Raw genomic sequence first — 57,671 nt, 5'->3', positions numbered from 1 at the left:
GTGAATGGAAGCGACACCACGAAGGGCCATATCAATAACACCCATCCGCAGCAAGCGCAGGGCGAATCTGATGATCGAAACGCTGACGGTAAGCTTGATATCAGCGGCGAGAAGCCTGAGTCTCCTCCTTCGTCTATCGATGAAAGAAGCGACGAGACGTCAGCAACCGGCAATCCCGATAAGGACTCTGAGGAGGGTGCGGGCAGCGGGGATCCTGCGCCAGGAAAGGCTCGCCCAACTGATTCCGATGAGACCGGGCAGCAAAGCGAGCCCGGCTCGCCAGGCGACACCAACTCGCAGGATCTGCCTCCGTCTGGCGGAGAGAAATCCCCCTCGTCTACCCAGCCGAGTGATGCACCATCTTCGGATCCCTCCGGCAGCGGCGACGCAGGCGACAGCCCTTCCGGCGAAGGTAAATCCAGACCGCAGCAAGGAGAGCCGCCCCGAGCGGGCCATGAAACCGGCAGTCCCGCTGCAGCCATCTCGGCTATTGGCGACTCTGTCATGCTTGGCGTCACGCCTTATCTCGAGCAATCGCTCCCCGGCATCAACATCGATGCCGAGATCGGCCGTCAGCTTCGGCAGGCAGAGAGCCTGCTTCCCCAGCTCGCACAATGGGGGCGCATCGACGGTGGTGTCGTGATTATCGCCCTTGGGACGAATGGAGCCTTTTCACCCCAGGAGCTGGATTCCCTGCTCGCTTCCCTGTCTACTGCGAAGCAGATTATCCTGGTGAACATTCGCGTTCCGCGCGACTGGGAACAGCAGGTGAACCGCATGCTGGCCCAAGCCGCTGCGGATTACCCTAACGTGTCTCTCGCCGATTGGCACTCCGCCAGCAAGGGGCATCCGGAATATTTTTATGAGGACGGTGTTCACCTTCGGCCTGAAGGCGCGAAAGCCTATACAGCTCTGCTAATCCAAACGATCAAGCCATAATGAGGCACAGCAGCAATTCCCGTGCTTGATGCATGTTTATTGGCTTTTCCTAACCCCTTAGCCTCATTATCCCTTTGGTTCAGGGAACTATCAGGAAATTCCCTGATTCAACGGGATGATCGCGCCAAGCCTCCGGTCCCGTTACCACGTCCCCCGTTTCAGCCATAATCGGTAGTCGACTTGGCGGTCTGCACGGATGCAGACCGGATTTGTGATGCGAGGGCACTGAGGCATAACCGAGTATGATATAATTCGAATACTATCATTACATCTAAATTTCCATAAGGATCGTGATCTCCGATGAAACATATCGTATCGATGAAATGGCTGCTGGCCCGCCTGTACGAACCTGACATTGTCATTGTAGACTGCCGCTTTATTCTGGGACAGCCGGATGCAGGCCGGACCGCATATGATGAGGAACATATTCCGCGCGCGGTGTATCTGGATTTGGAGCGGGACCTCTCCGCACCGGTTGCCGCTCACGGTGGGCGTCATCCGCTGCCTGATATGGACCAGCTTGCAGCTTCGCTGGGTAAGGCCGGCATCCATCATGGTATGCGGGTCATTGCATATGACGACCAAGGCGGTGCCATGGCCAGCCGCTTGTGGTGGCTGCTGAAATACACCGGCCACGACCAGGCTTATGTGATGGACGGAAGCTTTACGCATTGGAAAGCAGCTGCCTACCCGGTAACGAAGGAGCAGCCGGTTGTTATTCCTGTTACATATGAGCCGAAGCTTCAACCGGGAATGCTGGCTGATGTCGAGGAGGTGCGGACAGCTTCCCGCGAAGGAAGCAGCATGCTGATCGACGCTCGCGAACCTCGCCGCTATGCCGGTATTGAGGAGCCGATCGATACCAAGGCCGGACATATTCCCGGCGCGGTCAATTATTTCTGGAAGGAGCTGCTGGATGAACAAGGACGATGGCTTGATGCAGCGGCCATTCAGCGGCGATTCGCAGATATCCCTGAAACTTCAGACATTATCGTCTATTGCGGCTCTGGCGTAACCGCATGCCCGAATGTGCTGGCATTGCACGAAGCCGGATACCGGAACGTCAAGCTGTATGCAGGAAGCTGGAGCGACTGGATCTCGTATCCGGACAACCCGGTGGCGACCGGAGAAGACATCTAGCGCTTTTCCTAACAGAAGCAGCCCGCGTCATCGACGCGGGCTGCTTGTCATATATCGGCTGTTACTGCTTTCGTTGACAGCTGCTCGGCTAACATATGGACTCACATAACCCATCCTCATGATAAAACGTATAATTATACAACCATATCCGAAATTAATCCACAATTATTTTCAAAATCAAAAATAATCATCCCTCATTCATTTGCACTTTTCGAATCCATCATCCCGATCATCCTCACGATGGTTCTGGCACGAAAATCCCTCGAAAAACCTGCCATAACAAGTAAACTCCCTCCATCCCTATAACAAGAAACCTTGTTTTTTCAACACAAAAAACTTACATAAAACGATAGGTGCATAGAAATTATTAATGAGGTCAAAAAAATGATTTTATTGGAAAACGATGTGGATATTCTATAAAATCCTCTTCAACCTCACTTGAATTTGTGCAAAAATTTATTGCATTTATACAAACGGCTGAAAATGCTTCCATGGTGAGATTGTCCTGACGTCCTTAGCCATGATGTTGACAGGGCGTTCCACGCCTTACTACTTTAACCATTTGAAGGAGTGCATCGTAAAAGTGACTACCCATGTTTCTGTTTCTTCGCCGCTTGCTGCCGCGAAAGATTATGTTGAGTCTATCTATGCCCAGGTCGTGTCCCGCGATCCGCATGAAGCTGAATTCCATCAGGCTGTCCGTGAATTTCTCGACTCGATTGTCCCGGTCCTGGCCGAACAGCCGAAATATCGGGAATACGGAATCCTGGAGCGCCTTGTAGAACCGGAGCGCATGATTACCTTCCGTGTGCCGTGGACAGACGATCAAGGCCGGGTTCAAGTGAACCGCGGTTTCCGCGTTCAATTCAACAGCACCCTCGGGCCGTATAAAGGCGGCATTCGTTTCCATCCTTCGGTCTATGCCGGTATCATTAAGTTTCTAGGCTTTGAACAGATCTTCAAAAACTCGCTGACCGGACTGCCGATTGGAGGCGGAAAAGGCGGTTCTGATTTCGATCCCAAAGGCAAATCCGAACAAGAAGTGATGCGTTTTACGCAAAGCTTTATGACAGAACTGTATCGTCATATCGGGCCTGACACCGATGTGCCTGCCGGAGATATCGGCGTTGGCGCGCGGGAAATCGGCTTTATGTTCGGTCAATATAACCGCATTCGCGGCGGACATGAAGCTGGCGTATTGACAGGGAAAGGCGTACTGTATGGAGGCAGCCTCGGACGCACAGAGGCAACCGGATACGGCTGTGTCTATTTTGTACAGGAGATGCTCGCCGCCAAGGGACTCAGCTTCAAGGACAGCCGTGTGGTCGTGTCCGGCTCCGGCAATGTGTCCATCTATGCCATTGAGAAGGCACAGCAACTAGGCGCTCACGTCGTCGCTTGCAGCGATTCGAACGGATACATCTATGATCCTGAGGGCATCCAGCTTGAAACACTCAAGCAGCTCAAAGAGCGCGATCGTCTGCGCATCAGCGAATATGTGCGCATTCATCCACATGCGCAATATTATCCGGGCAGCACCGGCATTTGGAACATCGCTTGCGACATCGCCCTGCCATGCGCTACCCAAAACGAGCTGGACGCCGAAGCAGCTCAAACGCTGATCCACAACGGTGTCAAAGCTGTGGGGGAAGGCGCGAACATGCCATCTACCCTTGAGGCTATCGAGCTGTTCCTGCAGGCTGGTGTTCTATTCGGACCGGCCAAGGCTGCCAACGCCGGCGGTGTAGCCGTATCTGCACTGGAAATGAGCCAGAACAGCATGCGTCTCTCCTGGAGCGCCGAAGAGGTGGATGACAAACTGCAGCAGATTATGAAAAACATTTACCGCAGTGCTGTCGAGGCCGCAGAGCAGTATGGTACCCCCGGCAACCTCGTCGCTGGCGCCAACATCGCAGGCTTCCTGAAAGTGGCCGATGCGATGATCGCCCAAGGCGTCGTTTAAGCTACGCTCCCCATGTTAGCCGAAGTTTCTTTCCAGGTGCCGCAGGCCCGCGGCCTGAATAAAGCACTTGGAAGGAGGATTGGCTAGCGCAATGCTCGCATAAGCATACAAAGCAAAGCAAACACAAAAATCCCCGCCGTCTTTCATGACGACAGGGATTCACTTGTGTATCAGGGGATTAAACGAAACGGGCCTTACAGCAGCTCGCGGCGGAGCTCCTCAGCCGATTTCGGGGAGAGGTAGCCAAGCGGAATGTCAAACACCGTTTTGGCACCTTGCTGTCCCTCTTGCTTCAAGCGATAGGCAGCTCTCGCATATGCGACAAGCACACTTGCGGTAAACTCGGGATTGCTGTCCAGCTTGAGGCCAAATTCAATGATTTGCTTGTTGCCGTTGCCGGTAACGCCGCTTCGGATGACAAACCCGCCATGCGGCATGCCTGAATGCTCAGCATCGAGCTCCTCTTGAGTAATGAAGTTCACGGTGGTGTCGTAGTCGGCAAAATAGTTCGGCATCGACACGATCGTTTGCTTGATCTGCTCAAGATCTGCGCCTTCCTCCGGAACGACATAGCACACTCTTACATGCTTCTCGCGTGTGGTCAAATCCGGTGTCTCTCCGGAACGGATCGACTCAATGACATCTTGCACCGGGATCGTGTACTGTACGCCAGCCTTAACGCCTGGTACGCGTCGAATCGCATCCGAGTGGCCCTGGCTCACGCCTTTGCCCCAGAACGTGTACTCGCGGCCTTCCGGCAGAATTGATTCAGCCAGCAGACGGTTCATCGAGAACAGCCCCGGGTCCCAGCCGGTAGAAATGACACTGACATTACCTCCGCTTTGAGCGGCCTTGTTCACCTGTTCGAAAAACTCCGGAATTTTCGCATGGGTATCGAAGCTGTCCACCGTGTTAAACAGACGGGCAATCTGTGGCGTCTGCTCCGGCAGATCCGTAGCGGATCCTCCGCACAGAATCATCACATCGATTTTGCCAATATACTGCTCGGCTGCTGTCATATGTTCAAAACGTGCACCGGATGCATCTGTCATCTGCTGTGGATCTCTGCGCGTGAATATGGCGACCAGTTCCAGATCAGGGTTTTGTCCGATCGCTTTCTGAACACCTTTTCCTAAATTTCCATAACCGACGATTCCTACTTTAATGGTTGTACTCAATTTGGTAATCCTCCCTTTGCCGCATCTCATTCATCAGCCTGATGCTATAATTTCTTCAAGATATAAGTATAACATACATATTACACAATATGTAAAGTATATCTCGAAAATAAATCAACACATCTTGCTTATAATCGACGGCACGTCATTGTATAATGGGGAGGAATCAGACACAGGAGGACGGTTGACGGTGATCGAAGTGATTACATACGCACAATGTAGGCTGAGAGTACCTGCGGAAGAGAACTACAGACAATATATTGAAGATGAGCTGAACCGGTTGGACGGGGAAATTGTGACGGAACAGATCGTGTCGATCGACAAGCCAGCCCGGAACCAGACGACCTGGTCGCTCGAATCCCGTGTGCTGGCGCGGTTTATACTTCATATGCCGGAGCAGAACCCGGCCAAGAAGGTGGATGAGTATATCGAGCATGTGGTGCCTTTTCTCAAGCGCCATGTCCCGAAATGCAATCATATCGACAGCACCAGGATCATTCAGCTGAAACGGGCATTAAACCTGGAATAGACGTATTCATACGAAAGACCTGAATCCCGGCCCTGCGAAGTAGATGGGCGCATCCAGGTCTTTTTCATTTTAGTTGAACAGATGGCGGTACCGATTCGGAGTGATATGCTCGATTCGTTTAAAGGTAGCCACGAAGTGGCTGACGTCTTGAAAGCCCACACGCTGCGCCACTTCCTTCAGCGTCATGTCCGGACTGGCAACCAGCAGCTTCTTGGCTTCCCGAATCCTAAGCTGGATAAGAAAGGCATATGGACTCATATGAAAGGTCTGGCGGAACAGGTGACTCAGGTGCTGGGAGCTCATGCCCGCCTCGCGCGCCATCTCTTGCAGTCCGATATTGTCGGCATACATGCGCTCAAGCCACTCTACAACCGGTCGAATCCGTTCATAGTAATGGGACAGGGAGTGCTGGCTTTGCGTCTTGCCGTATTTTTTCAGCATAATTAAAAAGCGGTACAGCTCCTCGGATGCGTCCAGCCGGGAAAACTCCGCTCCCTTCCCCATCAGGTACATCATGCGCCAGATCAGCTCCGAGAACGGAAATTCCTCTGTTTCGGTATAGACCGCGGAGGAGATGCCCAGCGCATGCAAAATGCTGTCCGCCGAGGCGCCGCCAAACGTCATGTACAGCGTCGACCAATCGCCGTCCCCTGTACAGTAATAGGAATGTGCCGTAAACGGCATGAGCAGTATTCCCTTTCCCTTGCTCAGCGTAACTTCCTCACCGGAAAACCTGAACTCTCCTTCTCCCTCGACCGTTTGCAGCCAATGAAAATACGGGTATCCTTCCGGCCTGGCAAAGTCCTCTTCCCTCGGATTATAGCCAACGCTCTCTACAAATAAAGGCAAAGGCCGCTCCTGCCCTGACAAGGTGTATCTGATTTTCTCCATAGCAATCACCCTTCAAGCCTGACACGACAGTCGTGTTCCGTTTAATCTGTGCGGTATCCCCCAACTTCCATCTCATGTGTTCTACCGCCACAGGCAGCATAACTGAAAAGCCTGTTCATCCAATAAACAGGCTTTTCAAGATCGCTTATGCTCTATTGTAACGGATTGCCTGGCGTCTTAACACTGCAAATCCATACTTGGGCAAGATCAGTTCGCCCGCTGCCGGCTGCTGGCCAAGCACATCTTCATAGCCATGCTCCGGCAGATCCACTCGCTGCGAAACTTCCGAGAAATTCATAATGAACACATATTCGGACTCGCCGTCAGAGCGCATCTGGACGCATACTCCGTCCGGCAAAGCGGCATCCAGCACCGCTCTAATTCCAAGCTGTTGTGCGAGCCGGTCGTAGAAATCCTGATGGAAACGGTCCTCGTTGCGGGAGGCGATATAATAAGCTTGTCCCCGTCCGAAAGTGTTGACCGTGAGCGCAGGCATGCCCTCGTAATAATCGGATGCATAAGCTGCCAATACTTCGGCAGTCTCGGCATGAATCACCTCACAGTATTCTCTGGCTTCATAAGTTCCGTCCAGGCCAAGAGCTTCGGACGTCAGTCGAATGCTGTTCCGATCGGAATCATACAGCGTATCGATTTCCTCTGCCCATATGCCGAGCAGTGAGCGCAGCGGTCCAGGGAAGCCGCCCAGGAAGGTGAGATCAGACTCGTCCACGATGCCGCTCCAGTACGTAGCCACCAGCGTTCCCCCCTTCTGGACGAACTGCTCCAGCCGCTCCGCAACGCCGGGACGAATCATGTACAGCATCGGTGCGATCACCAGCTTGTAAGACGAAAAATCGTTGTCCATGTCAATAATATCCACCGGGATGCCCCGCTTCCAGAAAGCTTTGTAGTGTGCCTGGCAAGTCTCGATATAACGCTTCTCTCTCGGCTTGAGCGCCTGAGCGTCATCCATCGCCCACTGATTCTCCCAGTCATAAATGACCGCTACTTCAGGCTTCACACTCGTACCTTGAATATCACCAAGGCGGCGCAAAATATCCCCCAGCTCGGCGACCTCACGGAATACGCGAGTATGTTCATGTCCGCTGTGACCTACCACAGCGCCGTGGAATTTCTCCGAAGCGCCCCGTCCTTTGCGCCACTGAAAATACAGGATGGCATCCGCCCCGTGGGCCAGCGATTGTACGGCAGATAAGGCATGCATGCCGGGACGTTTCGTTTTGTTCACCTGTTGCCAGTTCACCAGGGACGGCGTGTTCTCCATCACAAGAAACGGCTGCCCCTCTTTCATCGAACGATAAATATCATGAACAAAAGCGACATCGGCGGCCAGATCAGCCGTTGATTGAGCATCATGATGCCAGGTCGGATAGCTGTCCCAGGAGACGACGTCCACTTCCTTGCCGAACTTCGCATAGTTCAGTCCGATGTACGGCCCCATATGCGGATAATCGCCCATAAAGTTGGTCGTTACCGGGACATTCGGTGTGATCTCCCGCAAGGGCGCGATTTCATTCCGGTAAAAATCGATCGTCTGGTCGGTTACAAACCGCTTCCAATCGAGATTATGCCCGTGCACCTGATCCTCCCCATGCGGAGCAGGGGATTCAATCTGCGTCCAATCCGTAAACGTATGGCTCCAGAAGCCGGTCCACCAGGCATGGTTCAGCTTTTCCAGCGTGCCGTACTTCCGCTTCAACCACTGACGGAATGCCTCCTGACACAAATCGCAGTGGCAGTCCCCGCTGAACTCGTTGGAGATATGCCACAGAATAAGCGCCGGGTGATCCTTGTACCGTTCGGCCAGTCTTCGGTTGATCTCCCTCGTCTTCTCCCGGTATACCGGGGAAGTCAGGCAGTGATTGTGCCTGTGGCCGTGCAGATTGCGCCGCCGATTGCTCTGTACACGCAGCACTTCGGGATATTTAGCCGACATCCATGCCGGTCGGGCTCCGCTCGGCGTCGCCAGAATGACCTGGATGCCCCTCTCCGCCAAGTTATCCATCATCTGATCGAGCCAGCCGAACTCATAGCGTCCCTCCTCCGGCTCAATCGCGCTCCAGCCAAACACATTCAGTGTGAATGCATTGCAATTGGCCAGCTTCATCAGCCGGTAGTCTTCCTGAATAATATCCGGATAAGCCAGCCATTGGTCGGGATTATAGTCTCCTCCATGCAGCAGGCCTGTGACGGCTGGATGAAACGACGAAAATCTGAATTGAGTTGACATGCTTCTTCACTCCTCGCTTCCACTATCATTAGGTTCCCGGCCAAGGCCAAGCCTGGTTCGGTTCCCCTGTCATCTGTGTATCCATCTGCATAACTTGACCGCACACCGGTCTCCTGTTCATTGTAAAACGGCCTTGGACGAAACCACATGTAACAAAATGATGATTCGATATAAAAATCTGAAAGTGAAGAGAGCAGGGTCATCATGCTGGTGAAAAAGCGCCGCCGTCATGAAAAAAAAGCTGCCCTCAAGTCATAACCATGACTTACGAGAGCAGCCTTCAGCTACCTGTTATTGCATCGTTCTAGCCAGCCGTTCGAGCAGATTCACCGCCGGCTCCAGCACCGCTTCATCGATATCGAATCCGGGATGATGATGCGGGGCGGACAACTGAGTGCCAATGATCATATAGGTGGCCAGCCCTCCTTGCTCCTGGACACGACGAATCATGTAGCTGGCATCCTCACTGCCGAGAGCGGCGCTGTCCTGAACCACTTCGGCACAGGTGAATTCCGGTATATGTCCGGCCTCCCGGACCGCAAGCGCTGCAAGCTCCAGATCACAGCGGATCGGAATGGCGCCGCCGATCACTTCAACCTCCGCCTGGAGCTCATGCATCCGGGCGCTATGCTCGATAATCATGCGCACTCGCCGCTCCAGCTCCCGGTTCGTCGCCTCATCGGCCGAGCGGGTCTCGATGATCATGCGCGCATGCTCGGCAATAATATTCGCGCCGGTTCCTCCCTCGAGAACCCCTACATTAATCCGGGTATCCGCAGAGCTGAATCGCGGCAGCGCATGAATATTCAGCAGCGCTGTCGATGCCCCTAGCAGGGCGTTGCGGCCTTCCTCCGGCGAAGCCCCGGCATGAGCCGATATGCCGGTAAATCTCGCCTCTAGCTTCGTCGTTGCGAGAAATCCCGCTGCCGCTCCCCGGATATGGCCGGATGGAACCCCTACACCGAGATGGAGGCAGAACAGTCTGTCGACCTGATCCAGCATCCCTTTTTCAACCATCGCGTAAGCTCCCCGCACTCCCTCTTCGGCAGGCTGGAACAGAAGGCGCACTTTGCCCGCAAACTGCCTGTCCTTCAGCCGATCCGCCAAGGCCAGTCCCATCGCAGTATGGCCGTCATGAGCACAGGCATGCATAATGCCTTCATGCTCGGAGCGAAAGCCTGTCGCCTGCGGCGTATGCTTGTCTAGTGCGCTTTCCGTGATCGGCAACGCATCCATATCAAAACGGAAAGCAGTCGTCGGCCCAGCCTCCATCCCTTCCAGCTCTGCGACTACCGCGGTATAGCCGCCTCTCATCTTCTGCACGATCTCCGGATCGGCACCTTCGCGCAAGGCGCGCTGATAAGCCTCTTCCAGCACCTCCGGACGAGGAAGCCCCCGTCTGGCCGATCCTTCGATCGCATCCTTGCCGTAAATAACGCGGTAGCCCATCCCGGTCAGCATCTTCACAACCATCGCGGCTGTGCGAAATTCGGTGAAGCCAAGCTCAGGGTAACGATGCAATTCCCTGCGCAGCTGGATCAAATCGATCATGATGTTCTGTTTCTCCCCTCCGTGTATCTTGTAAAACCTGTTTACTGTACTTCAAATCGCATGAAATATTTTTAGAATATAGGTATAACATCTTACGATAAAAGTTGGTTTATATTGTAGAGCCTCATCCGACACGAAAGGATGAATGATAATTCCGCTTGGCTCAATACAATTAAGAGAGTTGGTAATATGCGTTTACATATCATGATTTCTGCTGTACTGATATCCTTTTTGTACACCTTTTCTTCTCTGTTCTCACCGCTGGTACAGGCTGAAGTTATAACCGACACCGAGGTTACAATCGAAAGCCTTAGAGCCGGGGAAAGCAAGCCTGCATTAGACATGCAAAGTGTAGTTGTAAGTCAAGAACGAGAAGATGAATTGCGCAAAATCTATGGTCTTGAGCCGTCCAACACTGATGACGCCTCCATTGATGTGAAACCATCTGACGTCGGAGCTTCTTATGAAAATGCACGGTATATCTACTGGATTTACATGTTATTCCACTTTATGAGAATACCTTAAGAATCTCTTATTTCACAGGGATCATAATGACAAATTCAGGCTGGTCATCATACGGGTCCTGGTCCATCGGATATTGCTCCAGATGGGTCAATCCATCCGGGGCTTTCTCTTGATAGCCCTGTTCACGAATCCAGTTGTACACATTGGTATAGGATTGCTGAATATTTTGCTGTTTCGCGTGATGACAGGTGGCATAAGTCAGCTCAGGAACAGCTATAGCCACCATCCCTTCCGGGATGTCGACCACCTTCTCTACCTCCACTGTAGCATAGTGTGTGAACCCCTCCGCTCCGGGATGAGCGTGATAGGATAGCCCGAGCATCGTGTCCTTATGTATCGCGCAAGGAATTTCCGCAAGCCGCTCCTGCAGCTGTTTATGAATGGCCCGAATGCCGCCCGCTCCCGCTTCGGCATAGGTCCCTTCCCACTTGATCCCCACAGCCTGAAAAGCAGGTTTTGTTATAATTGAAGCTTCATTACGTTGTTCAACTGTCATCTCCTATTCACTCCTTTAACCATACTATGTGTTCATTATATACTGAAACTATGACAAAAACGGTCACCGTTTCTATAAAACGGCAAGGAGGCGCGTCATGCCCAAAACAGAGCGAATACTGAAAGTCATGCAGCGGGTATACGAGAAAACAGACCTTTACCGTCAGCCAGATGGCAGAGGAATTTGGCGTGTCCTGTCGCACGATGCTCCGCTATCTGCACGAGCTGTCCGAGCTCGGGGTGCCGCTGTACGCGAATGAGGGCAGGCACGGGGGATACTCGATATTGAATGCCAGGCAGCGCTCCCTTCCTGAGCCGGCAGAGACGGGATTGCAGCGGCTTGTGAAGCCTGGGTTCCATCTTGTCGGCATGGAGATCAAAGTGCCGTTCACCGCCTACTATATGACGCAAGCGCTTAAGCCCAAATTGTGGACGGAGCTAAGCAGCCGAATCCAAGAAATCCGATATCCACGTTCAACCCGCGGTCAGGACTGGATCGCTGCCGTTCTAAGCCGCGGGCCTGTCTATCATTATATCGCCGGCATCGAAGTCACCGCGATTGGCACCATTCCTCCCGGCATGACCAGCCTTACACTGCCGACCCGGGAATATATCGTATATGTACACGAAGGCGGCACGGGCCGGGAGGATACCGATCAATCCTTCATCTATGTCATGCAGCAGATGAAACAGCGCGGGCTCCACTATAACCCGGAGATGTACGGTTTGGAGCGGAGAAGCCGCCTTGGCGACGACCGGGTCCAGATATACATTCCCGTTGCCCATTCCGTAAATCCAGGCGCCCTACATGAATAAGGACCCGATTCTGAAATCGGGTCCTCGTTATGGCTCACCTATTAGATTGCATGCGGATTATCTACGGCCGGATCAACGTCTGCATCATAATCCACACCGTCGGTCTCAAATCCGAACAGCTGGAAAAACTCGCGGCGGTAGCCTTCCAGGTCTGTCAGCTGCTCGATATTGTCGCTCGTTACCCGGCTCCACAGATCGGCAACCTCCTGCTGCACATCCTCACGCAGTTCCCAGTCGTCAATGCGGATGCGTCCCTTCTCGTCCACCGGAACCTCGCCGCCGCTATACAGCTTATCTGCGAACAGACGGTGGATCTGTTCGATCGTTCCTTCATGGATGCCTTTCTCCTTCATCACCTTGTAAAGCGCCGACACATACAGCGGCACCACAGGAATTGCCGAGCTGGACTGGGTCACCAGCGCTTTGCTGACGGCCACATAAGCGCGTCCGCCAATCGGCGACAACTTGTCGCTCAGCTTCAGCGCCGTATCCTCCAGATGATCCTTCGCCTGGCCAATGGAACCGTCACGATAGATCGCCCGTGTAATTTCCGAGCCGATATAAGAGAACGCGATGGTTACCGCCTGATCTGCCAGTGCGCCTGCCTCGGACAAGGCCTCCATCCACAAATCCCAGTCTTCACCGCCCATAACGTCCACCGTATGCTTCACTTCTTCTTCTGTTGCCGGCTCAATCGTCACCTCGGTCACTTCACCTGTATGGAAGTTGACCGTTTTGTTCGTGTAAGGCTCGCCGATCGGCTTCAGTACGGAGTTGACCGTCTCTCCGGTTTCAGGAAGCGTCCGCCGCGCGGATGCAACGCTGTATACAACGAGATCCACCTGACCCAGCTCCTGGCGGATCAGCTCTATCGTTTTTGCTTTTGTCTCGGCTGAGAATGCATCTCCTGTCACACTGAACGATTTCAGTCCAGCTTCTGCCGCAGCCTTTTCAAACGCCGCCGAGTTGTACCAGCCTGCCGATGCCGTACGTTTCTCACTGCCCTGGCTAGGACGGTACACCCCTACCGTATTCGCCCGAGCGCCGAAGGCTGCTGCAATTCGGGCAGACAATCCATAACCTGTCGAAGCCCCGATGACAAGCACATTGCGCGGGCCCTGTATTGCCGGCTTGCTAAGCACATAATCGATCTGTTGTTGAACCTGGGCAGCACAGCCCACAGGATGAGAAGTTGTACAAATAAATCCGCGTGTTCTAGGTTTAATAATCATCGTTCATTTCCTCTCTTTACGGTTCATATCGTTTCCCATTTATCGTTAGGTCCTGATTGACTCCTTTCTATTGTAACTTTTTTTTTCCGGGTGAAAACCTTTTAACCGCAAAATCTACAAAGACAATAAAAAAATCCCGCTTGGATAAGCAGGATTTTCACTCTTCACAGCACCGCTTTAGCTAATGCATTTCACAAAGCCTTTGTGTCTGTACAGCTGCCGGATTATTGACGTTCCGGATTACGGCCTCTAAGACCGATAAGGCCTGCAAGACCGAGCAATCCCAGCCAGCCCCAGTCAGTTCTGTTGTTATTGCCAGCCGTTGCATTAGCGTTGTATCTGTTGGCATTCATGTTGTTCGTGTTCACCGTGTTGGTGTTCATGTTGTTGGTGTTCATATCATTCTGATTCGTGGTGTGATTTTGCGCAAAGGCAGGAACAACAAGAATCAACGCAAGGCTTAACACAGCCAGGAATGAAGCTACCATTTTCTTCATTTGAGTTGGACTCCTTTCGATTTGATGTGGATTGAAAAGCCTAGGGGACAGGTTCCAAAATTATGTTGCCCGTAACAAATATTAATATTCTTTCCCCGTCTCCAGGTAAATGTTTCCACTCAATAAATAAAGCCCCCGATTCCCATCATGCTGGGCGGGGGCAAAAAAGACATACGGCGAAGATTCACACTTGCAGTTGCACCGTCGGCCAGCTGTTCCAGTTCATAGAACATGTTCGTTGTGCTACAAGCGTACCGTTAAGGTCACCGGGCAATGATCGCTGCCCATGATATGACAGTCGATGTCGGCGTCGACCAGCTGATCCGCCAGCTTAGCCGAGGCCAGGAAATAGTCGATGCGCCAGCCGATGTTCCGCTCCCTGACCTTGGGCATAAACGACCACCAACTGTACACATCCGTGCGATCCGGATAGAAATGGCGGAACGTGTCGAGAAAGCCGCTGGCCAGCAGATCGGTCATCTTTCCGCGCTCCTCAAGCGTGAACCCTGAATTGCCAAGATTGGATTTTGCATTCTTCAGATCGATCTCTTGGTGGGCGACATTCAAATCTCACACACGATGACCGGCTTGATCGCATCCAAGGCAAGCAGATAGCTGCGGAACCGATCCTCCCACTCCAGACGATACGGTAGCCTGCTTAAATCCCGCTTGGCATTCGGTGTGTATACGTTAACCAGATAGAAGCTTTCAAATTCAAGCGTAATGACCCGCCCCTCCGGCTCGCTGTCCTCCTCGATTCCGTAACGGACGGACAGCGGCTCAATCCGGGTGAACACCGCCGTGCCCGAGTAGCCTTTCTTCTCTGCATAATTCCAGTATTGACGGTACTCTGGCCCAAGCTCCAGCTCGATTTGCCCCTCTTGCAGCTTCGTTTCCTGAACACAAAATATATCCGCATCGGCCTGCTGAAAATAATCGGTGAACCCTTTCTTGACACAGGCTCGCAGACCGTTAACATTCCATGATACCAGCTTCATTGTCAACCTCTCCCCTTGTTGCAATCTATCCTGAGCACAGGCTCTGATAGGCATAATATATAGCCTCTAAATCACATAATGATACCATGCCAGCTTTTCGGCGAACAAGGCCCTCTTCTCGAGCAGCGAAGAGATCGTCAGCCCGATGTATATTTCCCGGTCAAAAAAGGAACAACATAACCGTTAACGTGAAGGAACCCGTGTTCCTGATCCTGTAATGATACATTCAGTATGGAGGTGGCATGGTTGACAGGAAGAAACAATAAGCCAAAAAATGACGGCCCATCCAGCAGTCCAGAACGACTGGATCAATATGGCGACAAGCTCGCCTCTGACAATGAGGAGGAGTTCACATCTGCGGCTGAAGAGCATTGCCGCGATGACGAATATTGATAGACAGCACCAGTAGCAAAAGAGTACCGCAAAATAACAAAACACGAGCGACGGGAAGGTAAATCCCCCTCCCGAGCTCGTGTTTTTTGTACATCCGAGCAGACCTCCGTGCATAGGACCCCAATTCCAAATCCTCTCCTAAACACCGCGCTCGAACGTTACAGCAGCCTTGTTTACTTCACCAGACTTTCCAGAACATCATCGATGATCTGGCTGTTGGCAACCGCGCCGGTGTACATCCAGGCACTGCCGACTTCATACTCATACACATGGCCGTTTATCACCGCAGGAATGTTCGCCCACAGCGGATCCTGCAGCATCTGAGAGCCGCTCGATTTGTCGCTGTTGATCAGGAACAGGTGATCCGCGTCAAGCTCCGCCAGCTTCTCCAGCGAAATCGACAGCCAGTTGTTATCACCGCTTTGCGAAACTTCCTTCACCACGTTCGGCACGGTAATCCCGAGATCACCGTATAATACCGCTCCGCTGGACAAATTCTCATTGACGACAAAAAAGCTGTTGTTTACGAGCCAAATCGCAGCTGCCGTTTCCGACCCGATCGCATCTTTCACGCTCTCCTTCGCTTCGGCAGCCTTTTGATCATAGTCCCGGAGCACTTGCTCCGCCTTCTCCTTCTCGCCGAAAATCTCCCCGATCGTCAGCAGCTCTTCACGCCAGTCATTGTTCAGCTCTGTGCCAATGACATAAGTCGGTGCGATTCTTGCATATTGGCTGTACTTGCCGCCTTCGACCATAGCAGCGGAGTCCATGATCAGAAGATCCGGCTGGAAGCTCGCTACCGCTTCAAACGGCAAATCATGCGCGATCGTCGGTATTCCCTGCAGCGCGTCCTGCAAGTATTGCTGAATGCTTGTCCCGTCCATAACCGACCACTGGGCAACCGGGGTAATGCCGAGAGCGACCAGACTATCTTCAAGGTAAGAAGCGATGACCCGCTTCGGCTCCGCCGGAATCGTCACCTCATTGCCCATGGCGTCGGTCAGCGTGCGCTCGGTCTTGGCTTCGCCAGTGTCCTCGCCGCCGGTTTCGCTTGCGCCCGAGTTCTCTTCCTGGGCAACCTGCTCATCAGCCCCCTGCGCCGGATCAGTCTCATTTCCAGCTTGGCTATCGTTGCCGCAAGCCGCGAGCAACATCAAGGCCGCCAGCAAGCCGGCCAACCAAATCATTTTTGCACTCCTATTTTTGCTGCGAATCATGTATAATTCCTCCTATGTATATTTTCACAAATCACTCTAGCTTCGCTCGCATAAAGTGATATAATGTTGATAGAAAAATGATAATGAAATTCATTATCAATTGCAAGTGCAGATTTTAAAAATCCATAAATATGTGACAAAAGGTAAGGTTGAACATGCAGGCACAACAATCTCACAAACATGCAGGCAAGCAGGCTAAATCCAGGCCCAAAACCGCGGTGGCTTTCCTGGTACTCGGTCTCGTCTTGCTCGTTATCGCAACAGCTCTATCCATCCTTTATGGTTCGTCCAACATCAATCTTCGGACCGTCTGGGAAGGATTAACCCAATTTGATCCGAGCTCCACCGCACATCAGATTATTCACCGGCTGCGTATTCCAAGAGCGCTTGCCGCTGCGCTGATCGGCGCAAGCCTTGCCGTGTCGGGAGCGGTCATGCAGGGAATGACGCGCAATCCGCTCGCCTCCCCTTCCATTATGGGAGTAACGGCAGGCGCAGCATTTCTGATGACGCTCGGCTATGCCTTCATGCCGGCCGCATCCAGCTTGGTCATAATGCTGCTCGCTTTTGTCGGCGCAGGGCTTGGAGCTGGCCTGGTATTTATGATCGGCGCGTTGTCCAAAAGAGGGCTTACCCCCGTCAAATTGGCACTCGCCGGCTCGGCAGTCACGGCGCTGCTGAGCTCGGTATCATCCGGTTTGGCCCTTCGCTTTAATGTAGCCAAGGACATCAGCTTCTGGTACGCCGGCGGCGTAGCGGGGGTGCAGTGGGTACATATTCAACTGCTCCTTCCGGTCGTTGTCATCGGATTGGTCCTGTCCATAGCGGTTAGCAAGTCGGTCACCGTCATGAGCCTTGGCGAGGATATCGCCACCGGGCTGGGGCAGCGCACGAACATCGTCAGGCTGCTCGGCACGCTTGTCGTGCTGCTGCTTACCGGCGCCGCTGTATCCGTAGGCGGCTCCATCGGATTTGTCGGGCTTGTCATTCCGCACATCGTCCGGTTTATCGTAGGGCCAGACTACCGGCTGATCATTCCATGCTCTGCTGTGGCCGGCGGGCTGTTGCTTGTGCTGGCAGACATCGCGGCACGGATGGTCAATCCTCCGTTTGAGACTCCGGTAGGGGCTGTCACCGCGATTATCGGCGTTCCTTTCTTCCTGTATCTGGCAAGACGAGAAGGGAGGGAGCTGTAATGCTTCACACCGGCAGAAAAGTTGTCTTCGTCTCGGTCATTACCGCGATTGCCATTGCAATCGTATTTATAATCAGTCTGAACCTGGGCACCATTCGCATCAGCCCGGCTGAAGTGCTGCAGGTCATCACCGGCAGCGGTTCAGACCAGAACCGGACGGTGCTGATTCATTTCCGGCTGCCCCGGATGGTGATCGCCCTGCTGATCGGCGCCGGAATCGCCATTTCCGGTGCGATCTTGCAAAGCGTCTCCCGCAATCCGCTCGCAGACCCCGGCATCCTTGGCATCAACGCCGGAGCCGGCTTGTCGGTCGTTCTGTACATTTTTTATTTCCAGGGCGGAGCCCTTGGCTCCGGATGGCTGTCGATCTATATGATGCCGTTTGCCGCCTTGCTCGGCGCTTTTGCCGCAGCACTGCTCATTTATACCGTCGCCTGGAAGGATGGCGTCACGCCCGTGCGGCTCATCCTGTCCGGCATCGGGGTGAATGCAGGCTTCGGCGCATTCATTATCGTCTTCCAGCTCATGATGGACCCGAATGATTTCATGAAAGCCACCATATGGCTATCCGGAAGCATCTGGGGAACAAGCTGGCCGTATGTGGGCGCCGTGCTGCCATGGATCGTGCTGCTCATCCCGTGGGTGCTGTATAAATCGCGCTATCTGAACGCGATGCAGCTCGGAGATCAGGCCGCGGCCGGACTCGGCATCCGCGTGGAACGCGAGCGCCGGGTGCTGCTGTTTATCGCCGTAGCGCTGGCTGGCGCCTGCGTATCTGTTGGCGGCGGCATTACGTTCCTCGGGCTTATTGCACCGCATTTGGCCCGTAAGCTGGTAGGCCCGCGGCATCAAAGCTACCTTCCGGTCTCCGCACTCCTCGGCGCGCTGCTCCTGCTGGGCGCTGACATGATCGGTAAGATGCTGATGGCCAACGCAGAGGTCCCTGTCGGGCTCGTCGTGGCCTGCCTCGGAGCCCCTTATTTCATCTATTTGCTGATCAAGGATTAGCAGCGAATGCCAAAAACAGCGGTTCCCTGTCCTAAACAGGGCCGCTGTTTTTTTAGGATTTGCGATCTTCAGCTTTTGAAAAAATGCGGCAAATAACGGCGGTTGGTCTCCAGCATTTCATCCAGCATCGTCTCCGCCACGCTGACGGAATCCACCAGCGGGTGAGCGGATAGTGACAGCAGCGCAAGCTCCCTGCTGCCCGTCACGGCCGCCTCGATCGCCAGGCTTTCGTACGTTTTTACAGCTTGAATGAGGCCGGACACGCCGTCCGGAATCCGTGTAATAGGCACCGGAACAATACCTTCTTTTCGTACGATACAGTTCACCTCGATGCTCGCATCATCCGGGAGGAAGCCGATTGTGCCGTTATTGCGAACATTCAGCGTCTGGATCTCCCCGCTGTCGGTATGGATCGCCTTCATGAGGTTGACAGCCGCCTCGGAGTAATAGGCCCCGCCGCGCTGCTCGAGCTGCTTCGGCTTCTCGGCAAGCTCCGGCTGCTTATAGATATCGAACAGCTCATCTTCCAGCCGCTTGACGATCTGTGCCCTTGTTTCGCCACGTGCTGCCAACGCCTGCTGCTCTGCCAGCATTTCCCGATGCAAATAGTAATATTTCAAATAATAGGACGGGATCGCGCCCAGTGTGCGGATAAGCGTATCATTCCAGGCCAGCTGCGGCACATTGCTGGCGGAGTAGCTGCCCCCGGCCTCCAGCAGTTCCTCCAGCTTCGACTCGCCGTCCACCTCGATCCGGCTGATCCAGTGCAGATGGTTCAAACCGACAAATTCACAGTAGAAACGCTCAGCAGGAAGATCATATAGCGAAGACAGCCACTTGTATGCCGCGATCGGTGAATTGCACAGCCCGATCGAACGAATGCGGGTATGTTTCAGTATCGCTTCCGTCACCATGCCGGCCGGGTTGGTAAAATTAAGCAGCCACGCTTCCGGGCACAGCTCTTCCATGTCTTTGCATATGTCGAGGAGAACAGGAATCGTCCGCAGCGCCTTCATCATGCCGCCGGCCCCGGTCGTCTCCTGACCGAGCATCCCGTATTTCAGCGGAATTGATTCGTCCCAGCCCCGGGCCTCCAACAAGCCGACTCGCATTTGGGTGGATACATAATCCGCATCCTTGAGCGCCTCTCTCCGGTCGAGCGTCAGCTGAAGACGTATAGGCAGCCCGCTTCTCTCTACCATCCGCTGGGCGAGTCCACCGACAATCTCCAGCTTGCCGCGCCCCTCCGGAATATCCGCCAGTACAATATCGGTTACAGGAAACGAATCGTAATGACGAATGAAGCCTTCGATCAGCTCCGGCGTATACGACGATCCTCCGCCAATGACAGCAATTTTTAATCCAGCGCCCATTCTGTGTCCATCTCCTTTATCGCAAGCTCTGCATACAGCTGATTGTACACCGCCGTGTCTGGCGGGCCCATATGCAAGTCCATTCCCAGTAAGATCGCCCCGGCAGCCGGCTCCAGGTCGAGAATTCGAAGCCGGCTCTGCGGAGCTGTCCGGGACACAAGACGTTCAATATGCGAAACGACATAGTCCCCTTGTCCTCTCGTAAGGACGCTGCCTGCAAGCACCACGTCAAAAGCATCGTTCTCCATTCCGAGCTTTCGGATAACAGCACAAGCCACCGTTCCCAGTTCCACGCCCTGTCTCTCCAGAATCCTTCTCGCCGCCGGATCCCGGGGGGCAGCGTCAAACAACAGCTTGGCCAAATGATGGGGAATTCTTCTTCCTTCATCCAGCGAGCGGTGAAACATCTCCTCCACATTCGCGAACCCCAATGCCTTTAACGTAGGCGCAGTCAATAACGTGGGCTCTTCGCGGCCTTCCCATGCCCGGATGACCGTCCGGAACACTTCAACCGCCAGATCATATCCCCCGCCAAAATCTCCGTATGCATACCCGAAGCCTCCGATTTGAATTTCCTGACCAGCTGCATTGACCCCATAGCTGTTGGTGCCGCTCCCGCAGATCAGTACAACCCCATCCGTCTGCCTCGTCCCCGCTCTCATGGCGATCACGGTATCACACACAATATGATAATCGGCAAAGCCCAGCCCCCCGATCATCGGTCTTAACACAACATAATCCGCCTCGCGGTCTGCCCCGGCCAGCCCAAATGATGCGAAAGTAATATCTCGATGCACAAGTCCCGCTTGTGCAAGCGCTTCATCAACAGCGTGTCTAATGCTGCGCTCCGCAAGCGCCGCACCGAGCTGATGATTGCCACAGCCGCTGCTTCCCCTCCCTCTTATGCGTCCGGTTTCATCCGCGACAACAGCGATAGTCTTGCTGCCGCCGCCATCTACCCCCAGATAATAATTCATGGTTAATCTCTCCTATGTGTTGCCTGGCTATGAAAGCCGCGCCCCAAGCTGAACCCTGCGCTGTCCTCCAGCATCTGCCCGGGCCGCGGCCTCCTGCCAAGTCGATTTATTCTATTTCATCTTCTCGAGGTTTTCTTTCCATCTTGCCGTTTTATACTCCAGCAGTTTGCTGTAGCCTGCCTTCTGCGCATCCTCTTCCGCTTTGTCCAGGATAGCGATAACTTCTTCATCGGACGCTGTCATGCTGATTGCCGTCGCTCTCGCTTTCTCGTATATTTCGAATACGCGTTGAGCGATGATCCCTTCCTCGCTGTCGCCAGCCGGATCCAGGTTGACGAATTCGGTTGTATTCATCTGGGTCTTCCATGTAATCTCGGACTGCCAGTACGTCTCGAAATTCCGCTGTTCCGGCGATAGAGTAGACTCGAACTTCATCTTGGAATTGTCAACGTATACCGTGTTACCGTTCCACTGGAAGTTCACGGTCGAGTTCATCAGCTCATCGCGCCCCTGCGGGTCGTTGACAAATTTGTCGGTGAACAGTGGCATATCCTCTTCATCCGTTCCGTCCCAGTACAACCCTTCAGGTCCCCACATAATGACACGCTGACCCTCCGGTCCTGTGAACCAATCCAGGAATGCAAAGACCGCTTCCGGATCTTTCGCCGACTTTGTAATAACACTGACGTTCCAGCCGAGCTGCTTGTAATCCCCCGGGAAAATTTTGTTCCGGTCGAGCCCCTCCTTATGAACCGGCCAGATCATGATGTAACCGGCATCCGGATCTTCGGCTGACAGGATGCTGTTTCCTTTCGACCCGAACTCTGTCGGGCTGGAGGCGACGTAAACAGCCACTTTGCCCGTAATGATCTTCTGCTCCACCTGCTCGATCTTCTGGGTGAACGTATCCTGTGACATCAGCCGCTCGCGGTACATGCGGCTCATATATTGAAGCAGCTCGCGATAGACAGGATCGGTAAACAGAGAGACCAGCTGATCTCCTTGCGGAACAGCGATCATGCTGTTGAACAAGTACGGACGGTTCTCCGCAAAAGCCGATACCATAATGTCCACACCTGCCGCGGATTGACCGACCTCAAGCGGCACCACATCCGGGTAGTTCGCCTTCACCAGCTTCAAATATTCATACAGATCTTCCGGTGTTTCGAGCGGCGGAGCACCCAGCTCATTGTAGATTTTCTTGTTCACGAGATAACCGGCGTTGCCGTTAGGCTGCGTCGTATACCAGTTCGGGAACTGATACAGCTTGCCGTCCGGAGAACGAAGCATGTCGATGGTTGAATCACCGGCCCATTTTTTCAAATTCGGATATTTGTCTAGATAATCATCGAACGGAACAAGCATGCCCTCCGCACGAAGCTTCTCCACATCCGCACCTCTCTCCATCCAGATCACATCCGGCAGCTCGCCGGACACAATCATCGTGTTCAGCTTGTTTTTGGCGTTTCCGCCTGAGCTGATTGGCACCACGTTCACCTTTTTGTTCTCTTGAATCCACTTGGTGGCCAGGTCGCCGCCCCATTCAGGCATGGTATACCAGTCATAGTGACCGTAGAAGGAAAATTCCAGAGGCTGCTCGCCCAGCACAAACTCTCCGCTTTCCGGCGTGCCTGTTGGCTCGCTTGTCTCTTCGCCGGTGGAGCTGCCTTCTTTTGACCCCGAACACCCCGCTAGAATCATGACCATAACCAGTGTGACTGACCATATGGATAGTAATGCGCGCTTCCCTCTTTTCATCGCTTGATCTCCCTTCTATTCTGTTCATCTATGGTCAAAGCTGACGCTTCAAACCCTTGAATCAAGACCCGCCTTCGCTATTCCTTAAGAGAGCCGATCAGCACACCCTTCACAAAATACTTCTGCACAAACGGGTATACGAGCAAAATCGGGATGGTGGCGACCATCATCGTAGCCATGGACAGCGACTTCGTCGTTACTGCTCTCATGGCACTCATTCTGCCTTGGGCTGCCGCATCCACATTCTGCATCTGCTCCAGCATGATGTTGGCGTTCAAGATCTGCTGAAGCTTCGTCTGAATCGGGAGCAGATCTGTATTGGAAATGTAAATGCTCGGTGCAAACCAGTCATTCCAGTGGTACACGGCCGTAAACAGCGATAAGGTGGCAATGACCGGACCGGAGAGCGGCAGTACGATTCGAAACAATACGCCCCAGTTGGAAGATCCGTCGATTCGGGCCGATTCCTCCAGCCCTGCCGGTATTCCTCGAAAAAAAGTCCGGAATATGATCATGTTCCATACATTGATAATCCCGGGCACAACCATCACCCAAAAGGTGTTCATCAGACCCAGTTCGCGAATGAGCAAGTAGCTTGGAATCAGACCTCCGCTAAAATACATCGTGATGATGCACAGCACCATATACACATTGCGCCCCGATAATTGAGGCTTGGAAATGCCGTAGGCAAGTATGGCTGTCGCCATCACCGATAGCAGTGTGCCAACGATCGTACGGAAGATCGAGATGATGAAGCCGTCGATCAGGCGCTCATCCTTAAATACCACTTTATAATTCTCAAGCGTGAATTCCCTTGGCCAGAACGTAACGCCGCCTTGCATCGTGTCTGTGCCGGAATTAAACGAGATCACCGCCGCGTTCCAGAACGGGTAAAATGCAACAAAGGCGAGCAATACCAGAAACACGTAAATCGAGCCAATAAACAAACGATCACCGCTGGATAGTCTCAAGATGCATACCTCCCCCTACCATAGGCTATTCCCTGATTTTCTGGCCAAATAGTTGGCTAACGTCAGCAGGATAACGCTGATAACCGCCTTGAACAGTCCCGCTGCCGTTGCGTAGGAATACCTGCTGTTCTGTATGCCGATGCGGTATACGTAAGTATCCAGCACATCGCTTACATCCCGCAGCACCGGATTGCCTGCCAGCAGCAAGATGTCCTCAAAGCCGGCATTGAGCAGGTTGCCGATGGCAAGGATCAGAAATACGATCACAACCGGCAGAATCGACGGGATCGTAATCGCCGTAATCTGCTTCACCCGGCTCGCACCGTCCATGGAAGCCGCCTCATACAGCTGCGGATTGATACCAGCAATGGCCGCTAAGTATACGATGGAAGAGAAGCCGATCTCCTTCCACACATTGGTCGCGGTCAGAATGCCCCAGAAGTATTTGGGCTCGGACATGAAGTTGATTGGTTCGTCGATGAGGTTTAGCTTCTGCAGCAGAATATTCAGGCTGCCATTGTCGGTGGATAGAATGGAGATAATCATGCCGGATACGATAACCCAGGACAAAAAGTGGGGCAAATAACTGATCGTTTGAATCACTCTTTTGAACGTTCGCCTTCCGATCTCGTTCAGCATCAGCGCGAGCAGGATCGGTGCGGGAAATCCGATGCACAGTTTAAGCATGCTGATCACCAGCGTGTTCCGCATAATCGTCCAAAACTCGGGCGCCTCAAAAAACATCACAAAATGCTTGAACCCGACCCAAGGACTGTTCATAAAGCCCCGAAACAGGCTATAGTCCTGAAATGCCATCAACACCCCATACATCGGAATGTAGCTAAATACAAAAATGAAAAGCATGGCAGGAATGACCATAAGCTGGAGATCCCACTGTCTGGCCAATTTCGTCCATGGCCCCTTCTTGCGATTAGGTTCCGGGTTGCGCTGGATTTCGGATGGCAACGACATTTTACTCCCCCTTTCTACATCTAAGGTCAGTTTATCTGACATATATCTTTAAGAATACTTGTCATTATTGTAGTGCAGCCCTTAGCTCATTTCTCTGCTAAAACGAGTAAAAACCAGCACTATTCCACTGGTTTTTACAACTGCTGTCTCTGTGAAGCCTTTGGCGTCATGCCAACATGCTTTTTAAAGAGCCTATTAAAATTGGTTAATGTGCGGAATCCGCATTCCAAAGCGACGTCCGTCACCTTCATCTGTCCTCCCTCCAGCAGCTTTATCGCCTGCTCAAGTCGGATATGAATGAGATACAGGAGCGGCGGCATGCCTACGGCCCGCTTGAAGATTTCGCTGAAACGGGACGGGCTGAGGTAAACGAGGGCAGCGAGCTCCTCCAGCGTCCAGGGATGGGCATAGTTCTCCTCCATGATCATGATCACCTGGCGCATCTTCTCCAGCTGCCTTTCACTGATGCTCGGCTCACTGCGGCCCTGGCCTTCAAAACGGCACTCCCGATTGACCGTGGCAAGAAATTGCAGCAGAAGCGAGTGTACCATCGTGGTGTAGGATCGCTGCTCTTGCTCATGCTCTGCCTGCATCTGCAGCAAAATAGGGCGGAGTTTATCCATGGCCGGGTGATCGCGGGGAATCAGATTGGAGAAATGCTTGCCCATTTCGCGAAACGGGCTGAACAGCTCGGGGTCGAATCTGAGGTTGTGAATAAACCACGTGGAGTCAAATGAGATGACCAGCATGACAAGGTCCTGGGATTCGTAAGCACAGTGCAGATCATTGGAGTTGATGAGCAGCACATCCCCCTGCTCGAACTCAAATTTCTTCCCGTTGATGACGTAATAACCGGTGCCGCTCTTGATGTAATTAATCTCCAGTACATTGTGCCAATGGAGCTTCTGATACAGGCTGGTCACACCGATCGTATCGGCGATTAGCACCGGATAATTTCTAGCCAATCTTACTTTTTCCTTGGGGATCGCTTCTTCGCGCAGCACAAATGTCATGACTAACACCTCACATCTTTTGTGTGTTTTATAACATTTAAACATACGTTTTTATGTTAATTATACTACCACCTCACCTTTGTTACTGTAAACGAGCAAAGTCTTAGTTTTTTCGCCAACAGAAACAAGCTGTCCCCCGCCATTTTCGGCTTCAGACAGCTTGTTTCTGTGTGACGATATCAAGTAAGACCGTTCATTCGTCGACGAATGACTCGATCGGGTCAGCTTCTCATGTGCTTACGAAGGACCAGCTAGCAGCTAGCTTGCAGGCGTAAATTTAATCCAGTCATAGTAAGCGCGGATCGGATGACCTGGATAGGTGAATTTCCCCGTCCATATTTCTGCCGGCCCCGCACCAGACCACAGGTTGACCATAATATACCCCGGACTTGTCGGCAGCGGGCCCCTCGAACCGGTTTCGGTGTGGACCAGCCTGCCGTCAACATACCACTTGATTGACGTCGGCGACCATTCAAAGGCATAGTCATGGAAATCGAGCGAAGCATCAAAGCCCAGGTCGATCACGGTGCTATGCCCACCAACCCCGTTCGTAAAATAGTTGGTTTCCATCTTCGTGGTGTCTTTGCCCAAAATTTCGATGTCGATTTCGTCATTGGAGGTACCTGGAGCAGCTCCGGAATAAGTAAACAGGCTTGTGACAAGGCCGGTTCCTTTGGCGGCCTTAATCCGCGCTTCGACCCGCCCGTATCCATATTTCTGGGTCGTGGCATATTCGGCTGATGCATAGGGTTTGCCCGAGCAGTTGGATGGGCAGCCCACATTATCGAGACGCAGAGCCATAATGCCATTGGAAAATTCCTGGTTGGACGCTTTCCAGCCAACGCCGAAGTCCACGCCGTTGCCCCAGCCGTCCGATGTGTAGAACATGCCGGGATTCGGCCCGTTCAGCGGCTCGGTAAACGCGGCGCCCTGGGCCTGGACCGGCTGGGTTGCAGATACGCTGATCAGCAGCGCAGCTGCGGCCAGCAAAGCCGTCATTTTCACTCGGATTGACATCCATTTTGTCATGAGTCACACCTCTTCCATGGATTTTTGAGAATGTGCTTGAACATCGCTGTCCTTGCCCTCCTGCTTTCTCGATTCCACCTCCTTCTCTTATTTACCTGTTATAATACACGAGCCTTGTTTGATGAACTGCGCTATTCCTATCAAAAACCTACACTATTATACTTTTTTTCCATATTTCTGTTCATCCTGTTTGCCATGCGGATCTGTAACAGGCAGCGAAATATGAATCATGGTGCCTTCGGTCTCTGTATCCAGCCTAACTTGTCCACCATGCTTCTCCACCGCCGCTTTCACGATGGAAAGTCCAAGGCCGCTGCCCCCGTCACTTCTGCGGGCCTGATCTCCGCGCACAAACGGATCGAAAATCGCTCTGCCCAGATGCTTAGGTATTCCTGGTCCGTTATCCCCCACCGTTAGATGAACACCATTCTGTTCACGTAGCACCACCCAGACCCTGCCTCCCCTGCGGTTATACTTCAGTGCATTGGTCAGCAAGTTAGCAACCGCTCTTCTCATGTAGCCTTCATGACCATGAAGCCGCACGGGCCGCTCCGGTATGGAAATATCCAGTTCAATCCCCTTCTGCTCGAACGAGTCGTACAGATCGGCTGCGGTGGTCCGGCACAGCTCTGCAAAGTCCAATGGTTTCCGCTCAAAAGGAAGCTCGGCGCTCTCGAACTTCGTTAACGCAAACAGGTCATCGACCAGGGCAGCAATGTAAATCGCCTTGTTGTAAATATGGCTGGCATATTTCCTGCGCTGACGCTCATTCTCCTCGATGCCTAGGCGAAGCACCTCGGCATAGCCCTGGATCGTTGTGATTGGCGTTTTCAGATCATGGGCAATATCCATCAGCATCCGGCGTCGATCCTCCGCAAGCTTTCGATTCATCTGCTCCGCTTGCTCCAGCTTGTCCGCCATCCGGTTGAAATTACGCTGGATGTCCATCAGCTCACGGTTCGCAGGCATGTGAAGCCGGCCCCCTTCCTCCCCCTCAGACATCTTCCCGAGCCGCTGGGAAATAGCAGCAAGAGGAGCCGTAATTCGTCTGGCCGTCATGCGGCTGTATAGCCACAGGCTCAAGAGAAATGCCAGCAGAAATAAGAGCAGCCCGCGGAGTATAAAACCCGAGAACACCCTGGTCTGTTCTTCATTCGGCTTCACCATCCGGCTTTCCTTCACAACAGCCCCGCTCGGGATAGCTACGAGCAGCCGGTATTCCCGGCCCTCTTCGGTTATAAAAGGCGCAGCGGAATAATACCCTAAGCCGCCTTCATAGAACAGAGCGTTCAGCTCTTTTTCCGTGTAGCTGGCCCGGGCTTGTCCTTCACCTCGCACAAAGACCGAATTCAAGTTATCATCAAGGATCTGGATATAGCCCCCGAAATGGTGAACCGTCTCATACGGGATGTCCTCCCAGTTGTCGCGGATCAATTCATCCGCCTTCACCATAGGCAGCGTTTCGCTTAAGTAGGCATCGCGCGCCCCGTACATATGGTTATACACCAAAAATCCGATCAGTCCCAGGATGACGGAAAACAGAATATAATTCATCATCAGGCTCGTATGCACACTCCTGCCCTTCATCTGAAATCATCCCCCTGGAGCGCCAGTTTATAGCCAAGGCCCTTGATCGTAATGAGAAAACGCGGATCGCGGGCATTGTCCTCCAGCTTGTCCCTCAGCCTGCTGATCTGCACCATCACGGTATTGCTGTCCTCAAAATAAGGCTCATTCCACACAGCTTCATAGATTTGCCGCTTCGTAAATATCCGTCCGGGCGCGCCCATGAACAGCTGTAGCAGCTTGTACTCGAGCGGTCCAAGCTGAACGGCCTCCCCCCGCTTATACAGCATACAGGCACGGTGGTCCAGCGTTAGCGGGCCGCATACCGTCCTTGAAGGCGGAGGCTGATCGGCCCCGGGGACAAGCGGCCTCCCCTCGTTTAACTCATAGTAGCGCCGCAGCTGCGCCTTGATCCTGGCGACCACCTCAATCGGACTGAACGGCTTGGAAATAAAGTCATCGGCTCCAAGCGCAAGTCCGGTAACTTTATCCACGTCGCCCGTCTTGGCTGACACGATAATGACCGGAAGGCGAAGCTTCTCGCGGATGCGGGCAATGAGCTGAAAGCCATCCAGCTCCGGCATCATAATATCAACCAGGGCCAAATCCACATGCTCCTGCGAAAGGATATGCCAGGCCTCACGGCCGGAATAGGCTTCCAGTACCCGGTAGTGCTCCCGTTCCAGAAACAGCCGGAGCAGCTCCACGATTTCCGTCTCGTCATCGGCGACAAGTATCGTATGCTTCTTCTGACGTTCTGCTTGAAATTCCACGGTGATTTCCTCCCCAACAGTTAACGGCTGACCGCTGCTTCCTACAGCCCAATATACACGATACTCCGCGAATTCAGGCTGCTGTTTTCACAAATTTAAGGTTTATGTAAGGTTGACTACAACCCGAGGACAGGTTGGCTTGATATGATCGTGATATGATGTAAATATGGAGGATCAATATGCGTACTTTCGAAATCTTACTGCTTATCGTTAACCTCGGACTGCTTATCATCTGCACGCTCTGGCCAAGCAGGCATCCGTTAAGGCTGCGCGCTGCGGCAGCCGGAATAACGGCGCTGCTGAGTATGATCCAGATGGTGGCCGAGGGCTTCCGCTGGCAGATGATCCCCGTGTATGCGGTAAGCGTACTGCTGGGACTGTCAGCACTTGTTCTGATCCTAAGCAAGCACAAGCGCTCCCGGCAACCACGCCCAGGACCCCGCTTCGGCATCCGCTGGCTGCGGACCTGTGTTACGGTGCTGCTGCTTGTGATGTACACCGGCGTTTCTGTGGCGCTTCCGTCCCTGCTTCCGGTGTTCGCATTTGCCACACCAAGCGGACCGCACGGCGTCGGGACAACCTCCTTGATTCTCGTAGACGAGCGTAGAGATGAGCCCCATACGGAGGATCCATCCGACCACCGAAGGCTGGCGCTTCAGATCTGGTATCCTGCCAGCGTCGAGGAGCGTCCCCATGACAAGAGGGCCGATTATATCGAGCATCTCCCCATTATATTAGAAGGCTTAGAGCAAGCGATCTCCATACCTCCGTTCCTGATGAGCCAGTTGCGATATGTGAAAACCCACGCCTACCGGGAAGCTGAAGTCGCTCTAGATCAGGAGCGCTATCCTGTACTGCTTTTCTCCCATGGATTGACTGGCTTTCGCAATCAGAACACGTTTCAGGTTGAGGACCTGGCAAGCCGGGGCTACATCGTAGTTGGCATCGATCACCCTTATGACGCTGCAGCCGTCGTCTTCCCGGATCATACGGCCATGTTGAAGCTGGATAACCTGTCGGGCTTTGAAGCTTATGAGGCCAAAAACCGACTGTGGGTTGAGGACATCAAGTTTGTACTTGATTATTTGGAGCGCGTAAGCCCGGCGGAAGAGGAGCATTTCCTGTCAGGCCGCATGGATATGGACAAGGTGGGCATGTTTGGCCACTCCTTCGGCGGAGCAACTGCCGCGCAGATGCTGATGGAGGATCCCCGTATTAAAGCCTCCTTGAATCTGGATGGCGCGCTGTACGGACAGCCGATTCCGGAAGAAGGCTTTGACAGACCCTATATGCAGATGAACGCGGACACAAGCATCGATTACGATAATTTTGCCCAGTCTTTGGATGAAGCCATCGAAGCGTCCGGCAGCAGCCGCGAGGAATACGAAGCCTTCTGGGCCGAGATGACTTCCAGGCGCAACCATGCTGCTTCCGGAGATTCAGCGTATTCTATCGTATTGGCCAAAGCCGACCATATGAGCTTTACCGATTTCTATCTGTTCTCGCCGCTGCTTGCGCTGAACAGCACGTCTCCCCGGCAGCTGCACCATTCGGTTAATGAAGTGACGGCGGCATTTTTCGATCAATATGTGAAGGGGGAAAACGGCATATCCATTGAACGGACGATCGACAGCCTGCATGGCATCACAGCGGAACAACGCTGAATGACAGCCGGGGATAAGTCCGATGAACCAACGAAAAACCGGAGCGCACATGGGGTTCAAACAAAAGCCAGCTGTGCATCTCCGGTTCTATTGCGTTATGATGTCAAGCACGGATGATTAGCATAAGCCGAATAAACACAAGCTTTATTGTCCGTTTGCCGCCTGAAACTCTTCCAGATGCAGGACCCGTTCAGCAAAATTCCGTACATAATCCGCATCACGCAGCCTGTCGCGGACCTGCTCTTCCCAGACCTCGGCATCCCGAAGCACGGATAAACTTCCTTCTTCTCCATACCAGGATTCCACCAGCTCCCTGTCCGCCACAAACACAGTCTCATCCTCGAACACAAACTTCAGCTTCTCGAGATTATCGATCATAACGAAATTCGCCGTTGCATTATATAGAAGAATTTCCTTCAGCTTATGCGGTTCCGTATCGCCAGCGGCAGTCTGGTACCGGATTTCTGCCGTCAACACTTCGGGATATAGCTGGAACGTCCGCCCTATATTCCGAAACGGAAGAGAAGCGTTCAAGTTGATCAAATTCCCCGCATCCCCCATATATGGGCTGGCATAAGCCACAGTGGGCTCAATGTGATGGGTGAGGGGATCATTCTGGTCCATTTCATACTGCTTAGCCTGCCTATCAAGCTTGGGCTTCACGTAACCTTCCATGACGGCCAACCCGATCATGCCGACCACCAGCAGCACGACAATCCATACGCCTGTACGTCTCATGACTGCTTCACCTCATACTTCGTGATATACTGCCCCGCCTTTCGCGCCGCCAGCGGAATAATGATCGTTGTCAGCGGAAGAACAAGCTGCAGCATCGTTTCATAGAAATCATAAGGCCCGCTAAAACCTACCTGTCGCCCAAACCATAGATCTGAGCCAAACTTAATGAGAAGGCTGTATCCGGTTATCACGATAGCAAACAGCCCCCATAATATCCACACTCTTCGAATCATCCGCCCAATCTTGCCGGTATCTACCTGATCGATTTCAGCCGAGCTGGGAAAGCCTTTCTGCAGCATCGTAAGCAGCAGCACGCCGCCCGCTATCCCGAGCACCATGAACAGTGTGTTCACCATCACGCCCGAGAGGGTGAGCCTGGCGGGAATGGTCACAATCCACGCGATGAAAACATACAGCAACGCTCCCTGCATGACATCATATCGATAACGATGAATATACACCGTCTGCTTGTCGTCAATAATGCTGTCGATATCGTCCAGATCCCGGATCGCCTGACTGATGGCTTCCTGATAATCCATACCGCTGCTCATACAGTCTGCGACCTTCGCTTCCAGATTGCTGAGAATCTCCTGTTTCAGCTCCATCACAGCTTTCGTCTTGCGCTTGTTGGCAAATAATCGGTCTACAAAAAGATTCAGATCATTTCTGTCCGTCACCTGATGCCAGCTCCTTTCCATCTCCAATGAGAACATCAATAATGGCTCGTGCAGCTTGCCATTCCTGCCATTTCACCTTAAATCGCTCCCGGCCATCGGGGGTAAGCGTGTAATATTTGCGGCGGCCGCCTTGCGTCTCCTGGCCCCAATAGGATCGGATCAGCCCCTGCTGCTCCAGCCTGCGTAGACTCGAATATAGCGTGGGCTCTTTGAGCTCGAATCTGCCGCCACTGCGAATGCCAAGCTCTTTAATAATCTGATAGCCATAATTATCCGCATCCAGCAGTACCCGCAAAATAAAGGCGTCGATGTTCCCGCGAACCAGATCACTGTTATGTAACGACTCCATTAGGCTGTAACCCCCTTATTAACAACACAGGTACAATATAACGCATATAACTATGTCTGTCAAAGTAATATTAGAGACATAACGGACACCTTCCCTCTGTACTGTTCATGCAGCAGCGTTTACACATAAAAAAACGACCCGGAAAAGGTTGGCCCTCATTCCGGATCGTTTCGATCCCCATCGATGATGGTGGTCAGGTTACATCCATCTCGTAACCCTGCGCTGAAGTGATTTTTATGATTTCGATTCAAGCGGTTTCTTCCAAACGCCAAGCAGCATGGCTGAAATAACAGCCCCAATCGCTACGGCCAGCAGGAAGAGCATCGCATGATTAGCCAGTGCGGCCACAAATATGCCTCCGTGTGGTGCCGGCACATTAATGCTCCACAGCTGGGTCAATCCGCCAGCAACCGCTGAGCCGAGAATACAGGAAGTGAGCACTCGCAGCGGGTCGGCTGCTGCAAACGGAATCGCCCCTTCCGTAATGAAGGATAATCCCATAACATAGTTTGTTATGCCTGATTTGCGTTCCTGCTCTGTAAACTTCGGTTTGAAGAAGGTTGTTGCCAATGCAATCGCAAGCGGAGGCACCATCCCTCCAGCCATAACAGCGGCCATCATAGCTCCATTCGTGTTGCCGCTAGAGGCAAATACCCCGATCGCGAACGTGTAGGCCGCCTTGTTAAAGGGGCCGCCCATGTCAATAGACATCATGCCTCCAAGCACAAGGCCAAGGATAACCGCATTGGCGGTTCCCAGATTGTTCAGGATGTCTACCATGCCCAGGTTCAGCCAACTGAACAACGGGGAGAAGAGGTAGAACATGATTGTTCCGGTGATGAGCAACCCTAACACCGGGTACAGCAGTATTGGTTTCAGTCCATCCAGCGCTCTCGGCAGGCCGGCAAACCACTTGCGAAGCAGAATCACGACATACCCCGCCAGGAATCCGGCTGCCAGTCCGCCAAGGAAGCCCGAGCTCGAATTCAATGCGATCAATCCCCCGACCATGCCAGGCATTAAAGCTGGACGATCGCCGATGCTGATCGCAATGAATCCAGCCAGTACCGGGATCAGGAAATGAAAGGCCCCTTCGCCTCCGCCAATGGTCTGGAGCAGCTGGACAAGCGGATGGTCAGCGCCCGCCAACTGCTCCAACAGGAATGAAACAGCCAGCAGAATGCCTCCGCCAACAACAAACGGAAGCATATGGGAGATTCCGTTCATCAGATCCTTGTATATTTTGCTTCCAATTCCGCTCTTCTCGCCATCCTCCTGTGCCTCCGCGCCGCCGCTGCTGTGATAAATCGGGGCATCTCCTGCCAGCGCTTTGCGAATCAGCTCCTCCGGTTTGCGGATGCCGTCACTGACAGGCCTCTGCAGCACAGGCTTTCCGTCAAACCTGGCCATTTCCACCTTTTTGTCTGCAGCGATGATGACCCCTTTCGCGCGCCGAATTTCATCCTCTGTCAGCACATTTCCTGCCCCTTCAGAGCCATTGGTTTCTACACGGATATTGACGCCCAGCTCTTGAGCCTTCTTAATGAGAGCGTCTTCAGCCATGAACGTATGGGCAATGCCGGTCGGACACGCCGTGACCGCTACGATCAAATCTTTGCCCTCATTCATATCCGCGTGTTCCTTCTCGGCTTTCTTCGCCTGCGAAGCTGTTGCCTTCTCCGCCTTGGCCTGTTCGGCTTTGGCTTCTTCTGCCTTAGCTTGTTCTGCCTTGGCTGCTGCTTCAGCCTGCTTGCTATCGAACAGCGCTGTAACTTCATCAGGCGTCCTGGTCTCCATTAACTGGCCGATAAACTCGGCATCGATTAACAGTTTCGACAGCGCAGCTAGCGTACGCAAATGGGTATTGCCCGCGCCTTCAGGCGCAGCAATCATGAAGAACAGATGCGCCGGCTCCCCGTCAAGCGCTGCGAAATCTACGCCTTGGTTGCTTTTGGCGAAGACCACGGTCGGCTCATTGACGGCCTTTGTTTTGGCATGCGGCATCGCAATGCCTCCCCCGATCCCCGTGCTCGATTCGGCCTCCCGCTTTAAGATCATCTCCTTGAACAAGACCGGATCGTTGATGCGGCCGCTAGCAGTTAGGCTTGCGATCAGCTCATCGATCGCTGCTTCCTTGGATGTCGCCTTCAAATCCATGATCATCGTTTCGCGGATCATTAAATCCGTTATCTTCATCGGTTCCACTCCCTTGTACTCAATTTAGAGCGATGCTCTCGTGTTGCCCGTCATCTTGCTATATGAAAGCCTGCATCACCACTCGGTTATATTCACCTGCGGACAAAGCTCTTCGATCCGGCTTCTTGTCGCCAGATCGTCGGAGAACGCTGTCGCGCTTCCCGAAGCAACGCCGGTTCGAAAAGCCTCCATTAGCCCTTGGCCAAGCGCCAATGTTCCTACAAACCCGGCAATCATGGAATCCCCTGCCCCTACGGAATTGCGAACCGCACCGGCAGGTACATCCGCATGGAATACCCGATCCGCTGTAATCAAGAGCGCTCCTTCTCCTGCCATCGATACAAGAACATGCTGGGCGCCCATATCCAGCAGCTTCCGGCCATAGGTGACTAGCTGCTGCTGCGTCTCCATCGCCACACCGAACAATTCGGCGAGCTCATGATGATTCGGTTTCACAAGCAGCGGTTTATGTTTCAAAGCTTTGAGAAGCGCTTCCCCGGTTGTGTCGATGACAAAATCAGCACCGGTTGTGCTGCACACCGAAGTTAAGCGATCATAGTAATCTGAACCGAGAGACGGCGGCGCGCTCCCCGACAGCACCACGATGTCTCCTTCACGAACCCGGGATAGCTTATGAACAAGCTCCTCTGCCTCCTCTTCCCGGATCATCGGCCCCAGACCGTTCACCTCGGTCTCATCTCCATGCTTGAGCTTAATATTGATTCGCGTATCATCCTGGATCGTGACAAAATCAGTGCGGATACCGCCCTTCGTTAACGTCTCATCCACGAAGCGGCCCGTAAATCCGCCTAAAAAACCAAGCGCCGTATTCTCCGCACCGAGTTGCCCCAGCACCCTGGATACATTAATCCCCTTGCCGCCGGGAAACTTTAAATCCCGTGTCATTCGATTGAGGCCGCCTAGCTGCAGCTCTTCTACTTCCACGACGTAATCGATGGAAGGATTCAATGTTACTGTATATATCATCATGATCCCTCAATTATTTTGGTTTTCTGTGAAATGACCTTTCTCCACGACGCGGATAAGGATTCCGTAATCAGCACGGCTTCATTCATATCCAGCAGCTTGGCAAAAGACACCTCGCCTATTTTGCTGGAATCTGCCAGCACGTAGCTTGTTGCCGATAACTGATGGGCCCGCCGCTTAACAAGCGCTTCCTCGGGATCCGGTGTCGTATAGCCCATCTCAGGATCCACGCCATTGGCGCCCAGAAAGCAGCGGTCAAAGCGAAAGTTGTCCATATTCTGCAAGGCTATGCTGCCGATGACAGCCTTTGTATGCATCTTCATCATCCCGCCCAGCAAATAGCTCTTGATGCGCTTGCTCACCAACGCTTCAATATGAGACAGACCGTTGGTCACTACGGTGATATTATTGGCTTTTATGAATGGAATCATCGCAAGGGTTGTTGTCCCCGCATCCAAATAGATGCTTTCGCCATCCCTCACTAACTCCGCTGCCAATTTTGCGATAGTGTTTTTTTCTTGAATGTTTTTGGAAGATTTCTCGTCCATGCCGGGCTCCAGCATCTTGTCACCAGGCAACGCGGCCCCGCCATGAATACGCTTTAACATTCGGCGTTCTTCAAGGTCGATCAAATCCCGCCTGACCGTTGATTCCGAAGCTCCCAGCAGTTCAACCAACTCCTGAAGCTTTACGACACCGCGCTCTTGTAAGCGCTCTAATATGATTCGGTATCTCTCTTCTGTCAGCATTTGAATCCCCCTCCGATTTCTATCGTACCATAAAACCCGCAAAAAACAATCATATTATTTCATAATCATTCACAATCATTCAAAAATGTCCACGACGTCAACTTACAAAAACATAGATTTCAGAAAGCGCTTAACGATTCAAAATCTCTGTTCATTCGACATCGTTAGCGGTATAATGACGGAAGCTTGAACATGAAATCGTATATAATAAATACTATAAGGATTTGCTTCTATATTATTTTCCGGGAGGCTACACTTTGTACCGCAAATACAGCCGACAACTGAAGTATTACATCCTCAGACTGCTTCGTATGAAAAACAGCAACCATCGTATCGCAATCGGCTTTGCTTGGGGCTTCTTCCCATGCTGGTATCCTACGTTCGGAATCGGCATGGTGTTGTCCATGGTGTTAACCCGCGTCTTTCGCGGCAATATTCCGGCTGCCATTCTCGCTGCATCTCTCGGATCCTTTATTTGGCCGGCCTTGTTCTATCTGAATTACCGAATGGGCGTACTGATTCATCTGCTCGGATCTTCACCCGAAACGTTTGAAATTCACGAAGCGATCTCGGCTCCCGTTCCCGAAACGGACTATACGGAGTACACGGTCGAGACGGACTATGTTGGTAAATTCGGCCATATGGGCCTGAACTTTGCGATCGGCTCCATCGTGAACAGCATCATCTTTACTTTCTTGATTTACTTGCTGCTGCGCATCATCTTCCCGCGGATCCAGAAACCGCTGTTGAAGAAGCTGAGAACATCAACATCCCGCAAAACGGGGGCCCATGCCTAAACCAGGCGTCGGCTCCCGTTCCTCTTTCTGTTATTTTTTACAATTCTCCCTCCAAAATTTACATATATATGGAATTTAAATCGATATTCAATTGCTAGAATGAGTTCGAAAGACGAATTCATTTGAAGTGGGAGGGATATCATCCGTGAATATGACATGGATCAAGTCAAAATGGTTGAAGCTTGTTCTCGCATTTTCGTTAGCTTTGCCGCTTCAAGCAAGCCTGCTATGGGACAGCCTGGAGCAGATTCATGCCGAAGGGCCTAGCGACCCGGCACCGTATATCGAAGCCAAGGTTGTGAATCACAACGCAGGCAAGAAGGTGCTATTCGACAACACGCATGCTCAAACCGCCGGGGCTGCAGACTGGGTCATTGATGGCGGATTTTCCGACTTTGGACATGCTCTTGCAAACGACGGGTTTTATGTAAAAGAACTGCGAAAGCTAACTCCCTTTACGTATGATGACTTGAAAGATTACGACGTCTTTGTTATTGCCGAGCCGAACATTCCTTTCAAAGCTTCCGAACAGGCGGCGATGGTGCGTTATGTTCAGGAAGGCGGCAGCATCTTCTTTATCGGCGACCATTACAATGCCGACCGCAACAAAAACCGCTGGGACGGATCCGAGTCGATGAACGGTTACCGCCGCGGTGCATGGGATAATCCGACGAAAGGCATGAGCCTTGAGGAGCGCAATTCCGAGGCGATGCAGGGCGTTGTCAGCTCGGACTGGCTGTCGGATAATTTTGGCGTCCGCTTCCGCTATAACGCGCTTGGCGACGTGACGGCCAATCAGATTGTATCCCCTAGCCAATCGTTTGGCATCACGCAAGGGGTATCGGCTGTAGCCATGCATGCCGGTTCTACCTTGGCGATTACCGATCCAACCAAAGCCAAAGGCATCGTTTATCTGCCTCAAACCCAAGCGGCCTGGCCTAACGCAGTCGATCAAGGGGTGTACAACGGAGGCGGCTTCGCCGAAGGCCCTTATGTCGCCATTGCCAAGGTAGGTGCGGGTAAAGCGGCATTTATCGGCGATTCCTCGCCAGTGGAAGATGCTACACCGAAATACTTGCGCGAAGAAAACGGCGCTCGGAAAACGACGTATGACGGATTCAAGGAAGCGGATGATGCTGTTCTCCTCGTCAATCTGATCAACTGGCTCTCTGAGAAAGAGAACTACACGAGCCTGGCCGATGTCAACGGACTGGAGCTTGATCCAGTGACCGCTCTGCATCCGTTCGAGATTCCTTCCGCTTCGACCGAACCGCAGCCTGAACCTTGGTCTGCACCGGCTGCAGGCTATAAATGGTATGATCGTTCTACCTTCAAACCGGGCTCCTATGGCGGTCCCGAAGCACCACCCGTCGTTACTTACGACTTCGTGAAGCAAAATGTGCTTCCAAACGCAGCCGATTTCCAAATTCGTGTCGTGGCAGAGCGTATGCCGCCAAATACAACGGTATCCGGATTCACAGCCGGGATTTACCTTACCGGAGGCACGCAGGTGGCGATGGTACAAAATGCAAACGGCAGCTGGCCGACATCCTATGGCTACAGCGCCCCATTCAGCCTGACCTCCGACAGCAGCGGACGAGCATACACGGATCTGACCGTACGCATCCGCCCTGGAACGAACGGTGCAGCGAATCTTCGCCTGCGGCTGAACGGCAACAATCTGATTACACAGTCGGTAACGATCGCGAACGTGCCGGCCGAGCCGCTTCCAGGCCTTGAGAATCCGGTTCCTTCCCTGCTATCCATCGCTGAAGCGCGCAGCCGCGCTGTCGGCTCCACCGTGACTGTAGAGGGTGTCATTACGACCAAGCCGGGCAGCTTCGGCGGACAAGGCTTCTACATTCAGGACCAAACGGCCGGCATCTACGTATTTCAAAACGCAACCGGGTTCAACCAAGGAGACCGCGTGAAAATTACGGCGCCGACTACACTGTACAACTCGGAGCTCGAGCTGACTGACCTGATCTCGATTGAGAAAAACGGGAGCGCCTCCCTCCCTGCACCGGTACGGGTAACTTCCATTCACGAGCAAAATCAGGGCCAGCTTGTTCAGCTTCAAAATGTGACCATCCGCAACATTCAAAGTGCAGCGCCCGCAGGCTCGTTTGAATTCAATGCCGTCGCAGCTGACGGGGCTGTAACGCTCGTTCGCGTCGATGCTCGCACCGGTCTGTCGCAATCCTCCTTCCCTTACCGGGAAGGGCAGCAAGTCAGCATTACTGGCGTGTCATCGATCTTCAGAAACACATACCAGCTGAAACCGCGGGATCTGGCCGATTTTGCACTGGCACAGCCATCGACGCTTCACAGCTCGCCGGAAGAGCTGGAGTGGGATCTGGCCAGTTAACATCTGACTTGACTTATCGTCTTATCGTCACCCTGTACAAGCAAATAGTAACCATTCCATCCCCTATCCGTTAATAAATCCACACAACCTAAAAGGTCGAAGCCAGGCTCGCACTGCAGCCATGTCTTCGACCTTTGGTCATTCTGTATAACATTACATACAGCCTCCCTGACCCTTGGTCCGGAAGCTTGGAATGATCAAGCGATAAGCCTGCCTCCGCTTATACAAGCTTCTTGCGAATATAACCGGAAATGAGATCAATTATCGTAATCATGACAATGATACCAAGCAGAATGATGCCAACGCGCGGCCAGTTTCGCGTACTGAGCGCAAAGATCAGCGGCGTGCCGATACCGCCAGCACCGATAACTCCCAGAATGGTAGCTGAGCGCACATTGATTTCAAAGCGGTACAGCGTATAGTTCAGGAAGCCGGGCAGCACCTGCGGCACGACCGCATACCATAGCTGCTGAAGCCGATTCGCTCCCGATGCCATCAGCGCCTCGGTCGGCCCGGGGTCAATCGCTTCCACCTCGTCGGCATACAGCTTGCCCAGCATGCCGATCGAGTTCAAGCCGAGTGCAAGCACACCGGCGAAGGAGCCAGGGCCAACCGCTTTGATAAAGAGCAACGCCATGATAATTTCTGGAAAGGTACGGATGAAGCTGAGCACCATTTTACCGGAACCGGAGATGAAGCGAAACCGGCTTATATTGCGCGCAGCCCAGAAGGCAAACGGAATGCAGATCACAGCCGAAATCACTGTCCCCAGAATCGAGATGGCCAGCGTGTCCATCAATCCGCGCAGCAGATCCTCCCCCTCCGGGAGATACACATAATTCCAGTCAGGCGAGAAGATGCCTGCAACAATCGACCGCATAATTTGTCCGGCTGTTTCCTTGAACCCCGTAAACGGAACTCCGGAGAAGGCCCACACGTACAACAGCACGAGCGCGATATAAATCAGCCAACGATATGGATTTTTCCGCGGTTTGCGGATGACAGTTGTCCCATTTTTCATCATAATAATTTCTCCCGCAGCTTCATGCTTACATAGTCGATCACCAACACAATCGCAAGCGTGAACAGAATAATGACACTGGTCTTGTCATATTCCAGAAAGCCCAGGGTCGCCTCATAATACAGCCCGATCCCTCCGGCACCGACAAGGCCCAGGATAGCGGCTGCACGCACATTGATTTCAAAGCAATACAGCACATACGACGTAAACTGGGCAGCTACCTGCGGCACAACGCCAAAGATGATCAGCTGGGTGCCGGTTGCCCCCACCGATCGCATCGCTTCGAGCGGCCCCTTGTCTATCGTTTCCAGCGACTCATAGGTCAGCTTGGCAATCAGCCCGACCGAGAAGACCGCCAATGCCAGAATGCCGGGGACCGGCCCAAGGCCAAATACGGCTACGAATAACGCGGCCAGCAGCAAATCCGGAATCGTCCGGACAAGATTGAGCACGAATCTCGCTGGAAAATAGATCCACCGGCTGGGCATTAAATTGCCCGCACACAGAACCGCTACCGGAATCGCCAGCAGTCCGCCGATCGTTGTACCGATCAACGCCATCCGGATCGTCTCCAGCATGCCGTTTGTGATGTTCTTAAAATAACTCCAGCGCGGAGGGAACATATCCCGGAGCAGATCGAGCATGTTGGGCAGTCCTCTAACCAGCTTGCTGAAACTTGCATCCGTCTGGACGGCACTTGCCCAGATGAGCAGCAGAATGATTACGGCGGTCAGCCCGTGCTTCATTCGAGTCGGCGGCTTGGAAGGATGTACCGCAGACTTGGCTGACGTTTGAAGAGGTGTTTTCATGCTGTCGTCACTTCCCCCAACAGCTCATCCTGCTGGATCGGCCGGCCATAGATTTCGGCAAAACGCTCGTCCGTTGCCTCGGAAACGGGCCCGTCGAACACCACTTCCCCTGCGCGCAGGCCTACAATTCTCGTCGCATATTCCCTCGCCAGGTCAATAAAGTGAAGGTTCACAATCGTAGTAATCCCGAGCTCGCTGTTAATCCGCTTCAGGTCATCCATAACCTGCTTGGTCGTTAGCGGATCAAGAGAAGCGACCGGCTCGTCGGCCAAAATGATTTTTGCCTCTTGCGCCAGCACGCGCGCAATGGCCACACGCTGCTGCTGTCCGCCCGAGAGCTGATCCGCACGGGTATAAGCCTTTTCTGAAATGTTGACCCGCTCCAGCGCTTCAAACGCCAGCTCGATGTCAGACTTCGGAAATCTGCCAAGCAGCGTGCGCAGTGTTGAATGATAGCCGACCCGCCCGGCCAGCACATTGCGCAGTACGCTGGATCGCTTGACGAGGTTGAAGCTTTGGAAGATCATCCCGATGTCGCGTCGAATCAGCCGCAGCGCCTTGCCCTTGGCGGCCGTAATCGATTTCCCTTCGATCAGGATTTCGCCTTCGCTTATATCGTGAAGTCGGTTAATGGATCGCAGCAGCGTCGATTTGCCTGCTCCCGACAAACCCACCACAGCTACAAACTCTCCCTTATCGAACCTCAGATTAATATTATTCAAGCCTTTGGTGTTGTTCGGATACACCTTGGATACATTGTGCAGCTCGATCATGATTAACTCCTTCTTTCCAAAAATAATAAGAAACTTGCCGTCAGCAAGCGGACAGAACGAACAGAGAAATAGAATGAGACAAGCCAGTACAGCGCGTTTGACGCTGAACCGGCTTGTCCGCTGTCCTTATACCTGCTGCGGCGAATGACCGCTATTCCGTTTTTACTTTGTTGTTGTATTCACGGACAATTTCGAAGTTGCTGTCATCGGACTTGACATAGCCTTCGTGGGTGTAGATGTCCTGGATAATGCTGCGGCCTTCAGGATCGTTGCCGATGTCGATAAAGGCCTGCGTAATTTTCTCCGACCATTCCGGATTCATATCTGTTCGCACGGAGATCGTGTCATTCGGAATCGGCTCCGTAAATGCCAGTACCCGTGTATCTTCAAATACCGACGCGTAGTCCTTGACGACCGTGTTGCGCGCATCCTGGAAGATCGCGGCTGCATCCACATCACCGTTCAGAACGGCGATTACGCCTTGGTCATGCCCTTTTACCGTTACCGGCGTTACATCCTGCAGCGGGTCCAGACCGTTGTCCATCAGCAGCGCAGCTGGCCATACATATCCGGCAGAAGAGGTTACGTTCTGGTAAGCAATCTTCTTCCCTTTCAGATCGGCTGGCGACTGAATTGGCGAATCCTTCTTCACAATCAGCATCGATTTATAAGAATCTACAAGTTCTTCTGTCGGGGCTCCCGTGGCATCGTCAACACCATAGCGCTGAGCCTGCAAAATCACTTCTGCAGCGCCCTTCTCTTTAGCCAGCACATAAGCCGTTGGCGGCAGGAAACCTACGTCAACCTGCTTGGAGGCCATCGCTTCAATGATCGTGTTATAGTCTGTCGATACGCTGACCTTTACCGGAATGTTCAGGCGATCACCGAGCAATTTCTCCAACGGCTTTGCTTTCGCTTCCAGCGTGTCGGCATTTTGGGATGGAACGAATTGAACCGTCAGCTCAGTCGGAACATAGCCAACCGGGGCTTCCGCTTCAGTTTCCGCAGGAGTGCTGGCTGGTTCGGACGCTGAACCGTTGCTCGTGCTCCCAGTGTCTGTCGCACCTGTGGATGTGTTGTTACCGCCGCATGCACTCACGAGCAGTACCATGAGCAACAAAGGTAAAAACAATACAGACTTCTTCAATCTAAACCCTCCAAATGAGTTCTATTTTTTATTACTCGTCTACTATAAGTTCCATTTATTTACGGAATGTGAAACAAAAATCATAATTATGTAAAATTATAGGACATGCTGTCAGTTCAGACGCAATCTGCTAGAATAGCTTCAGCATACTGAATTCGCAAATAAGGAGCTGCGAGAATGACCATTCAAGAGCAACCCCGTCGTTTCACATGCGACATCGTGGTAACCAGCGATCTTCACGGTGCCATTCGTCCCGTTAATTACAGCACCAACAAGCCTGTCTCCACAGGTCTGGCCATGCTGGCGTCCCGGATCAGGGAGCTGCGAGAACAATCCCCAGAGCTGCTGCTCATTGACAACGGAGATCTGATCCAGGGCTCACCGCTGGCGGCACTTGCCGCGGCGAGCGCTGCCAGCCAGGGCGAATTCCGTCACCCGTGCATCCTTGCCCTGAACGAGTTGGCCTACGACGCGGCGGTCATCGGCAATCATGAGTTCAATTATGGACAAGCCCTGCTGCGCAAGGCTGTCCTAAGCTCCCGCTTCCCCTGGCTGTCAGCCAATATTGTGGAAACAGCCACCGGTGAACCCGCTTTTGGCCCCCCTTATCTCATTAAGGAACTGCCCCCTGGTATCAAGGTTGCCTTGCTTGGCGTCACCACCCACTACATTCCGAACTGGGAGCAGCCGGATCACATTGAAGGCTTGGCCTTTAAGGACGCGCTGGAAACGGTTCAAATCTGGGTAGAGCGGATTCGTGAGCAGGAGAATCCGGACCTCCTAATCGTCTGCTATCATGGCGGGCTGGAGTGTGATCCTGTCAACGGCGAGCCGACGGAGCGGCTGACGGGAGAAAATCAGGCATATGCCATGGCTCGGCATGTCAGAGGAATCGATGTGCTGCTCACCGGTCACCAGCACCGGCTGCTGGTCGAAGAGATTGACGGCGTTACGGTTGTACAGCCTGGTTCCGGAGGAACGGCGGCAGGCCATGTCTCTGTCGAGCTGGAACAGCTGCCCGGCGGCAAGTGGCGAATTCGGCAGAAACAGGCCCGTCTTCTGTTCCCAGAGAAGCAATTGCCACCGGATCCCATGATCATGAGGCTGACCGACGAGCTGGAGCACAGCACCCAGCAGTGGCTGGATCAGCCGATCGGCCACACCGAAACTGACCTTTCCATAGCCAGTGCCTATGAACTCCGCCTGGCCGCTCATCCCTTTATCGATCTGGTTCATCAAGTTCAGATGGAGGCAACAGGTGCAGAAATATCCTGCACGGCACTGCTAAGCGAAAGCTCCCCGGGCTTCAAGGGGGAAATTACCGTACGCGACGTGCTGTCCAATTTCATCTATCCCAACACATTGACGGTGCTGGAGCTGAAAGGGCAAGACATCCGCGATGCCCTGGAGCAAACCGCACTTTATTTTCAGCTGAGCGAAGATGTCGCTATAATGGTAAACCCGGCATTTACCACGCCAAAGCCGCAGCATTTCAATTACGATATGTGGGCCGGGATCGAGTATGTGCTCGATATCGGAAGACCGCCAGGCAGCCGGGTAGTGAAGCTGGAGCGCGGCGGCATCCCGCTGGATATGGAAGCGACCTATGCCGTTGTCATGAACAACTATCGTGCCGCTGGGGGCGGGGACTATTCGATGTATGTGGGGAAGCCTGTCCGGCTGGAGCTAGCAACCGAAATGGCCGAGCTGGTTCAGGACTATATCAGACGAAATCCGAAACTGTCAGCTTCACCGGTCAGCAGCTGGAAGATTACGGCTCGCGGTGAGCAAGCTGCACACCATTTGTAATAGGAAAGCAACCATCAACGACAATTCTCAGAAGAACCAGAAAGAGCAAGCCGCCGCACGAACGTGCAGTGGCTTGCTCTTCTGGTCTAAGCTGAATCAAGATGTATCTCTGCTTATCGTTAGACCCTTGTCCCCCTGGAAGAATCCACGCTCTACGCGATAAAGATCGAAAAAAAACGCCAAGTTGGACGGGTTAAATTGCTCTCCTCCGGGACATCCACAACTTGGCATGCACAATTATGAATTCTTTCGATAACGCTTTCTGAAAATCAGTTCTTTTATTGTAAGTAATTGGCATATCATATACTACAGTAGACCAGCAGCTAAAGGGTGGCAGAATAGGAGGTGAAGAGAATGGCTGTGAATGAAGCCTTAACCTTAATGATTTCGTTCGCCACTCTGGTCGTGTCCATTCTTGCTTTCCATAATAAGAAATAGATCCATCCCGCTAAAGAAGAATCTATTTCTTACGTCTGGCAGGAGCAAGCGGCAATTAACCGCCCTTTTACTAGCGGCGTCTGCTGTCCCAGGAGTCGGCCGACACCCGGCTCCTAAGCAATCCCCGGTTTGCTCCCTTGGTTGATACACAAAAATATCCTATTCCACGCAAAATCAAATTATTACTTGGGAATTTGTCAGTTATGCAAAAGCGGCTTCACCTTTTTAATGATATCCATCAGCTGCTCGGCACTGTTCTCATACATCGTTTTGGCATCTTCATTCGTCGTACTGAGGCTGAACAATTCAAGATCCGCCTGGCTCTTCTTGAGATTGGCGAATAACAGCTGCCGTTCATGGAACTGCGGCGTCTGAAGCATATCATCATACAGATCCACCGTTAATTCACCATAAGTGTCCACCTGTGCCAGAAATACATCCTCGATCTTCGCCTGGTGCTTGGCCAGCTGATCGCGAAGCCAGCCTTCCGTATAGCCCATCATTCGCAGCGGTTCTGTCATCACCCTTCCGTCCATGACCACAATCTCAGACGGCTTCTCGGGGCCAACCTGAATGCCCATATGCTTTGGGGTGAGCGACTGGTTCTCCCGCTTCAGCAGAACGTTAATCTCCCCGCTTCCTTCCATTAGCGCAAACTCGACATCAGCGAGCTTAAATATATTTTTCTTCCGAAGCTCCTCCATTAATTCGTCTGCTGACAAACGCTCTTTTCGCATATTGTCTTCCAGCACCTTGCCATCCTTGATGAGGACGGTAGATTTGAAGCCGATAAAATCTCTCGCCTTCTTGCTCTTGATTTGCGCGTATTCTGTCAGCAGCGTGATGCCGCCCCATACCCCCAGCGCAATCAGGCCCAAATACCAGTTCGATTGCACATCCAGCGACACGTAGGCAGTCAGGTTCCCCATCGTAATCCCGGTCAAGTATTCGAATAAAGATAACTGGGAAACCTGCCGCTTGCCCAGCAGTTTCGTCAGCAGAAAAAGCGCGATGGCTGCTACCAGCGTTCTTGCCGAGACTTCAAGCCATACAGGCATGAGTCCAACCTCCCATCTTTGAACGATCGACAGAGCAATATCTGTATAATTGTATCTGAAACCGGCCGCACCCAGGGTGGAAAAATCCGCATGATCGTTTATGCATGGATCCCACCGAAATGTATCACATTATGAAGCAGGAAAGGAGTTGAACGAGAGATGACGGTGGCTTCAGATGTCAAAACCTGCCTCGCCTCTTTAAAGAGTGCCCAGGCAAGCCTTGAACAATTCGCCTTGTCCACACAAGACCAAAATGCCAAAAATGTCTTCACACAAGCGGCATCGCAAACCCAGCAGATTGTGGATCAACTTACGCAGCGAGTACAGCAGCTGGAGCAGGAAGAGCCGCAATACAAGGGCTTCTAGCGCAACGCATTGAAGCAGTGATTACGACTTGCCAACGATACAACAAGGCGCTATCCCCATCCCCCTGCTCCGCTTAGCAGGGGGTTTTCAGGTGTGCAACATTTGATATTGAGTTCTCCTTCTGCGCAAGGTAAAGTGTTACATAACGGAATTGAATAAGGGGGTAGAACTTATGGCATTAGGCAATCGCAAGTTCGATGTGATTACATTCGGGGAGTCGATGGGGTTATTCTATCCGGAAGGCGCCCGGGGGATCGGACAAGGCGGCAGCATGGCCCAATCGTTTGGCGGTGCTGAGAGCAACCTCGCCATTGGCCTGGCCAGACTGGGCTGTAGTTCCGGGTGGTTCGGTCAGCTCGGACAGGACCCGATCGGAACCGGCATATTAAAGACGCTTCGCGGCGAAGGCGTTGACGTCACTGCGGCCAAACAGACGGACAAGGCGCCGACAGGATTGATGCTCCGGCAGACCGTCCGCGGACAATCCTCCGTCTATTATTATCGGGCCGGATCTGCTGCCAGCGTGATGACGCCAGACGACATTGATCCTGAATACATAGGGCAAGCCCGCATTGTGCATTTCACCGGCATTACGGCCGCGCTCAGCAGCAGCTGTCTGGAGACCATTCGCCACGTCATTGCCGTCTGCAAGGAGCGAGGGGTCAAGCTAAGCTTCGATCCGAACCTGCGGCTTAAGCTGTGGAGCATCGAGCAGGCTCGACCGGTATTGCTGGAGCTCGCCCAGTCCTGCGACTACTTCCTGCCCGGATACGATGAATGCAAGCTGCTGTTTGAAACCGAGGATGAGCGCGAGATCATTCGCCGGCTGCGAGAATTCCCAGCGATGACCGTGATCAAGAGCATCGGGGACCGCAATGTACTTCTCAATGGAAGCGATACCATTTCCCTTCCGTTTGAAAAGGTCGAGCATGTGGTAGATACCGTAGGAGCAGGTGACGGATTCTGTGCCGGCTTCCTGGCCGGCATCGCCAAGGGCTGGTCGCCGGAAGAAGCCTTGTCGCTTGGTGGCTTGACCGGATCGATGGTGATTCAGGCGATGGGCGACTGGGAGGCGCTTCCGACCTGGGATGAAGTGGAGCAGCGGCGCGGTCTTACAGCCCATATCGAGCGCTAAGCCCCGTGATTTCCTTGATGATCGCTTGCAGGCTAACTGCAGTCGCGTCTTGACCTTATTATGACAAACCGATTAAAGGAGCATGAATCTATGAAAAAGCTAAGACTGATCCAACAGATCCAAGATGCCGGCGTTGTTGCCGTCTTGAGAGGAGATTCCCCGGAGGAAGTTATCCGTATGGCAGAGAAAGCAATCGAAGGCGGTATTAAAGTGATCGAAGTGACAATGACCGTTCCTTTTGCCAACGAAGCGATTACCGCACTTGCCAAGAAGTACACCTCCAGCGATCCTGAAGCGGACAATTACGCCATCATCGGGGCGGGCACCGTGCTGGATTCGGAGACAGCCAGAATTACAATTCTGGCCGGTGCAGAATTCGTGGTCTCCCCCGGGTTCGACCGTGACACCATTATGCTCTGCAACAGATATCGCGTTCCGGTTATGCCAGGCGCGGTAACCGTTCATGATATCGTCGCTTCCCTGGAGCTCGGGGTGGACGTCGTGAAGCTGTTTCCTGGCAACCTCTATTCCCCATCTGTCATTCCGTCGCTGAAGGGACCTCTGCCGCAGGCGAATATTATGCCAACCGGCGGAGTCAATCTGGATAATCTCCATGAATGGATTCAGGCAGGCGCCTTCGCGGTCGGCATCGGGTCCGATCTGACCAAGGATGCGCTCAAGACCGGAAACTATGATCTGATTGCAGACAAGGCGGATGCGTATATGAAAGCTTTCGACAAAGCTACAGCTTTCAAGAAGGCCAAGGCCCGCGGCTGACCCCTTGAAATGAAATAACCGTGCACTTCCCGGACTTGCAGCGGAAGGCACGGTTATTTATGATGCCATGAAGTTCTGTTTAACGTAATTAGCCCCGTAGCTATTCCTCCGGCAATTATGGTGCAGAGTGAATAGGCAAACGTGCTGCCTGACAGCAGCACTCCCCCGATCCCGATAATGACCAGATCCATCAGCAGAATAATGACGCCGACATTAAGCCGGACATAGCGGGAGAGAAAATGCGCCAGCAGGTCGGTCCCCCCGGTGCTTGCATTATTCCTCAACATAATTCCAAGGCCTGTCCCGATCAACGACCCGCCGAGCAGCGCGCTTGGAAATGCGCCCGGGGCAAACAGATCTAGGAAGTCTGCTCGGAAAGAAGAGAGAAGATCAATAACAAACGAGGATATCAGCATGCCTGACAGACTGTTATAGAAGATTTCGCGGTTCAGAATCCAGGCTGCCGCGAACATCGGAATACTGCACAGAATAATGACAAACCCGATATGAAGACCCAGCACATAATTGGCAATCAAGGCGATCCCGATCACCCCGCCGTCCAGCACTTTATGCGGGACAAGGAAAAAATCGGTGCCCATTGCAATCAGAAAGCTTCCGAGGACAATAATGACATGCTTTCGAAATGACAGCATTTCCCACATCTCCATTTTTCAGGCATGTCTAATCATATGCTTGTCATTTCAAAAACATTTCTCGACGAGGGGCAGCTCTTCATTTAATCCTTCACATAGATCATCCGTTCGGTTCGGGCCATAACCTTTGTTTTCAGGTACGGATCATACTCATAGCAATAATCTATGAAATATCCCGGCCGTTCCCCGTTCCACGCAAACACATCGTAATGGAGCGGAATCGTAAGATCAAATTTGGCCGCGGAGGCTAATTTCACCGCTTCACGAAAATCCATATTGCCCACGATGCCGTCCTGTCTGCGGAAAGCATCGCCGCCGTTGATCGGAACCATCCCGATATCAATCGGCTGCTCCTGCAGACGCTCCAAGAGCCCGGGATATACAACGGTGTCGCCAGCATGGTAGATCATCACCCCATTCATATCGATCATGTAACCGACATAACGATGCCCGTGCTCCGTCTCCTCCAGCTCCTCATGGGCGGCCGGAATCGGCTTGAGGCGAAAGCCGTCGTATTCCTTCCAGCGGTCGCATTCCGCGGCATAGAGACGGTCTTCCGCCACTCCCGCTTCGCGCATGGCGGCATGACAGCATCCCGGGGCCACAAAGATCGTGCAGGGATTCTGTTTCGCTATCACGGAAATCGTGGTCAGATCCATATGATCGTCATGTTCATGCGTAATCAGAACCGCGTCGGCATTTCCGACATCGGACGGGGACAGCGGAGCAGGATAAACACGCTGTATCCCGGCTTTCTGCTCAAGTTCATCCGACAGGTACGGGTCAACATAGATGATCCGGTCTCCCCCCTTGATAACGACGCTCTCCTGTCCGAGAAACCAGACGGCTGCCGTATCCTGCGGCGTTCTCGTCCGGTTCATTTCCTCAATCAGCATCTTCGGGGTTCTTGCGGCTTGGGCATGAGCCTGGTCCGTCATAAGCCTTTCATCTCCTTTCAATTATCGAACCTAAGCGGATTTTGGATATGAACCTAGGTTACGCTTATGCATTACATTTCGGTGCCTTCTTGTTCATATACTACTGTAACCGATTTCTTTACTTGCTTGAAGCAGATTTATACCGATCCGTTTCATTTCTCCGGGTTATTTGCATTTCTAGTCAAAAAGTCATGAATCCGTTTGTATCCGGTAGTCCCTTCACTATATACTGTTACTAGGAAACTCTCACAGTACAGAAGAGGTGACTCGCATGGATTCAATGAAAGAAGCCTACGAACGATTGAATTTACCGGAAAATGCGTCCCGTGAGGAGCTTGAGGAACGCTATACACTGCTGATGAAGCAGTTTCGTTCGGAACAGCGCCGCAATCCGGACAACGCCGAAGAGATCGAAGCCCGCTTCTCCGAAATTACAAAAGCGTACAAATTCATCCTGGAGGAAGAGCGCAGACGATCAGTAGAGGAAATGGCCCGGCAGCGTTATGCCAAATTCAAGGGCTTTGCCGGAACGGCCGAGAAGATTGATCATTTCCTTCGTTATTACAGATTTCACCTTCTTGGTGCAATCGCTGTCATTGGAATTCTCGTGTATGCTATCATCAGCTTTATCAATCATCAGGAAGAGAAACAGCGGCTGGCCAGCCTGCCTCCGGTCGATTTGTCCGTCATGTTCCTCGGGACTTACATGCTCGGGGATGCCGGCACGGATTACACACCGGTTGAGGAAGCCATACTGGACCAGTTCCCGGAATGGCAGCGGGTCGAAGTGACGGTGACCTATGTGCCTCCGCTTGACTCTAGCAATCCGCAGGACGCCGCCATGCTGCAAAAAGCGCTGCTTATGCTGTCCACCGAACGGCCGGATATGTATATCATGGACGAGAACGCCTTCAATTGGGTCGGACATCAAGGCATGCTGCAGAACCTGGAGCCTCTCCTCCAAGGCGAACTTAAAGATTTGACGGCATCCGAGCAGATGCTCTCCGCTCCTATAGAAGAGGGCGGGCCGGAAGTGCCCGTACTGATCGATCTGATGAGCAGTCAGCTTGAAGAGCAGCTGCCGCTGCTTCGAAATGAATATTATGCAGGCATCAGCCAAGGTGCGGAGCGCATTGAGCAGTCGGTAACCTTTATCAAGCGTTATCTCGAGAATCCGAAACAGCCGTGATCGCGGCGCTGCTCCCTGAAGGGATGTTTCAATCATTCCTTTTTCACACCAAACAAGTTATTCTATTAGTTAAGTAACCTAGTAAAGGGAGATGTTCATGTCTGGAAAAATAAAAATCTTTGCCGACAGCACCTGTGACCTTCCTTCTTCCTGGATTAAGGAATATAATATCGGAATTGTCCCTTTGTATGTCGTTTTTGGCGATGAATCGCTGCGGGATGGCGTCGACATCACGCCGGAGCAGCTATACGCCCGCGTGGATCAGGAAGGCAAACTGCCGAAGACAGCAGCTCCTTCCCCGTCCGACTTTATTTCTGCTTTCACACCTTTTATTGAACAGGGAGATGACATTCTGTTCATCGGCATATCCACCGAGCTGTCCTCCACATGCCAGAACGCACTGATTGCGGCCTCGGAGCTGCCGGAAGGAAGAGTGACCGTATTCGACTCCCGCAACCTGTCATGCGGCATCGGCCTGCTTGTTATGAAAGCGGTGCGGGCAGCCGAGAACGGAGCTGCCATGCCGGAGATTATAGAGCTGCTCTCCAAGACCGTCGGCGAGGTCGACTGTGAATTTGTCATTGACACACTCGAATATCTATATAAGGGCGGACGCTGCTCGGGCATGCAAAATATCATCGGCAGCCTGCTCAAAATCAGGCCTGTCATCAAGGTCATTGACGGCAGCATGACCCCGGCTTACAAGGTTCGCGGCAAAAAGGAAAAGGCGCTGGAGCAAATGCTCAGCAACGCCCTCAGCCAGATCGATCAGATGGATAAAGATCTTATCATTGTTGTTCATACGATGGCTGAAGAGGAAGCCCTCTTCCTTCAGAAGGAGCTGCAAGCGAAGACCGGTGCCCGCGAAGTTCAAATCTCGACCGCCGGCTGCGTCATTTGCAGTCACTGCGGGCCACAAACCGTCGGCATCATGTATACGAAGAAGACCGCCTGAACCGCAATTTCATATCATAGTTCATGAAACAAGACAGTGTTGCTCCCTTAATACAAGGGAGCTGCAGCTGTCTTTTTTTCAAGCACGATTCAGTATGAGTTTAGAAGCGAATTTTGCGCGCTCCGCTAAAATAGCCCGTCCGGTACAACATGGTGTGGAAAATAAATTCGAACACACCGAGTACAGCCACGATCAGAATGAGCTCCATAATGCTGATCTCCCAGCCTGATGTGCGTGAAATGCCCCATAACAGCATAAACGCCAGAAAAGCATCCGCTGCCGTGGCCGCCGCATTATTCGTTCTGGGCAAAATAATTAAATCTCCAAGCAAAAATGCAATTATCGTCAGTGCCAGAGCCGTTGTTGCCGCACCGATAAACGATGCCCCCCCCAGCAGCATTAACAAACCTGCAACGATGACACCATTTCCGATGACCTTCACCATGAACATTCTCATGCCATTCACCATCCTCATCAGAGTTATTGGCTATCTGTGACAATATTAAACGGGTTGTCCCTTGATTAAACCTTCCTTATGAATTAGATTGAGCAGCGGATGCCCAATCTATACGTCACTGGACTTTGGTCTAGGTGTACACTTCCCCCGGGACGGAAGACAAATACGAAACCGCATGATATGGTTGTTCTAGCCAACGCCATTCGGCGAATCTTTATAAGAAAGGAGGTCAAGTTGCATGAAGAAACAAACACTCGGGGCGGGACTGCTGATTGTGCTCGGAGTTTTTCTGTTAATGAACCAGGGAAGCTCTATTGAAGCGGGGAACATCTTCTCGAACTTCTGGGCCGCTATTTTTATCATTCCGCTCGGCGTCCTGTTCCATTGGATGTATTTCTCGCTCACAGGGGCTAAAGGTGTCGGTCTTCTCATTCCAGGCGGAGTCCTGCTGACGGTAGGCATTATCTGTCAGATTGCTACCTTGTTTGACAGCTGGGATATCATGTGGCCGGGGTTCATTCTGGCTCCTGCAGTGGGGCTGTTTGAGTTTTACTGGTTTGGGCCGCGCAACAAGTTTCTGCTGATTCCGATTAATATTTTGACCGTGCTGTCCCTGTTGTTCTTTGTTGTGTTCTCGATCGGTCCTATGCTTACATACGTCTCTGCTGTACAACCTTTTATCGCAATTGTGCTGCTTCTTGCCGGAGTATGGATGATGCTCGGCGCCAAAAAGCGCCAGGAGCCTTAATTGACATGACCTTGATAACAGCTGCAAAAGGAGCTATCGCGCATGGGACAACATCTCGCCCATCATGGCAATAGCTCCTGTTGTTGTACAGTGCCATCCTGCTGATCCTTCCTGCTCCTTCGCACCCGGTTGTGATGCCCCTTCAGGCCCGGGACCTTATAAGGAAGAGACGGCTTGTGTGCGGACCTCGGCCACGGGGTCCGCATGCCGGAATCGATGATGGACACTGCGAAGATAACGAACCGTTCGCGTCCCCGAGTACATCATGACCGAATGCGTTTCCGCCCGTTGTCCCGTCAAGTATTTGACCCCGCGCAGAAACTCGCCTGAGGTGACTCCCGTGGCGACAAACATGACACCCTCGGAGCCGACCATATCCTCCAGTTGCAGCAGCTGCTCAGGATGTTCCAGTCCCATCCTCGTGCAGCGCTCATAGTCCTCCGCCGTCTCCGGAATAAGCCTCCCCTGAATTTCGCCGCCAAGGCATTTCAGTGCGGCGGCTGCAAGCACCCCTTCCGGAGCACCGCCTGAACCGACATACAGATCAACTCCGCTATCCAGGCAAGTCTCGATCGCGCCCATGACATCGCCATGGGTCAGAAGTTTGATTCGCACCCCGGCATTTCGGAGCGCCTTGATCATGTCCTCGTGCCTTTTCCGATCGAGGATCGATACCGTCATTTCGGACAGCGGTCTGCCCAGAATCGCCGATGCCTTCCGCAGCGTCAGCTCAATTGGATCATCCAGGCTCAGCTTGCCTGCCAGCTCGGGGCCAGCTGCAAGCTTGTGCATATAAATGTCCGGGGCATGCAGCAGCTGGCCTCTTGGTGCAGCGGCGATGACGGACAGCGCATTGTTGAGACCATTCGCTACGGTCTCGGTTCCCTCCAGCGGATCTACGGCCACATCCATCTGCGGCCCTTGGCCATTGCCGACTCGTTCACCGATGTAGAGCATTGGGGCCTCATCCATCTCACCTTCGCCAATCACGACGACCCCATCCATCGCTACCGAATCAAACTGCTCCCGCATCCCGGTAGTGGCAGCCTCATCTGCACTGTTCTTGTCTCCTCTGCCTGACCACAATGCCGACCTCAGTGCTGCTTCCTCCGTTACCCTTACCAGTTCAAGCGCCAGTTGGCTCTCCATCGCCGCTCTCCTCCTCTAATCCTTATCTATGATGAATCAAATTCATAATTAGTCCAGCAGACTCTTCAATCGCTTTATCTGTCACATCGATGACCGGACACCCAAGATCGTTATACAGCAGCTTCGCATAGTCCAGCTCCTCTTGGATTCGCTCCAGCGTTGCATACTGCACCTGATGCGGGAGCCCCATCACCTTCAGCCGCTCGCTGCGAATTTTGAGCAGATGCTCGGCATCCATCGTCAGACCGATAATGATGCCCTGCTTCACCTCCTGCAGCTGCGATGGCAGCGCCATCTCGGGCACAACCGGGTAATTGACCGTCTTGTAGCCTTTATGTGCAAGAAACATCGACAGCGGTGTCTTCGATATCCGCGATACGCCAAGCAGTATAATATCCGCTTTAAGAATGGCGCTCACATCCTTGCCGTCATCATACTGAACAGCAAACTCCATCGCCTCCACCCGGCGAAAATAACTGTCGTCCAGACGATGAAGAAGGCCGGGCAGCCGCTTGGGATCATCGTTGAACGTATCGGCAAATGCCTGCATCATCGGACCCATAATATCCACTGCACGGATATTGAGCCGAACCGCTTCCTCCCGCATCGCCTCCCGAAGCTCTGGCTGCACCAGCGTATAAGCGACAAAACCGCCACGCCGGGCCACTTCCTCCATCAGTGCGGTCAGTTCCTCCTCGTCCCGCACATTCATATACCGCTTGATTTCCGTATTCGGAAGCTCGAACTGCCGCAGGGTCGCCTGCACGACAGCCTCTGCCGTCTCCCCAATCGAGTCCGAACATATCGCTATAAAATGCGTCGATGACTGATCCATCCCATTCCTCCCACTACTCCTCTGCTACCCTATCGAGCAACATTTTGATGATATTTGTTTTTGTAATTCGCCCAACGACCTTCCAGCTTTCGCCGGGTTGCCCGGAAGCGGAAGGAACGACAACCGGCAGACTGTCGATTTGCTGGGCGATAATTTTTCGAGCAGCATGGAGGACGGTATCCTCGGGCTGCACTGTGGTCACATTGGGACGCCGGGTCATGATCATGCTGACCGGCATCGAGGAGGCCGACGGATTGCCAAGCGTTACCTTGAGCAGGTCCTTTCGTGACACGATTCCGGCCAGATGTCCATCGGCATCCGTGACGATGAGGGTACCCACATTCTCAAGAAACAGCGACACAACCGCTTCATGAATCGTTGTCGTCTCCCGGATGATGACAGGAACACCGTGCACATCCCCTACCTTCATCTCCAGCAGACGAAGCTTCTCCTCCCGGTCGGGTGTCCCCCGTTTCCCTAGAAAATAACCGACCTTGGGCTTGGCATCGATATAATCCAGAATGACCAGCTTGGATAAATCGGTCCTCAGGGTGGCCCGGCTGACATTCAGCATTTCCGCGATTTGGTCTCCGGTGATCGGGGCGTGTTTTTTTACGATATTGACGATATCCAACTGTCTAGGTGTCAGTTCGATAGTGATCCCTCCTGGTAGCCGCAGCTGTTTGCTCTCATTTTGTACACATTATTTTCCTGCTTGCGGATATAATACGTCATATATATTATATATGCAACATATTTTCGCCTGAAAATGGCAATAAAGGGCATCAATCATTTGGGGAGCAGTCATTGATAGAGACTATGGCTAAAATCTGAAACGATGATGACGAATCTAGATGTCCGCTATGTCTGCTGCGTCCGCTGTTAGAACGAACCCGTCATCAAAAAAAGCATGCTCCCAGGTCAAAGACCTGAAAGCATGCTTGATTCGCAGTTATGTGAACGACCGATTGCTTAATCCTCGCGGCGTTTGCCCGTGCATTCTTCATTGCCGCAGTAGCCATACAGAATTTTGACACCGTCGGTTGGCATCGTGTCGATAATATCACTGCAGCCGGTACAAATAATAAGCCCCCAATCCTGTCCAGAACCGTTTTTTGCCGCCTCGGGACTTGTTAACGCTCTCATTTTACTCCTCCTCAAGGTTTTTGTGTCGCAAGAAGCCGTCAAGAAGTGCGCTTAACTTCACCTCCAACTCCGTCAAAGGCTTCTTCCACGCTTTGATCCAACCGGCGCTAAAACCACGCTACATCTGTCTCCTTGCTCTGCTGTCTTATTCCTTATTGTATTGGGGGTTTTCGTCCGTTATGAGTAGCAAGTGATCTTATCGGGGGAAAAGTTGATTCATCATCTCCTGGATTTGATCCGCCAATGCTTGCTCCTCTTCCGCTGTGAGGTCAATCCATTGAATTATCTGCCCGCTTGCTATAAAGTCCTCAATCCTGTCCGGATCATGAACGGGTGAGGTTCGTGTTGCGGTCTGTTGGACCGCTTCGGCTTGCCTCCGGAGCGTATGCTGTGTTCGTTCCAGATAGGTGCCTTCATACCGGCCCTGGAAGTCATAGTGATCCGTCACCGATTGACTTTCAAGCTGACGAAGTGCACCTGCTCGATCTGTCAC

General features: G+C 52.7%; 55 protein-coding genes and 2 pseudogenes (2 of these 57 running past the window's edge). 20 read left to right on the top strand and 37 right to left on the bottom strand.

The window, feature by feature from the left end; genetic code table 11:
* The 3 genes from MKX64_RS16535 to gdhA form a co-directional block, all read left to right on the top strand.
* Positions 1-939, top strand: partial view of an acyltransferase family protein gene (locus MKX64_RS16535; protein ID WP_341036667.1) — the 3' portion only. The gene continues 1,353 nt to the left of window position 1, outside the view; 939 of the gene's 2,292 nt are visible here — the last part of the coding sequence; the start codon falls outside the window, past its left edge; the stop codon is at positions 937-939.
* A 300-nt stretch (positions 940-1,239) separates the two neighbouring features.
* A complete protein-coding gene (locus MKX64_RS16530; protein ID WP_341036666.1) occupies positions 1,240-2,079 on the top strand; it encodes a sulfurtransferase in 840 nt (279 codons plus the stop codon).
* A 583-nt stretch (positions 2,080-2,662) separates the two neighbouring features.
* The gene (gene gdhA, locus MKX64_RS16525) at positions 2,663-4,042 is read left to right on the top strand and encodes an NADP-specific glutamate dehydrogenase (protein ID WP_095399096.1); all 1,380 of its coding nucleotides are present in this window, start codon (positions 2,663-2,665) and stop codon (positions 4,040-4,042) included.
* A 194-nt stretch (positions 4,043-4,236) separates the two neighbouring features.
* Here the strand turns inward: gdhA and MKX64_RS16520 are convergent, their stop codons facing one another.
* Positions 4,237-5,220: a diaminopimelate dehydrogenase gene (locus MKX64_RS16520; protein WP_095399097.1), complete on the bottom strand. Its 984-nt coding sequence runs from the start codon at positions 5,218-5,220 to the stop codon at positions 4,237-4,239.
* 190 nt (positions 5,221-5,410) lie between these two features.
* Here MKX64_RS16520 and MKX64_RS16515 point away from each other — a divergent pair, with 190 nt between their 5' ends.
* Positions 5,411-5,749, top strand: coding sequence for a hypothetical protein (locus tag MKX64_RS16515; protein WP_095399098.1), 339 nt, complete (start codon positions 5,411-5,413; stop codon positions 5,747-5,749).
* Positions 5,750-5,818: 69 nt separating this feature from the next.
* Here MKX64_RS16515 and MKX64_RS16510 read toward each other — a convergent pair whose 3' ends face one another.
* From MKX64_RS16510 to MKX64_RS16500, 3 genes are all read right to left on the bottom strand, one after another.
* A complete protein-coding gene (locus tag MKX64_RS16510) occupies positions 5,819-6,640 on the bottom strand; it encodes a helix-turn-helix domain-containing protein (RefSeq protein WP_095399099.1) in 822 nt (273 codons plus the stop codon).
* A 145-nt stretch (positions 6,641-6,785) separates the two neighbouring features.
* A complete protein-coding gene (locus tag MKX64_RS16505) occupies positions 6,786-8,891 on the bottom strand; it encodes a beta-galactosidase (protein ID WP_341036665.1) in 2,106 nt (701 codons plus the stop codon).
* 291 nt (positions 8,892-9,182) lie between these two features.
* A complete protein-coding gene (locus MKX64_RS16500; RefSeq protein ID WP_341036664.1) occupies positions 9,183-10,442 on the bottom strand; it encodes an amidohydrolase in 1,260 nt (419 codons plus the stop codon).
* A 189-nt stretch (positions 10,443-10,631) separates the two neighbouring features.
* On the opposite strand from MKX64_RS16500, the gene MKX64_RS16495 reads away from it, so the two are divergent.
* Positions 10,632-10,967 carry a hypothetical protein gene (locus MKX64_RS16495; protein WP_095267207.1) on the top strand — a complete coding sequence of 112 codons (336 nt, stop codon included), beginning with the start codon at positions 10,632-10,634 and terminating at the stop codon, positions 10,965-10,967.
* 7 nt (positions 10,968-10,974) lie between these two features.
* Here MKX64_RS16495 and MKX64_RS16490 read toward each other — a convergent pair whose 3' ends face one another.
* Positions 10,975-11,463 (bottom strand): GyrI-like domain-containing protein, encoded by a 489-nt coding sequence (locus MKX64_RS16490; protein WP_095267206.1) that lies wholly within the window; start codon positions 11,461-11,463, stop codon positions 10,975-10,977.
* A 188-nt stretch (positions 11,464-11,651) separates the two neighbouring features.
* On the opposite strand from MKX64_RS16490, the gene MKX64_RS16485 reads away from it, so the two are divergent.
* Positions 11,652-12,278, top strand: a complete 627-nt coding sequence (locus tag MKX64_RS16485; protein WP_341036663.1) for a GyrI-like domain-containing protein — start codon at positions 11,652-11,654, stop codon at positions 12,276-12,278.
* Positions 12,279-12,319: 41 nt separating this feature from the next.
* Here MKX64_RS16485 and fabV read toward each other — a convergent pair whose 3' ends face one another.
* The 3 genes and pseudogenes from fabV to MKX64_RS16470 all read right to left on the bottom strand — a co-directional run bounded on the left by fabV (position 12,320) and on the right by MKX64_RS16470 (position 15,005).
* Positions 12,320-13,510 carry an enoyl-ACP reductase FabV gene (gene fabV / locus MKX64_RS16480; protein ID WP_095266416.1) on the bottom strand — a complete coding sequence of 397 codons (1,191 nt, stop codon included), beginning with the start codon at positions 13,508-13,510 and terminating at the stop codon, positions 12,320-12,322.
* A gap of 224 nt (positions 13,511-13,734) precedes the next feature.
* The gene (locus MKX64_RS16475; RefSeq protein WP_095266415.1) at positions 13,735-14,007 is read right to left on the bottom strand and encodes a WGxxGxxG family protein; all 273 of its coding nucleotides are present in this window, start codon (positions 14,005-14,007) and stop codon (positions 13,735-13,737) included.
* Positions 14,008-14,250: 243 nt separating this feature from the next.
* Positions 14,251-15,005, bottom strand: a pseudogene (locus MKX64_RS16470) (exodeoxyribonuclease III).
* A gap of 246 nt (positions 15,006-15,251) precedes the next feature.
* Here MKX64_RS16470 and MKX64_RS16465 point away from each other — a divergent pair.
* Positions 15,252-15,398, top strand: coding sequence for a hypothetical protein (locus MKX64_RS16465; RefSeq protein ID WP_176475611.1), 147 nt, complete (start codon positions 15,252-15,254; stop codon positions 15,396-15,398).
* A gap of 173 nt (positions 15,399-15,571) precedes the next feature.
* On the opposite strand, the gene MKX64_RS16460 is transcribed toward MKX64_RS16465, so the two are convergent.
* Positions 15,572-16,585 carry an iron-hydroxamate ABC transporter substrate-binding protein gene (locus MKX64_RS16460; protein WP_341036659.1) on the bottom strand — a complete coding sequence of 338 codons (1,014 nt, stop codon included), beginning with the start codon at positions 16,583-16,585 and terminating at the stop codon, positions 15,572-15,574.
* Positions 16,586-16,770: 185 nt separating this feature from the next.
* Between MKX64_RS16460 and MKX64_RS16455 the strand changes: the two genes are divergently transcribed.
* A complete protein-coding gene (locus MKX64_RS16455) occupies positions 16,771-17,811 on the top strand; it encodes a FecCD family ABC transporter permease (RefSeq protein ID WP_095398905.1) in 1,041 nt (346 codons plus the stop codon).
* On the top strand, positions 17,811-18,818 hold the full coding sequence (locus tag MKX64_RS16450) for a FecCD family ABC transporter permease (protein ID WP_095266411.1): 1,008 nt from the start codon (positions 17,811-17,813) through the stop codon (positions 18,816-18,818). Before MKX64_RS16455 ends, MKX64_RS16450 begins: the two co-directional genes overlap by 1 nt.
* A 68-nt stretch (positions 18,819-18,886) precedes the next feature.
* Here the strand turns inward: MKX64_RS16450 and MKX64_RS16445 are convergent, their stop codons facing one another.
* From MKX64_RS16445 to MKX64_RS16405, 9 genes are all read right to left on the bottom strand, one after another.
* Complete coding sequence (locus tag MKX64_RS16445; protein ID WP_095266410.1) at positions 18,887-20,191, bottom strand: 6-phospho-beta-glucosidase; 1,305 nt, start codon at positions 20,189-20,191, stop codon at positions 18,887-18,889.
* Positions 20,176-21,168 (bottom strand): N-acetylglucosamine kinase, encoded by a 993-nt coding sequence (locus MKX64_RS16440; protein ID WP_095266409.1) that lies wholly within the window; start codon positions 21,166-21,168, stop codon positions 20,176-20,178. The genes MKX64_RS16445 and MKX64_RS16440 overlap by 16 nt, the downstream gene beginning before the upstream one ends.
* A 111-nt stretch (positions 21,169-21,279) precedes the next feature.
* On the bottom strand, positions 21,280-22,926 hold the full coding sequence (locus MKX64_RS16435; RefSeq protein WP_179292150.1) for an extracellular solute-binding protein: 1,647 nt from the start codon (positions 22,924-22,926) through the stop codon (positions 21,280-21,282).
* A gap of 77 nt (positions 22,927-23,003) precedes the next feature.
* The gene (locus tag MKX64_RS16430; protein WP_095266408.1) at positions 23,004-23,900 is read right to left on the bottom strand and encodes a carbohydrate ABC transporter permease; all 897 of its coding nucleotides are present in this window, start codon (positions 23,898-23,900) and stop codon (positions 23,004-23,006) included.
* 12 nt (positions 23,901-23,912) lie between these two features.
* Positions 23,913-24,869, bottom strand: a complete 957-nt coding sequence (locus MKX64_RS16425; protein ID WP_095266407.1) for an ABC transporter permease — start codon at positions 24,867-24,869, stop codon at positions 23,913-23,915.
* 134 nt (positions 24,870-25,003) lie between these two features.
* Positions 25,004-25,882, bottom strand: a complete 879-nt coding sequence (locus MKX64_RS16420; protein WP_095266406.1) for an AraC family transcriptional regulator — start codon at positions 25,880-25,882, stop codon at positions 25,004-25,006.
* Between the two features lie 258 nt (positions 25,883-26,140).
* Complete coding sequence (bglS, locus tag MKX64_RS16415) at positions 26,141-26,911, bottom strand: beta-glucanase (RefSeq protein ID WP_341036655.1); 771 nt, start codon at positions 26,909-26,911, stop codon at positions 26,141-26,143.
* Positions 26,912-27,067: 156 nt separating this feature from the next.
* Positions 27,068-28,498: a HAMP domain-containing sensor histidine kinase gene (locus tag MKX64_RS16410; RefSeq protein WP_341036654.1), complete on the bottom strand. Its 1,431-nt coding sequence runs from the start codon at positions 28,496-28,498 to the stop codon at positions 27,068-27,070.
* Positions 28,495-29,250 carry a response regulator transcription factor gene (locus MKX64_RS16405; RefSeq protein ID WP_341036652.1) on the bottom strand — a complete coding sequence of 252 codons (756 nt, stop codon included), beginning with the start codon at positions 29,248-29,250 and terminating at the stop codon, positions 28,495-28,497. Before MKX64_RS16405 ends, MKX64_RS16410 begins: the two co-directional genes overlap by 4 nt.
* Positions 29,251-29,429: 179 nt before the next feature.
* On the opposite strand from MKX64_RS16405, the gene MKX64_RS16400 reads away from it, so the two are divergent.
* Positions 29,430-30,914 carry an alpha/beta hydrolase family protein gene (locus MKX64_RS16400; protein WP_341036650.1) on the top strand — a complete coding sequence of 495 codons (1,485 nt, stop codon included), beginning with the start codon at positions 29,430-29,432 and terminating at the stop codon, positions 30,912-30,914.
* A 144-nt stretch (positions 30,915-31,058) separates the two neighbouring features.
* On the opposite strand, the gene MKX64_RS16395 is transcribed toward MKX64_RS16400, so the two are convergent.
* The 6 genes from MKX64_RS16395 to MKX64_RS16370 form a co-directional block, all read right to left on the bottom strand.
* Positions 31,059-31,652: a DUF4825 domain-containing protein gene (locus MKX64_RS16395; protein ID WP_341036649.1), complete on the bottom strand. Its 594-nt coding sequence runs from the start codon at positions 31,650-31,652 to the stop codon at positions 31,059-31,061.
* On the bottom strand, positions 31,649-32,329 hold the full coding sequence (locus MKX64_RS16390) for a permease prefix domain 1-containing protein (protein ID WP_095398911.1): 681 nt from the start codon (positions 32,327-32,329) through the stop codon (positions 31,649-31,651). Before MKX64_RS16390 ends, MKX64_RS16395 begins: the two co-directional genes overlap by 4 nt.
* Positions 32,313-32,678: a PadR family transcriptional regulator gene (locus MKX64_RS16385; protein WP_095266400.1), complete on the bottom strand. Its 366-nt coding sequence runs from the start codon at positions 32,676-32,678 to the stop codon at positions 32,313-32,315. Before MKX64_RS16385 ends, MKX64_RS16390 begins: the two co-directional genes overlap by 17 nt.
* Positions 32,679-32,912: 234 nt before the next feature.
* Positions 32,913-34,874 carry a PTS fructose transporter subunit IIABC gene (locus tag MKX64_RS16380; RefSeq protein WP_341036647.1) on the bottom strand — a complete coding sequence of 654 codons (1,962 nt, stop codon included), beginning with the start codon at positions 34,872-34,874 and terminating at the stop codon, positions 32,913-32,915.
* 75 nt (positions 34,875-34,949) lie between these two features.
* On the bottom strand, positions 34,950-35,861 hold the full coding sequence (gene pfkB / locus MKX64_RS16375) for a 1-phosphofructokinase (RefSeq protein ID WP_155617921.1): 912 nt from the start codon (positions 35,859-35,861) through the stop codon (positions 34,950-34,952).
* The gene (locus tag MKX64_RS16370) at positions 35,861-36,610 is read right to left on the bottom strand and encodes a DeoR/GlpR family DNA-binding transcription regulator (RefSeq protein WP_095266397.1); all 750 of its coding nucleotides are present in this window, start codon (positions 36,608-36,610) and stop codon (positions 35,861-35,863) included. The genes pfkB and MKX64_RS16370 overlap by 1 nt, the downstream gene beginning before the upstream one ends.
* Positions 36,611-36,867: 257 nt before the next feature.
* On the opposite strand from MKX64_RS16370, the gene MKX64_RS16365 reads away from it, so the two are divergent.
* Both MKX64_RS16365 and MKX64_RS16360 read left to right on the top strand, forming a co-directional pair.
* Positions 36,868-37,407: a DUF2062 domain-containing protein gene (locus MKX64_RS16365; protein ID WP_095266396.1), complete on the top strand. Its 540-nt coding sequence runs from the start codon at positions 36,868-36,870 to the stop codon at positions 37,405-37,407.
* Positions 37,408-37,558: 151 nt separating this feature from the next.
* A pseudogene (locus MKX64_RS16360) lies at positions 37,559-39,715 on the top strand (DUF5689 domain-containing protein); the annotation flags it as partial.
* A gap of 280 nt (positions 39,716-39,995) precedes the next feature.
* Here the strand turns inward: MKX64_RS16360 and phnE (MKX64_RS16355) are convergent.
* From phnE (MKX64_RS16355) to MKX64_RS16340, 4 genes are all read right to left on the bottom strand, one after another.
* Positions 39,996-40,799 (bottom strand): phosphonate ABC transporter, permease protein PhnE, encoded by an 804-nt coding sequence (gene phnE / locus MKX64_RS16355; RefSeq protein ID WP_445670842.1) that lies wholly within the window; start codon positions 40,797-40,799, stop codon positions 39,996-39,998.
* Complete coding sequence (phnE, locus tag MKX64_RS16350; protein ID WP_095398914.1) at positions 40,796-41,605, bottom strand: phosphonate ABC transporter, permease protein PhnE; 810 nt, start codon at positions 41,603-41,605, stop codon at positions 40,796-40,798. Before phnE (MKX64_RS16350) ends, phnE (MKX64_RS16355) begins: the two co-directional genes overlap by 4 nt.
* Complete coding sequence (gene phnC, locus MKX64_RS16345) at positions 41,602-42,378, bottom strand: phosphonate ABC transporter ATP-binding protein (protein WP_095398915.1); 777 nt, start codon at positions 42,376-42,378, stop codon at positions 41,602-41,604. Before phnC ends, phnE (MKX64_RS16350) begins: the two co-directional genes overlap by 4 nt.
* 151 nt (positions 42,379-42,529) lie before the next feature.
* On the bottom strand, positions 42,530-43,525 hold the full coding sequence (locus MKX64_RS16340; RefSeq protein WP_095266392.1) for a phosphate/phosphite/phosphonate ABC transporter substrate-binding protein: 996 nt from the start codon (positions 43,523-43,525) through the stop codon (positions 42,530-42,532).
* A gap of 177 nt (positions 43,526-43,702) precedes the next feature.
* Here MKX64_RS16340 and MKX64_RS16335 point away from each other — a divergent pair, with 177 nt between their 5' ends.
* Positions 43,703-45,334: a bifunctional metallophosphatase/5'-nucleotidase gene (locus tag MKX64_RS16335; RefSeq protein WP_341036645.1), complete on the top strand. Its 1,632-nt coding sequence runs from the start codon at positions 43,703-43,705 to the stop codon at positions 45,332-45,334.
* Between the two features lie 354 nt (positions 45,335-45,688).
* The gene (locus tag MKX64_RS24315; RefSeq protein ID WP_369680154.1) at positions 45,689-45,772 is read left to right on the top strand and encodes a putative holin-like toxin; all 84 of its coding nucleotides are present in this window, start codon (positions 45,689-45,691) and stop codon (positions 45,770-45,772) included.
* A gap of 197 nt (positions 45,773-45,969) precedes the next feature.
* Here the strand turns inward: MKX64_RS24315 and MKX64_RS16330 are convergent, their stop codons facing one another.
* Entirely contained in the window at positions 45,970-46,830 is an 861-nt protein-coding gene (locus MKX64_RS16330) for a DUF421 domain-containing protein (RefSeq protein ID WP_095398917.1), read from the bottom strand.
* A 159-nt stretch (positions 46,831-46,989) separates the two neighbouring features.
* Here MKX64_RS16330 and MKX64_RS16325 point away from each other — a divergent pair, with 159 nt between their 5' ends.
* The 3 genes from MKX64_RS16325 to MKX64_RS16315 all read left to right on the top strand — a co-directional run bounded on the left by MKX64_RS16325 (position 46,990) and on the right by MKX64_RS16315 (position 49,108).
* Positions 46,990-47,196: a DUF1657 domain-containing protein gene (locus MKX64_RS16325; RefSeq protein ID WP_095398918.1), complete on the top strand. Its 207-nt coding sequence runs from the start codon at positions 46,990-46,992 to the stop codon at positions 47,194-47,196.
* Between the two features lie 172 nt (positions 47,197-47,368).
* Positions 47,369-48,331, top strand: coding sequence for a sugar kinase (locus MKX64_RS16320; protein WP_095266389.1), 963 nt, complete (start codon positions 47,369-47,371; stop codon positions 48,329-48,331).
* A gap of 90 nt (positions 48,332-48,421) precedes the next feature.
* Positions 48,422-49,108: a bifunctional 2-keto-4-hydroxyglutarate aldolase/2-keto-3-deoxy-6-phosphogluconate aldolase gene (locus tag MKX64_RS16315; RefSeq protein ID WP_095266388.1), complete on the top strand. Its 687-nt coding sequence runs from the start codon at positions 48,422-48,424 to the stop codon at positions 49,106-49,108.
* A 53-nt stretch (positions 49,109-49,161) separates the two neighbouring features.
* Here MKX64_RS16315 and MKX64_RS16310 read toward each other — a convergent pair whose 3' ends face one another.
* Both MKX64_RS16310 and MKX64_RS16305 read right to left on the bottom strand, forming a co-directional pair.
* Positions 49,162-49,761, bottom strand: coding sequence for a YitT family protein (locus MKX64_RS16310; protein WP_095266387.1), 600 nt, complete (start codon positions 49,759-49,761; stop codon positions 49,162-49,164).
* Positions 49,762-49,844: 83 nt separating this feature from the next.
* The gene (locus tag MKX64_RS16305; RefSeq protein WP_341036643.1) at positions 49,845-50,699 is read right to left on the bottom strand and encodes an MBL fold metallo-hydrolase; all 855 of its coding nucleotides are present in this window, start codon (positions 50,697-50,699) and stop codon (positions 49,845-49,847) included.
* Between the two features lie 271 nt (positions 50,700-50,970).
* Between MKX64_RS16305 and MKX64_RS16300 the strand changes: the two genes are divergently transcribed.
* Both MKX64_RS16300 and MKX64_RS16295 read left to right on the top strand, forming a co-directional pair.
* Complete coding sequence (locus MKX64_RS16300; RefSeq protein ID WP_095398920.1) at positions 50,971-51,888, top strand: J domain-containing protein; 918 nt, start codon at positions 50,971-50,973, stop codon at positions 51,886-51,888.
* A 97-nt stretch (positions 51,889-51,985) separates the two neighbouring features.
* Positions 51,986-52,843: a DegV family protein gene (locus tag MKX64_RS16295; protein WP_341036641.1), complete on the top strand. Its 858-nt coding sequence runs from the start codon at positions 51,986-51,988 to the stop codon at positions 52,841-52,843.
* Positions 52,844-52,943: 100 nt separating this feature from the next.
* On the opposite strand, the gene MKX64_RS16290 is transcribed toward MKX64_RS16295, so the two are convergent.
* Positions 52,944-53,300, bottom strand: coding sequence for a DUF2512 family protein (locus MKX64_RS16290; RefSeq protein ID WP_095266383.1), 357 nt, complete (start codon positions 53,298-53,300; stop codon positions 52,944-52,946).
* A 238-nt stretch (positions 53,301-53,538) separates the two neighbouring features.
* Between MKX64_RS16290 and MKX64_RS16285 the strand changes: the two genes are divergently transcribed.
* Positions 53,539-54,048, top strand: coding sequence for a hypothetical protein (locus tag MKX64_RS16285; RefSeq protein WP_341036639.1), 510 nt, complete (start codon positions 53,539-53,541; stop codon positions 54,046-54,048).
* Positions 54,049-54,204: 156 nt separating this feature from the next.
* Here MKX64_RS16285 and glpX read toward each other — a convergent pair whose 3' ends face one another.
* The 5 genes from glpX to MKX64_RS16260 form a co-directional block, all read right to left on the bottom strand.
* A complete protein-coding gene (gene glpX, locus MKX64_RS16280) occupies positions 54,205-55,197 on the bottom strand; it encodes a class II fructose-bisphosphatase (RefSeq protein ID WP_341036636.1) in 993 nt (330 codons plus the stop codon).
* Between the two features lie 22 nt (positions 55,198-55,219).
* Entirely contained in the window at positions 55,220-56,032 is an 813-nt protein-coding gene (locus tag MKX64_RS16275; RefSeq protein WP_095266380.1) for a pyruvate, water dikinase regulatory protein, read from the bottom strand.
* A gap of 13 nt (positions 56,033-56,045) precedes the next feature.
* Positions 56,046-56,666: a helix-turn-helix transcriptional regulator gene (locus MKX64_RS16270; protein WP_176475614.1), complete on the bottom strand. Its 621-nt coding sequence runs from the start codon at positions 56,664-56,666 to the stop codon at positions 56,046-56,048.
* A 338-nt stretch (positions 56,667-57,004) separates the two neighbouring features.
* Positions 57,005-57,178, bottom strand: coding sequence for a GapA-binding peptide SR1P (locus MKX64_RS16265; protein ID WP_095266378.1), 174 nt, complete (start codon positions 57,176-57,178; stop codon positions 57,005-57,007).
* A gap of 196 nt (positions 57,179-57,374) precedes the next feature.
* Positions 57,375-57,671: the 3' portion of a hypothetical protein gene (locus MKX64_RS16260; protein ID WP_095266377.1), read on the bottom strand. Its footprint extends 222 nt past the window's final position; only the last 297 of its 519 coding nucleotides appear in the window; its start codon lies beyond the right edge, outside the window — the gene reads right to left on this strand; its stop codon occupies positions 57,375-57,377.

Source organism: Paenibacillus sp. FSL M8-0334, from assembly GCF_038000405.1.
In the GTDB taxonomy this organism is placed as follows: Bacteria; Bacillota; Bacilli; order Paenibacillales; family Paenibacillaceae; genus Paenibacillus_AQ; species Paenibacillus_AQ campinasensis.
The sequence above is the reverse complement of the archived record's forward strand: the minus strand, read 5'-3'. Positions and strand labels throughout refer to the sequence as shown.

Excerpts from the sequence above, each read along its gene's own strand:
- MKX64_RS16530 (WP_341036666.1), top strand. The coding sequence starts at position 1,240 with ATGAAACATATCGTATCGATGAAATGGCTGCTGGCCCGCCTGTACGAA.
- MKX64_RS16510 (WP_095399099.1), bottom strand. The coding sequence starts at position 6,640 with ATGGAGAAAATCAGATACACCTTGTCAGGGCAGGAGCGGCCTTTGCCT.
- MKX64_RS16505 (WP_341036665.1), bottom strand. The coding sequence starts at position 8,891 with ATGTCAACTCAATTCAGATTTTCGTCGTTTCATCCAGCCGTCACAGGC.
- MKX64_RS16500 (WP_341036664.1), bottom strand. The coding sequence starts at position 10,442 with ATGATCGATTTGATCCAGCTGCGCAGGGAATTGCATCGTTACCCTGAG.
- MKX64_RS16495 (WP_095267207.1), top strand. The coding sequence starts at position 10,632 with ATGCGTTTACATATCATGATTTCTGCTGTACTGATATCCTTTTTGTAC.
- MKX64_RS16490 (WP_095267206.1), bottom strand. The coding sequence starts at position 11,463 with ATGACAGTTGAACAACGTAATGAAGCTTCAATTATAACAAAACCTGCT.
- fabV (WP_095266416.1), bottom strand. The coding sequence starts at position 13,510 with ATGATTATTAAACCTAGAACACGCGGATTTATTTGTACAACTTCTCAT.
- MKX64_RS16475 (WP_095266415.1), bottom strand. The coding sequence starts at position 14,007 with ATGAAGAAAATGGTAGCTTCATTCCTGGCTGTGTTAAGCCTTGCGTTG.
- MKX64_RS16460 (WP_341036659.1), bottom strand. The coding sequence starts at position 16,585 with ATGATTTGGTTGGCCGGCTTGCTGGCGGCCTTGATGTTGCTCGCGGCT.
- MKX64_RS16455 (WP_095398905.1), top strand. The coding sequence starts at position 16,771 with ATGCAGGCACAACAATCTCACAAACATGCAGGCAAGCAGGCTAAATCC.
- MKX64_RS16450 (WP_095266411.1), top strand. The coding sequence starts at position 17,811 with ATGCTTCACACCGGCAGAAAAGTTGTCTTCGTCTCGGTCATTACCGCG.
- MKX64_RS16445 (WP_095266410.1), bottom strand. The coding sequence starts at position 20,191 with ATGGGCGCTGGATTAAAAATTGCTGTCATTGGCGGAGGATCGTCGTAT.
- MKX64_RS16440 (WP_095266409.1), bottom strand. The coding sequence starts at position 21,168 with ATGAATTATTATCTGGGGGTAGATGGCGGCGGCAGCAAGACTATCGCT.
- MKX64_RS16435 (WP_179292150.1), bottom strand. The coding sequence starts at position 22,926 with ATGAAAAGAGGGAAGCGCGCATTACTATCCATATGGTCAGTCACACTG.
- MKX64_RS16425 (WP_095266407.1), bottom strand. The coding sequence starts at position 24,869 with ATGTCGTTGCCATCCGAAATCCAGCGCAACCCGGAACCTAATCGCAAG.
- MKX64_RS16420 (WP_095266406.1), bottom strand. The coding sequence starts at position 25,882 with ATGACATTTGTGCTGCGCGAAGAAGCGATCCCCAAGGAAAAAGTAAGA.
- bglS (WP_341036655.1), bottom strand. The coding sequence starts at position 26,911 with ATGACAAAATGGATGTCAATCCGAGTGAAAATGACGGCTTTGCTGGCC.
- MKX64_RS16410 (WP_341036654.1), bottom strand. The coding sequence starts at position 28,498 with ATGAAGGGCAGGAGTGTGCATACGAGCCTGATGATGAATTATATTCTG.
- MKX64_RS16400 (WP_341036650.1), top strand. The coding sequence starts at position 29,430 with ATGCGTACTTTCGAAATCTTACTGCTTATCGTTAACCTCGGACTGCTT.
- MKX64_RS16395 (WP_341036649.1), bottom strand. The coding sequence starts at position 31,652 with ATGAGACGTACAGGCGTATGGATTGTCGTGCTGCTGGTGGTCGGCATG.
- MKX64_RS16385 (WP_095266400.1), bottom strand. The coding sequence starts at position 32,678 with ATGGAGTCGTTACATAACAGTGATCTGGTTCGCGGGAACATCGACGCC.
- MKX64_RS16380 (WP_341036647.1), bottom strand. The coding sequence starts at position 34,874 with ATGAAGATAACGGATTTAATGATCCGCGAAACGATGATCATGGATTTG.
- pfkB (WP_155617921.1), bottom strand. The coding sequence starts at position 35,861 with ATGATATATACAGTAACATTGAATCCTTCCATCGATTACGTCGTGGAA.
- MKX64_RS16370 (WP_095266397.1), bottom strand. The coding sequence starts at position 36,610 with ATGCTGACAGAAGAGAGATACCGAATCATATTAGAGCGCTTACAAGAG.
- phnE (WP_445670842.1), bottom strand. The coding sequence starts at position 40,799 with ATGATGAAAAATGGGACAACTGTCATCCGCAAACCGCGGAAAAATCCA.
- phnE (WP_095398914.1), bottom strand. The coding sequence starts at position 41,605 with ATGAAAACACCTCTTCAAACGTCAGCCAAGTCTGCGGTACATCCTTCC.
- phnC (WP_095398915.1), bottom strand. The coding sequence starts at position 42,378 with ATGATCGAGCTGCACAATGTATCCAAGGTGTATCCGAACAACACCAAA.
- MKX64_RS16335 (WP_341036645.1), top strand. The coding sequence starts at position 43,703 with ATGACCATTCAAGAGCAACCCCGTCGTTTCACATGCGACATCGTGGTA.
- MKX64_RS24315 (WP_369680154.1), top strand. The coding sequence starts at position 45,689 with ATGGCTGTGAATGAAGCCTTAACCTTAATGATTTCGTTCGCCACTCTG.
- MKX64_RS16330 (WP_095398917.1), bottom strand. The coding sequence starts at position 46,830 with ATGCCTGTATGGCTTGAAGTCTCGGCAAGAACGCTGGTAGCAGCCATC.
- MKX64_RS16325 (WP_095398918.1), top strand. The coding sequence starts at position 46,990 with ATGACGGTGGCTTCAGATGTCAAAACCTGCCTCGCCTCTTTAAAGAGT.
- MKX64_RS16320 (WP_095266389.1), top strand. The coding sequence starts at position 47,369 with ATGGCATTAGGCAATCGCAAGTTCGATGTGATTACATTCGGGGAGTCG.
- MKX64_RS16315 (WP_095266388.1), top strand. The coding sequence starts at position 48,422 with ATGAAAAAGCTAAGACTGATCCAACAGATCCAAGATGCCGGCGTTGTT.
- MKX64_RS16310 (WP_095266387.1), bottom strand. The coding sequence starts at position 49,761 with ATGCTGTCATTTCGAAAGCATGTCATTATTGTCCTCGGAAGCTTTCTG.
- MKX64_RS16305 (WP_341036643.1), bottom strand. The coding sequence starts at position 50,699 with ATGACGGACCAGGCTCATGCCCAAGCCGCAAGAACCCCGAAGATGCTG.
- MKX64_RS16300 (WP_095398920.1), top strand. The coding sequence starts at position 50,971 with ATGGATTCAATGAAAGAAGCCTACGAACGATTGAATTTACCGGAAAAT.
- MKX64_RS16295 (WP_341036641.1), top strand. The coding sequence starts at position 51,986 with ATGTCTGGAAAAATAAAAATCTTTGCCGACAGCACCTGTGACCTTCCT.
- MKX64_RS16290 (WP_095266383.1), bottom strand. The coding sequence starts at position 53,300 with ATGAGAATGTTCATGGTGAAGGTCATCGGAAATGGTGTCATCGTTGCA.
- MKX64_RS16285 (WP_341036639.1), top strand. The coding sequence starts at position 53,539 with ATGAAGAAACAAACACTCGGGGCGGGACTGCTGATTGTGCTCGGAGTT.
- glpX (WP_341036636.1), bottom strand. The coding sequence starts at position 55,197 with ATGGAGAGCCAACTGGCGCTTGAACTGGTAAGGGTAACGGAGGAAGCA.
- MKX64_RS16275 (WP_095266380.1), bottom strand. The coding sequence starts at position 56,032 with ATGGATCAGTCATCGACGCATTTTATAGCGATATGTTCGGACTCGATT.
- MKX64_RS16265 (WP_095266378.1), bottom strand. The coding sequence starts at position 57,178 with ATGAGAGCGTTAACAAGTCCCGAGGCGGCAAAAAACGGTTCTGGACAG.